Genomic DNA, 47,763 nt, shown 5'->3' with positions numbered 1-47,763 from the left:
GCCACCGCCCAAAATCTCCGCAAACTAGCCAAGATCTTTCCTGCACCGCAGCAAACGCGCAAAGCCTGACCAGAAAGGCGCTCGCGCCCTGTTCAGTACGCTTCTTTCTGCAGTTGCAACACGTTGTTTTTCCACAGAATCCGCCGACGACATCCCCGGCACCGCCAGCGGATTGCGCCACAGCGACGGCCGCCAGGCCCAGTCGGTGCCATGCGGTTTCGGAAACACCGCCGACCCGATCACCGGAAGCGCCAGCCGGTGATCGGCCACCGCGATCAGCTCGTTCAGCTCGTGCCGCAACTTCCGCGCCGCCGCCCGTTCCTTCCGCAAGTCCTTGAAAGAAAACGAAGGCGCCTGCCGCGCCGCACTCCGCCACCGGCGCAGCGACCGCCGCTGCGCGATCCAGTCCAGAACCGAATTTCTCAACACTGCCATTCCGGGTCCACTCTGTCTGGTCCGCCCTGTCCTGCCTCGGTTAACCCGGCCCCATCATTATCCGGAATCCGTTGATAATCCACTCGAATCCGAACCGTCCGTCGCGGGTTTCGGCGCCGTTTCCGTCGCCGCCGGCGCCACCGGTCGCGACGGGCTCGCCCGCCGGATCGACCGCGCCAGGTCGGTCAGAAGCGCCCGCCCGTCCTTGCCCGCCATCGGGCTGCCCTCGCGGGCATAAAGCGCCAGCGCGATCAGGTGACCGTTCAACAGCATCCCCCCGCGCCAGTGCCGCGCATCGCCCCCATCCAGCACCCCGTCGCCCCCGCTGGCGAAATGCACCAGCGTCACATCCGTGGTCTCGTGCGCGGCGATCACCTTCGCCGGGGCCATCAGCGCGGCGATCTCGCCCGGCGTCGGCCGGGTGGCGCCGGGCGCGTCGGGCATGACCGAGATGGTCATCAGAACCGGCTCCACCCCGTGCCCCCGCAACCCGCTCAGCGACTCGCAACTGGCCAGCAGGACGAACCCGCCATCGCGGTCCCGCCGCAGCGTCCGCCGGTCGATGCAATAGCCCGCCGGCCCCCGCACGACAACATCGCCGTCATACATCTGCACCTTGCGCAGCGCGTCCCGCGTGGCCGGCTCGCTCCCCGAGGCGAGGAACCCCAGTGCGCCGGGCTCACCGCCCATGCATCCCGCCAGCGGCACCACTGCCGCCAGCGCCACGGCCCGAAGCACCCGGGCCGTGCGCCTGTCAGATATCCATGTAAACATGCCGTTCGGCCTTGCCGCCGGGATGGGTCACCGCGCCCTTGTAGGTCTCACCCACCAGCTGGGCATATTTCCACAGCGCGCCCGAGGCATACATGGTCTCGCGCGGGCCGCCCCACGCCTCTTTCCGCTTGGCCAGCTCCTCCTCGGAGAGGTCCACCGACAGCGCGCCCTTGATGGCGTCGATGGTGATCATGTCACCGTTCTTCAACAGCGCGATCGGCCCGCCATGCGCGGCCTCCGGCCCCACGTGCCCCACGCAGAACCCCCGCGTCGCGCCCGAGAACCGGCCATCGGTGATCAGCGCCACCTTCTTGCCCATGCCCTGCCCGGAAAGGGCGGCGGTGGTGGCCAGCATCTCGCGCATGCCGGGGCCGCCGGCGGGGCCCTCGTTGCGGATGACGATCACCTCGCCCTCCTCGTAGCCGCGGTCCTGCACGGCGGCAAAGGCGTCTTCCTCGCATTCGAACACCCGCGCCGGGCCGGTGAAGACCTGGTGTTCGGCGGCGATGCCGGCCACCTTCACGATGGCGCCCGCCGGGGCGAGGTTGCCCTTCAGGCCGACCACGCCGCCGGTCTTGGTGATCGGTTTGTCGATCGGGTAGATCACCCGGCCATCGGCCACGCGATCGATCCGGTCGAGCTCCTCGCCGATGCTCCGCCCGCTCGCGGTCACGCAATCCTCGTGGATGAGGCCGGCCTTGCGCAGCTCCTTCATCACCACCGGAATGCCGCCCGCGTCGTACAGGTCCTTCGCCACGAACTGACCACCCGGTTTGAGGTCGACGAAATACGGCGTGTCGCGGAAGATCTCGCAGACATCGTCGAGGAAGAAGTCGATCCCCGCCTCATGCGCGATCGCCGGCAGGTGCAGCCCGGCATTGGTCGACCCGCCGGTACAGGCCACCACCCGCGCGGCGTTCTCGAGGCTCTTCTGCGTCACCACGTCCCGCGCGCGGATGTTCTTGTCCAGCAGGTGCATCACCGCGTGGCCCGACGCCTCGCCATACTGGTCGCGGCTTTCGTAAGGCGCGGGCATCCCCGAGCTGTTCATCAGTGCCAGACCGATCGCCTCGGAGACGCAGGCCATGGTATTGGCGGTGAACTGCCCGCCACAGGCGCCCGCGCTGGGGCAGGCGACGCGCTCGAGCATCGCCAGCGCCTTGTCGGACAGCTCCTTGTTCTGGTGCCGGCCGACGGCCTCGAACATGTCCTGCACGGTCAGGTCGCGGCTGCGGAAATCCTCCGGAATTTCATCCACCTGCGGCGCCTTGCCCGGCAGGATCGAGCCGCCGTAAACGAAGACGCTCGGCACGTTGAGCCGCACCATCGCCATCATCATCCCCGGCAAGGACTTGTCACAGCCCGCAAGACCCACGAGCGCATCGTAGCAATGCCCCCGCATGGTCAGCTCGACCGTGTCGGCAATCGCCTCCCGGCTCGCCAGGGACGAGCGCATGCCCTCGTGCCCCATGGCGATCCCGTCGGTGACGGTAATGGTGGTGAACTCGCGCGGCGTGCCGTGGGCTTCCTTCACGCCCCCCTTCACCGCCTGCGCCTGCCGGCTCAGCGCGATGTTGCAGGGCGCGGCCTCGTTCCAGCAGGTCGCGACGCCGACCAGGGGCTGGTGAATCTCGTCCTCGGTCATGCCCATGGCATAGTAATAGGACCGGTGCGGCGCGCGGGCAGGGCCCTCGGTCACGTAACGGCTGGGCAGCTTGGTCTTGTCGAACTTCGTCATCTGGGGGCCTCCTGGAGCGTCGTCACAACGGTCTAGGATAGAGCCGCCCGTGGGGCAAGCCGCTTGTCCTTTAGCCGGGGTCGCGGGCCGCACGGTTGGATTGAGTATTTGGACCAAGAAGAAGCCCGTGGCGCACACCCGGCTTCTTCTGGCCTACAATATCCTAGGGGAGTCGCGCCAAAGGCGCGGCGGGGGCAGCGCCCCTTACTCCGCCGCCTTCAGCGCCGCCTGCGCACAGAAGCACGACGCCGCCACCGCCTTGTCCGCCCGGGCCTGGGCAAGGTCGAGCCTTTGGCGCACCTGCGCGATTTCCACCGTCTCGCCCCGCGCCTTCAGGCAATCGTGCAAGCCCTTCAGCGCCCAGACGTTATCCGGATGCACCGTCGCCCGCGACAATTGCCCGCCCAGCCCGAGGTCTTCGCGGAACACCGCCTCCGCCTCGGCGATCCGCCCCTGCTCCAGCAGCAGCGCGCCCAGCGCGTGCCGCGTGGGCTGCATCCAGCCCCACGGCTCGTCATAGGGCAGCCCGTCATCCAGCGCGACCGACCGGCGCAGCGCCGCGAAGGCCTCGTCGAACCGTCCCTCGCGATAGAGGATCTCGCCCCGCAGCATCTCGGCCCCGATCGCCAGCAGATCGACCACCTTGTTGTTGTGGATCAGCCGGCTGTCCGGCACCCGCGCCATCGCCGCGTGGTAGAGCCTTTCCTCCGCCAGCGCCGCTTCGACCTCGCCCAGCGCCGCATGGCCGACGCCCCGCGCGTAATGCACATGCGCAGCCAGCGTGCAGTAGAGTTCCGCATCCTCGGGCAGCGTCAAGGCCGTCGCTTCCCGCCACCGCCCGAACCGCACCAGCACATGCGGCTCGAAGCTCAGGTAGGCCTCGAAGTAATCCGCCATCGGCGGGCTCTCCATCCGCAGCATCTCCTCCGGCACGGTCTCGAACGCCCCGCGCACCGCCCGCAGCGCCGGTTCGATCTGGCCAAGGAACATCGCCCCGTAGATGACGAAATGGTAATTGTGCAGCCGGTAGCCGGAATAGATGTTGTACGCCCCGCGCTCCCGCCAGAACCGCTCGTCGGCCTCGACCGCGGCTTCGTTCCAGTGCACCACGTTCTGGTAATGCCCGCAGAGCACGTCGATATGCGTGGGCATGTGAATGAGGTGACCCGCATCGGGCACCAGCGTCCGCAGCGCGTCGCCGGCCTTCAGCGCCTTTTCCGGAAAGGGCGACATCTCCATCAGGTGCACGTAGAGATGCAGGACACCGGGATGCCCCATCGCGCCGGGCAGCTTGGCCATGGCCCGCTCCAGCACCGCCTGAGCCTCCTCTGTCCGCGCGCCGGGGGCGGGCTGGCCGGTCGGCAGGTCCCACATCTTCCACGGCGTGATATTGAGCAGCGCCTCGGCGAAGACCGCGCAGATTTCGAGTATATCCGAGTGTTCGTCATAAACCCCGCGCATCGCGTCGGCGAAATCGGTGTTCCAGCCCTTCATCACCTTCAGATTGGCCGGCGCGCCCTGCGGATACCGCGCCGGCAACGCCCGGATCAGGGCCGCCTCCCACGCCGTCACCCCGCCCGCCAGCGCAAGCGACTGCTGCGCCGCGTCATGCCCCACCGACAGCGCCGCCGCGCGCCCCGCCTCGTCGAACAGGTCCCACGGCATGTTGTAATTCGGCCCCGCCGCATACCCCCGGCCCCAATGGGCCATGGCACAGCCCGGATCGGCGGCGATGGCCCTGTCGAAACAGGCCACCGCCTCCTCGTGGTTATAGCCGTAGGTCCACAACACGCCCCGGTCGAACCAGAGCTGCGCCTCGTCCGAGCCCGTGGTTACCGGAAAGCTGTGTGCCCCCAGGTCGAAATATCCGTCCATGCCGATCCTCCCTGTCCGCCGTCAGGATAGCGAAAGGCCCGCCCCGCGTTGACCCCCTTTTCGCCGGGCGCCATTGCCCCCGCCCGGCCGGGTGCCTAGCTTGGGCCTCATGCGCTACGACGCCCACGAGACCCTGGCCGCCCCGGCGCGGCCATCGGCCAACCCGCTGCGGCTTGCGGCGGGGGTGGTGCTGGTCGTCCTGTTCTTCCTGCCGCTGGCCTTCGCCTATGCCGGGGTCGTGCCCTCGGCGCTGAGATATGACGGGCCCGCCGCGCTGACCGAGGGGCGCACGCCGCTCGCGGTGCTGATCCTGCTGTTCCAGCTCACCTTCCTGATCCTCGCCCTCGGGATGGTGCTGCGGCTGGTCCACCAGCGCGGACTGGCCAGCCTGATCGGCCCGGCGGGCACCGCCACAAGTCAGTTCCTGCGCTGCACCCGCTACCTGCTGCCGCTCTACCTGTTGCTGACGGTGATGCCGATGCCGCCGGAATACCAGCTCAGCCCCAACCTAGCGCCCGGCAACTGGGTGCTCTGGCTGCCGCTCGCGCTGGCCTGCGTACTGATCCAGACCAGCGCGGAGGAACTGGTCTTCCGCGGCTACCTGCAAAGCCAGCTCGCCGCCCGCTTCCGCAGCCCGCTCGTCTGGATCGGCCTGCCCTCGGCGCTGTTCGGCCTGTTCCACTACAGCCCGCTGCTGGCCGGCCCCAATGCCTGGGCGCTGATTCTCTGGGCCGGGCTTTTCGGCGTCACCGCCGCCGACCTGACCGCGCGCACCGGCACGCTGGGCCCGGCGCTGGCGCTGCATTTCACCAACAACGTCTTCGCCATTCTGGTCACCGCCCCGGCGGGCAATCTCGACGGCATCGCGCTCTATACCTTCCCGCTGTCGCTCGATGACCACGACCTCGCCTGGTACGTCCTGCCGATCGAGATCCTCTTCACCCTCTGCGCCTGGCTCACCGCCCGGATCGCACTGCGCCGCTAGGCCCTGCCGCAAGTCCGATTGCATTCCGCGCGCCCGGCGCTTATTTCAGGCGCCATATGGCCAAGCCGCAAAAGGGCGACCGGATGAACTGGATCACCAACTACGTCAGACCGCGGATCAACTCGATCTTCTCGCGCCGGGAAATCCCCGAGAACCTGTGGTCGAAATGCGATGAATGCGGCACCATGCTGTTTCACCGCGAACTGAGCCAGAACCTCAACGTCTGCACCAATTGCGGCCACCACATGCCGATCACGCCGCGCGCCCGCTTCTCCGCGCTGTTCGACGGCGGCACGTTTTCCGAGGTCGACGTGCCCCTGCCCACCGCCGATCCGCTGCATTTCCGCGACCAGAAGAAATACCCCGACCGCATGCGCGCCGCCCAGAAGACCACAGGCGAGAAAGAGGCGATGCTGGTCGCACGGGGCGAGATCGGGCGCACGCCCATCGTCGCGGCGGCCCAGGACTTCACCTTCATGGGCGGCTCGATGGGGATGTATGTCGGCAACGCCATCATCGCCGCGGCCCAGGAGGCGGTGAAGCTCAAGCGCCCGCTGATCCTGTTCTCCGCCGCCGGCGGGGCCCGGATGCAGGAAGGCATCCTTAGCCTCATGCAGATGCCCCGCACCACCGTCGCCGTGCAGATGCTGCGCGAGGCCGGGTTGCCCTATATCGTCGTGCTGACCCACCCCACGACCGGCGGCGTCACCGCCTCTTACGCCATGCTGGGCGACGTGCATATTGCCGAGCCCAACGCGCTGATCTGCTTCGCCGGGCCGCGCGTCATCGAACAGACCATCCGCGAGAAGCTGCCCGAAGGTTTCCAGCGGGCCGAGTACCTGCTCGACCACGGCATGCTCGACCGTGTCACCCCGCGCACCGCCATGCGCGAGGAGCTGATCACCATAACCCGGATGCTGCTCGGCCTGCCGCCCGCGGTGAAGGGCGACCTGCCCGCGCCGGTGCCCGAACCGGACACCGCCGAGGCGACACCGCCCTCGCCGCCCCCGGTCGACCCGCCGGAAAACCCCAAGCCGGCACAAAAGGCCGACAAGCCGAAATCCGGCAAGGAATGAGCGGCGCCTCCTCGGACGTCATCCTCGACCGGATGATGTCGCTGCACCCCAAGATCATCGACCTCACGCTCGATCGTGTCTGGCGGCTGCTCGACCAGTTGGGCAATCCCCAGGACGCGCTGCCGCCCGTGATCCACATTGCCGGCACCAACGGCAAGGGCTCGACGCTGGCGATGATCCGCGCGGGGCTCGAAGGGGCGGGCAAGCGTGTCCATGCCTACACCTCGCCCCATCTCGCCCGGTTCCACGAACGCATCTACCTCGCCGGCGCGCTGATATCCGAGCCCGACCTGACGGCGGTGCTCGACGAATGCTATGCGGCCAATGGCGGCGAACCGATCACCTATTTCGAGATCACCACCTGCGCTGCCTTGCTGGCCATGTCGCGCACGCCCGCCGATTACACCCTGCTCGAGGTGGGCCTCGGCGGGCGGCTGGACGCCACCAACGTCATCGCCCAGCCAGCGCTGACCGTCATCACGCCTGTCTCGATCGACCACGAATCCTTCCTCGGCGACACGCTGCCCAAGATCGCCGCCGAAAAGGCCGGCATCCTCAAGCGCCGCGTGCCTTGTGTCGTCGGCCCCCAGGCCGAGCCGGCAATGGAGGTGATCGAGACCACCGCCCAACGCCTCGGCGCGCCGCTTCTGGCCCATGGCCAGCACTGGCATGTCACCACCGAACGCGGGCGGCTGGTCTTCCAGGACGAAACCGGCCTGCGCGACCTGCCTTTGCCCAACCTGCCCGGCGCCCACCAGATCGAGAATGCCGGCGCCGCGCTCATGGCGCTGCGCCACCTTCAGGCGGGCGATGTCGCGCTCGAGGCGGCGGTCACGCAAGCCCGCTGGCCGGCCCGCATGCAGCGCCTCACCCACGGCCCGCTGATCGACGCCGCCCCCGAGGCCGAGCTGTGGCTCGACGGCGGCCACAACCCCGCGGCGGGCGAGGCGCTGGGGCGCTACCTCGCCAGCCTGCCCGACCGGCCGATGCACCTTGTCTGCGGGATGATGAACACCAAGGACGTGAAGGGCTACATGCGCCCGCTCGCGGCCCACGCCGCCAGCCTCACGGCGCTGTCGATCCCGGACGAGCCCAACACGCTCTCGGCCGAGGATACCGCCGCCGCCGCCCGCACGGTGGGGATGGAGGCCGGCATCGCCGACAGCGCACTCGAGGCCATCCGCGCCATCGTGGCCGAAGATCCTCACGCCCGCATCCTGATCTGCGGCTCGCTCTACCTCGCCGGCTCGATCCTTCGCGAGAACGGCTAAGCACCGAAATCTTCAAAAGATTTCGGACCGCGTTTTTTTAAAGAACGCGCCTCACCCCGCCTCGGCCAGAAGCGCCTTCAGCCCCGTCCGGTAATCCGGATACTTGAGCTCAACCCCCAGCTCCTCCCGTATCCGCCGGTTATCCACCTTCTTCGACTCGGCATAGAACGAGCGCGCCATCGGGCTCATCTCCGCCTCCTCGAACGGCACCTCCGGCGGCACCGGCAGGCCCAGCAACTCGGCCGCATACGCGATCACGTCCTGCGGCGGCGCCGGGTCGTTGTCGCAGACATTATAGGCCGCGCCCGGATTGGGCCGGCGGATCGACGCCTCCAGCACCTGCGCGATATCCTCGACATGGGTGCGGCTGAACACCTGGCCCTGCTTGATGATCTGCCGCGCCGTGCCCTTGCGGACCTTCTCGAACGGCCCCCGGCCCGGCCCGTAAATCCCCGCCAGCCGGAAGATGTGCAGCGGCAGCCCGTCGATGTCGCGCCATTGCGTCTCGGCCATCACCCGCAGCTTGCCGCGCTTGGTGGCGGGCGTCAGCGGCGCGCTTTCATCGACCCACTCGCCCTCGTGATCGCCATAGACGCCGGTGGTCGACAGGTAGCCGGCCCAGTCCAGCCGCGGCGCAATCTCCCGGATCTTCGGCTCCAGCTTCGCCAGAACCGGGTCGCCCTCCTCGTCCGGACCAGCCGACACCAGCATATGCGTCGCCGCCTCGAACGCCTCCGACAAATCCCCATCCGGCCACATCACCGGGATCACGCCGTCTTCCCGCAGCGCCTCGGCCTTCTCGGGTTTCCGCGTCGTGCCGTAAATCACCCAGCCCTGCGGCAACAGCCGCGTCGCCAGCGCCTGCGCCGAATAGCCATGCCCGAAGGAAATCAGTCTCTTGCCCATGCGCCCGACCTAGCCACCCGCCGCCGGCTCTTCAACACGCAACACGCGCGAGGCCACCCAGGCATAGCCGTTCTCGCACAGGATGAAGGTCTCGCGCAGCCCGTGCGGCCGGTCCGACGGCGCCTGCAACACGTGGGCCCCGAAGCGCTCCGCCCTTTCCGCCGCCTCGTCCGGATCACTGTCATAGAGCCGGATCTCGATCCCCGCCCCGCGCGGCGGCGCCTCGGGCAACAGCCCCAGCAGCGGGTTCTGCGAATAGGTGTGATCGCCATGAAGCTGAAACACCTGGCCCCCGTAGGCCATGATCGCGAAATCCCGGCTCACCCGGTGGCTCTCCATCCCGAAGACCGTTTCGAGAAACCGCACCTCCGCCGCCACGTCCCGCACGAGGATGTTCAGCCCCAGCCCTTTCAGCGACGCGCCGAACTCCGCCGGGCTGACCGTTTCGAAATCCATCTCCCCCTCCGAGACTGCCGGAATGCCGGCGCAGGTTGATCCGCCCGCTCCCGCGTGTCAACGTGAGCGGCAAAAGTTGAATGTGACGGGAACAATCCGATGGCGCCGACAGACCTTTCCGGCGGGGTTCACACCCCCGACCTGCCCGCCGCCGAGGATTTCCGTGATGCGGGACAGGCCGTCGACCGGCTGATCGAGCTTTACGACACCGCCGCCGCTTTCCTGTGCGACGCCTTCTCCGACGCGGTCATCAACGGCGCGCCGGCCCACCGCATCCGCGCCTATTACCCGGAAATCCGCATCACCACGACCAGCTTCGCCAAGATCGACAGCCGCCTCAGCTTCGGCCACGTGGCCGAGCCCGGCACCAACGCCACCACGGTCACCCGGCCGCGGATGTTCCGCAACTACCTCGTGCAGCAGCTCAAGCTGGTGATGGACAACCACGATGTGCCGGTCACCATCGGCGTCTCCGACACGCCGATGCCGGTGCATTTCGCGGTGGCCAACGATGCCGGGCTGACCGTGCCGCAGGAAGGCGCGATGGATTTCACCCTGCGCGACTATTTCGACGTGCCGGACCTGACCACCACCAATGACGACATCGTCAACGGCACCTTCCAGCCCGGCCCCGACGGCGCCGGCGCGCTGGCGCCCTTCACGGCGCAGCGGGTCGACTATTCCCTCGCCCGGCTGTCGCATTACACCGCCACCGCGCCCGAGCATTTCCAGAACCACGTGCTGTTCACCAACTACCAGTTCTACGTCTCGGAGTTCGAGGCCTATGCCCGCCGCGTGCTGGCCGACCCGGACAGCGGCTACGAAAGCTTCGTGGGCCCCGGCAACGCCACCATCACCGAGCCCGACGCGCCGCTCGACCTGCCCCTGAAACTGCCGCAGATGCCGACCTATCACCTCACCCGCCCCGGCGCGGCGGGCATCACGCTGGTCAATATCGGCGTCGGCCCCTCCAACGCCAAGACGGCGACTGACCATATCGCCGTGCTGCGCCCGCATGCGTGGATCATGGTGGGCCATTGCGCGGGCCTCCGGAACACCCAGAGCCTTGGCGACTTCGTCCTCGCCCATGCTTACCTGCGCGAGGATGGCGTGCTCGACGCCGACCTGCCGGCCTGGGTGCCGATCCCGGCGCTGGCGGAAATCCAGATCGCGCTGGAAGAGGCGGTCGCGCTGGAAACCCGGCTCAAGGGATACGACCTCAAGCGGATCATGCGCACCGGCACCGTGGCCAGCTTCGACAACCGCAACTGGGAACTGCGCGACCAGTCCGGCCCGGTGCAGCGCCTGTCCCAATCCCGCGCCATCGCGCTCGACATGGAAAGCGCCACCATCGCCGCCAACGGCTTCCGATTCCGGGTGCCCTACGGCACGCTGCTCTGCGTGAGCGACAAGCCGCTGCACGGCGAATTGAAGCTTCCCGGCATGGCCAGCGACTTCTACAAGACTCAGGTCGCACGGCACCTGATGATAGGAATTCGCGCCATGGAAACCTTGAGGGAAATGCCCCTGGAACGCATCCACAGCCGAAAATTGCGCAGTTTCGACGAGACTGCCTTCCTCTGAGGCGGAAAAATCACCACAAAATCCGCGAAAAACCCTTCTTTTCTTACACTATTCGTTGTGTTCGCTCTCAAGATACAGTTAAATCACCCCACGAGGCCCATAGGAACGGGCAGTTGAAGGAGACCAGAAAAATGGCAAAACCGATGACGAAAACGCAGTTGGTTGCAGCCCTCGCAGACGAGATGGGCGGCGACAAGAAAACCGCAAGCGCGGCACTGGATGCGGTTGTCAACGTGATCACCCGCGAAGTGTCGGGCGGTGGCGCGGTCACCCTGCCCGGCGTCGGCAAGATCTACTGCCGCGAACGCCCGGCGCGGACCGTGCGCAACCCCGCCACCGGCGAACAGATCCAGAAGCCGGCGGACAAGGTCGTGAAAATGACCATCGCCAAGGCCCTCAAGGACAGCGTGAACGACTGACCTTGTAATCGGCACGAGTTTCGGAAAGGGTCGCCCCCGCAAGGGGCGGCCCTTTTCTGTTGCAGTGTCGGGAGACGGGAAAATCATGGATATCCGGGCAATCGTCATGGGGCTGGCCTTCGCCTTCATGTGGTCCAGCGCCTTCACCTCGGCCAAGTTCATCGTCGTCGCCGCCCCGCCCGTCTCGGCGCTGGCGCTGCGCTTCTTCATCTCGGGGCTGCTGGGCGTGCTGATCGCCCGGATGCTGGGCCAAAGCTGGAAGCTCACCCCGGCGCAATGGCGGGCCACGATCATCTTCGGGATCTGCCAGAACGCGCTCTATCTCGGGCTCAACTTCGTCGCCATGCAGACGGTCGAGGCCTCGCTCGCTGCCATCATCGCCTCGACCATGCCGCTTCTGGTGGGGCTGGCAAGCTGGGCGATCTTCGGCGAAAGGATTGGCCCCCTTGGGGTGTTCGGCCTCGTCGCCGGGGTGATCGGCGTGGCCATCATCATGGGCTCGCGGCTTCAGGGCGGCGCCGACATGTACGGCGTCATCCTCTGCGTGCTTGGCGTCATCGCGCTGACCTTCGCCACGCTTGCCGTGCGCGGGGCCACTTCGGGCGGCAATTTCCTGATGGTCGTGGGCCTGCAGATGCTGGTGGGCAGCGCGGCGCTCGGCCTCTTCGGCGCCGCCACCGAAACCATCGAGATCGATTGGTCCTGGCAACTCATCGCCGCCTTCGCCTATACCACGCTGGTCCCGGGGCTGGCAGCCACGCTGGTCTGGTTCCTGTTGGTCGACCGCATCGGCGCCATCAAGGCGGCGACCTTCCACTTCCTCAACCCGTTCTTCGGCGTCGTCATCGCGGCGGTGATCCTCAGCGAGCGGCTCGGGCTTTGGGACATCCTCGGCGTGCTGGTGGTCACCGGCGGCATCCTCGCCGTGCAGCTTTCGCGCCAAAGGCAGAAACCGACGGGGGCGGCGGGACAAACCTGACACCGCCCCGGCACGCCCCGGCCTCAGCCGAGGATATCCGTGGCCGCGTGCCCCTCGCCGACCCCGTCGATCAGGATCGCGACGCCGTTCGAATACCCCGTCCTTAAGGGCACGATCGCCTTGTAAGCGGGCGAGTCGTACCATCCCTCCGCCGCCGCCCGGTCGGGAAACTCGATCACGATCAGGTCTCCGGTCCACGTGCCCTCCAGCTCCGTCACTGGGCCGCCATGGATGATGAACCGCCCGCCGAACGGTGCAAGCGTCTCGTCGATCCCCTCCAGATAGGCCACGATCCCGGGCCCCATCTCGACATCATGCAACAGCGCAACGGCATAGGCCTTCGCGGTCTTGTCCTGCGTCGTCATGGCTTACACCTCCTGCCCGCGCGGGTTTGCGGCGCGAAGGGCAAGCTGCTCCAGCCGCGCCATTACCGCCACGAACGCCGCCTGTCCCAGCAGGAACGCTACGCCCAGCGCATTGGGCGCCACAACCCCGGCCAGCAGGGCCAGGCTCGCCACAACCCACAGCACGTTGCCGAGGATCACCAGCATCACCGCCGGCGCATTGCCCGGCAACCACAACGCCACCGCCGCCATATAGGCCGCGACCGGGAACAGGATCGCCCCCGCCCAGAAGAGCAGCGGCGCGGGCAGGGCCATCAGACCGGCGAGCGGACCGGCCAGCGCCACAAGTCCGACGCCCATGCCGAGGCAGGCAGCGGCGTCAATCAACAGAATCGAGGGAAGAGAGTATCGGGAATGCAGGTGTGCCATGGGAAAACTCCTTGTCTGGCATTTCGGTCATGGCCTGCAATCTGACCCTCCCGCGCCATCCCGTCGATTACGCCAAAGGTAATTGGCCTCAGCACCCGCCGCGGTATGATCCGCCCATGACAAGCACCCTCGCCCCCTCCCCCGATTTCGGCCCGATGCTCCGCCTCTGGCGCAACCGCCGTTCCCTCAGCCAGCTGGCGCTCTCCGCCGACAGCGAGATTTCCCAGCGCCACCTGAGCTTCATCGAATCCGGCCGCAGCCGTCCCAGCCGCGACATGGTGCTGCGGCTGGCCGAGACCCTGTCAATCCCCCTGCGCGATCGCAACGCGCTCCTGATCGCGGCGGGCTTCGCCCCCGCCTATCGCGAACGCCCCGCCGACGACCCCGAAAGCGCGGCGGCACAGAAAGCCGTGCAGCTCATCCTGAAACATCACGAGCCCTTCCCCGCGCTCGCCATCGACCGGCACTGGACCATGCTTCACGCCAATGCCGGCATCACCGCCCTGCTCGACGGAATCGACCCGGCCCTGCTCGAACCGCCCGTCAACGCCCTCCGCCTGACCCTGCATCCCGGCGGCCTCGCCCCCCGGATCGAGAATTTCCGCGAATGGCGCACGCATATCTTCCACCGCCTGAACGGCCTGATCGACCAGACCGCCGATCCCGGCCTCGTCACCCTGCTGGAAGAGCTGAAATCCTACCCCGTGCCGCCCGGCGCCGCGCCCTACCGGCCCGGTGACATGATCCACCCGGCCGGCATCGCCATCCCCTTCCGGCTCCGAACCGAACAGGGCACTCTGTCCTTCCTCAGCACCACCACCGTCTTCGGCACCGCGCTCGACATCGCCCTGTCGGAGCTTGCCATCGAAACCTTCCTGCCCGCCGACGAGCGCACCGCCGCCCTGCTCGTGCCCGGTGGCTGACCACGGCTAAAGCAGCCACAGCACCACCGACAGCGTCACGAAGGACGACGCCACCGCCGTCAGCAGCGCGATCGAGGCGATCCCGTCATGCCCGAAGGGCTGCGCGAGGATGATGTAAATGCTGAACATCGGGATCGCCGCCGACAGGATGACGGCCTGGCGGAACTCCTCCGGAAGCGCGAAGAGCCCGGTCATCGAAAAGACGGCCACCGCCCCCGCCGCCATCAGCGGATGCAGCACCAGCTTGCCCGCGGCAATCCCGCCCGCCAGCGCCCGGTCGCCCCGCATCGGCAATCCGTAAAGCGTCCCGCCGATCACCACCAGCGCCAGCGCGCTGGCCGACCCGGCGAGGATCGACAGGAACCGCTCCAGCGGACCGGGATACGGCAGGCCCGTCACCGACACCACCAGCCCCAGCAACAGCCCGATCACGAAGGGCCGGCTGAAGAAATCCTTCGCGATCCCGCCCAGCACGCCGGCAATCGTCCGCCCCGGCCGGGGCCGCGACAGGTCGAGCAGGACCAGCCCCAGCGGAATCAGGAGCACGTTCTCGACAAGGAAATTCAACACCAGCACCTGCCCGGCAATATCCGGCAGCGTCAGCAACAGCGCCGGGTAGCCCACGAAGGCCGAGTTCGGCACCACCATCCCCATCACCGCCACCGCCCGTCGCGCCGGCCCGGTGCCCGTCAGCGTCACCGCAACATATCCCACCAGCATCGTCGCCAGCCCGGCGACCAGGAACACCGCCATGTAGCCAAGGTGCAGCACCTCGCCCAGATCCCGCCCCGCCACCGCGTTGAACAGCAGCGCCGGCAGCGCGATGTTCAGCACGTAGCGCCCCAGCACCTTCATGTCGTCGCTGCTGAACAGCCCGAAGGCGACCGTGCCATAGCCCAGCCCGATCGCCGCAAACAGCGGGAATGTAATCGAAAGAACCTCGATCACGGGCCGATCTTGCCGCGCTCTCCGCCGGTCTGGGCCCTGTCGAGCAGCAGGTGGTCGAGGATCACGCAAGCCACCATCGCCTCGCCCACCGGCACGGCGCGGATGCCCACACAGGGGTCATGCCGCCCCTTGGTCACTACCTCCGTGGGCGACCCGTCCAGCCGGATCGACCGGCGCGGCGTCAGGATCGACGATGTCGGCTTCACGGCAAAGCGCACCACGACATCCTGCCCGGTGGAAATGCCGCCCAGAATGCCGCCGGCATGGTTCGACGAATATTCCGGGCCGTCCTCCCCCATGAAAATCTCGTCGGCATTGGCCGTGCCCGTCAGCCTCGCCGCCGCCATCCCCTCGCCGATCTCCACGCCCTTCACGGCGTTGATCGACATGCAGGCCGCCGCCAGGTCGGTGTCGAGCTTGCCATAGACCGGCGCGCCCAGACCGGCCGGCACGCCCCGCGCGCAGATCTCGATTTCGGCGCCGACCGAGTTCTGCCCCTTCCGGATCTCCTGAAGGTACGTCTCCCACTCCGGCAATGCCTGCGCGTCCGGCATCCAGAAATCGTTCTGCCCGATCGCAGACCAGTCGAAGCGGTCGCGGTCGATCTCCATTTCGCCCATCCGGGTCATGTAGCCGGTGATCTCCAGCCCCGGCACCAGTTCGCGCAACGCCGCCCGCGCCAGCCCGCCGGCCGCAACCCGCGCCGCCGTCTCCCGCGCCGAGGACCGCCCGCCGCCGCGGTAATCCCGCACCCCGTATTTCTGGTGATAGGTGATATCCGCATGCCCCGGCCGGAAGGTCCGGGCAATCTCGCCGTAATCCTTCGACCGCTGGTCGGTATTCTCGATCATCAACTGCACCGGCGTGCCCGTGGTCTTGCCCTCGAACACCCCCGACAGGATCTTCACCGCGTCCGGCTCTTTTCGCTGCGTCGTGTGCTTGCTCTGCCCCGGGCGCCGCTTGTCCAGCCACTGCTGCAGGAACGCCTCGTCCACCGGCACACCCGGCGGGCAGCCATCCACCGTCGCACCCAGAGCGGGCCCGTGGCTCTCGCCCCATGTGGTCACCCGAAAGACATGTCCGAACGTGTTGAGGCTCATGGCGCCCTCCTTGCTCCGCCTGAATTAGCCGCGTGCCGCCCCGGCCTCAAGCCCAATCCCCCCGAAGCCCCCCCGGCACGGGGCGACATGCCCGGATTTCACCGCGTCGCCGGGCCCGTCGCCAGCCGATTGAACAGCCCTGTCCAATTACGTGGTCACAACCGACACCGATGTCGCAAACAGACATGATCCTGTCGAAAAAATTACAGGCCCGCGCTGATGTCGCCCGCATTCTCACCGAACCCGGGCCATTTCGCCCGGCGGAACACGCGCCGGGGAATCGCTGGAACTTCATCATGTCCGGGGTACGGTTGACCCCGGATACGCAACTAGAAACACCTCGAAGATTATCACCAACAGGGAGAACAAGAATGACAGAGGACACACGGACGGAAGCGGTTCGCCCCGTCGTGCGCCAGCTCGCGGAAGACGTGAAGGCCGGCAAGCTCGACCGCCGCGAATTCATGGCCATGGCCACCACCTTCGGCGCCACCTCGGCCGCGGCCTACGGCCTGATCGGCATGGCCGCGCCCACCCCGGCCCACGCCCAGGAAGAGCCCAAGAAGGGCGGCATCCTGCGCGTCGCCAGCCGCGTTCTGGAAATCCAGGACCCGCGCAAGTTCGCCTGGACCGAGCCGGGCAACCTCGTCCGCCAGTTCTGCGAGCCGCTGGTCCGCTGGGACGTCGATTTCAGCTTCAAGCCGATGCTGCTTGAAAGCTGGGAAGTGTCGGATGACGCCACCACCTACACCCTCAACGTCCGCCAGGGCGTCGAGTGGAACAACGGCGACACCTTCAACGCCGACGACGTGATCCACAACATCACCCGCTGGTGCGACAAGACGGTCGAGGGCAACTCGATGGCCTCGCGGATGTCGCCGCTGATCGACCCCGAGACCAACAAGGCCGCCGAGGGCGCGATCGAGCGCGTCGACGACTACACCGTCAAGCTGAACCTGCCGCGCCCCGACATCTCGCTCATCGCGGGCATGTCCGACTACCCGGCGCTGATCGTGCACCGCAGCCACGGCGATGACAGCGACCTGTCGAAATCGCCCATCGGCACCGGCCCGTTCGAATTCGTGTCGATGGAAATCGGCACCGGCGCCGAGGTGAAGCGCCGCGAGAATGGCAAGTGGTGGGGCGGCGAGGCCTATCTCGACGGCATCAAGTTCATCGACTTCGGCACCGACGGCGCGGCCATCGTGGCGGCCTTCGACGGCGGCGAGATCGACATCAACGACGAGACCACCGCCGATTTCGTCGACACGCTCGACAGCCTCGGCCTGGTCAAGCAGTCGAAGGCGACCGCCAACACCATCGTCGCCCGGATGCGGGCGGACACCGAGCCCTACACCAGCAAGGAGCTTCGCAACGCCATTCAGATGGCGGTCGACAACAACATCGCCCTGCAGCTCGGCATCAACGGCGACGGCATCCCGGCCGAGAACCACCACGTCGCGCCGTTCCACCCGGAATATGCCGAGATCCCCAAGAAGGCGCCCGACCCCGCCGCGGCCATCGAGATGGCCAAGGCCGCCGGTCATGGCGAGACCGAGCTCGAGCTCATTTCGATCGACGGCGACTGGCGCACTGTGACAACCGACGCCATCGGCGCAATGCTGCGCGAGGCCGGCTTCAACATCAAGCGCACGGTGATCCCCGGCTCGTCCTTCTGGAACGACTGGACGAAATACCCGTTCTCGACCACCAACTGGGGCCCGCGTCCGCTGGGGGTCCAGGTTCTGGCCCTGGCCTACAAGTCGGGCGAGGCGTGGAACGAGTCGGCCCATAGCAACCCCGAGTTCGACTCGACGCTGGAAGAGGCGCTGGGTGTCTTCGACGCCGACGAGCGTCGCGAACTGTCCGCCAAGCTGCAGACCATGCTGCAGGATGACGGCGCGATCGTGCAGCCGTACTGGCGCAACCAGACCAAGCACCACACCGACGCGGTGAAGAACAACTTCGTCCACCAGTTCCGCGAAATGTTCTTCGAGGAAACCTGGCTCGACGCCTGATCCGGCGTCCGGTACCGTACCAATCTGTCCCGGCGGCGCCCCGCGCGTCGCCGGGTTTTCCGTTCCGACCGCCCACATCGCGGATGACGAGACATTTATTGCGTTTGATTCGCCCAAAACGAATCACTTGCTGTTGACCGATTCGCGGCGATTCGCCTATACCTTGGTAGACAGCATAGGCGCACCGGGTCCGCCCGGACAGCGCCGCGAAACAGGGAGCAGGCCGTGCATATGACGGCAAGGGGACAATCCGCACGCAGAACGGCGCACCGCCGTCCGGATACAGTCCCCGGCATGGCTTCGCCCACCCGAAATTTCCTCCGCGCGGCCCAGGCCGCCCGGGCATCCTTCGTGTCGAGGGCCTGACCAACAGGCACCGACACACCCCTACACCGTGGCAGGAATGATTGAGGGGCCGGTTCAACGGCCTCCTTTCATTTGGCGGGCTGGTGTTTCGGGTTCTGCCGGTTGTCCGCCTTGTTGCCATACATCCGGCTGTCGGCAATGCGTTTCAGCGCGGTATAGCCGGTCGCGTCATCCGGGCAGCAGGCCGCGCCGGCCGCGGCGGTCATGCAGATCTCCGTCAGCCGCCCGTGCCGCCCGATCAGCGCATAAGGCACCGACACCCGCGCCTGCAGGCTCGCCAGCAGTTCCGGCACCGCCTCGGCCGCCGTGCCCGGCATCCACAGCGCGAACTCGTCACCGCCCATGCGCCCCGTCGCCACCCAGCTATGCGGCGGGAATGTCAGCGCCTGCGCCACGTGCTTGAGCACCTTGTCCCCCGCCTCGTGCCCGTGCACGTCGTTCACATGCTTGAACTCGTTGAGGTCCAGGAAGATCAGCGCCCCGTGCCGCCCCGGCCGATCGACCAGCGCATGGCGCACCTTCTCCTCGAACGCCCGCACGTTCAGCAGGCCGGTCAGCGGGTCGGTCTCGCTCAGCCGCTTGAGCTGTGCCGCCTCCTGACGCAGGGCGCGCTGCCGCCGCTGGCTGTGATCCATCTGCTGGCGGAACTTGCGCGACGCCGTTTTCAGGTTGAGGAACTTCCCGATCAACGCACTGGCATTGTCCGCCACCAGCAGGATCAGCCCGTTGCCTCGACCATCCGGCCCCCGCAGCATCGACCCCTGGAAGATCGTCGGCTGGCCGCCGGAGAACTCCAGCCGCAAGTAGGCCGGCGCACTCGTCCGCGTCAGCCGCGAGAGCCGGCGGCAAAGCTCCGACTCGGAGGACAGCAGGACCTCCTGAAGCGCCCCCCCGCCCGGCCCGCCGATCAGGGCCTGCGCCCCGGCATTGGCACAGTGAACTTGCCCCGTCGGGTCGATCACCATCGCCGGCTGTTTCAGGGCAGAGACGATGGTGCTGATCCCGGCAAGGGTCGGATCGCACTCATCTGAAGAACTCAAACCCGTCTCCCGCATCATCGTCTTGCAGGCTGACCCGAACGCGGCACCCCGGGTGACCGGTCGCGATCGCCTTCTCGATATTCACCCGCGCATAGCCCCGCGCGTCCGACACGATGCGCCCGAACACGTTCGTCGTCATCATGCAGAGCGACGGCCGCCCCTTCACCCGGTCCGCGAAGGGACAGGCGCTGTTGACCAGCACGATCTCCGTCTCGCTCACCGACTCGACCGAGAAATTGCCACCGATCCGGCTCTTGAGGTCCGACAGGATGTCCGCCAGCGCCCCCGGCTCCTCCGGAAGGCCGCGCATCGCTTCCGCGTATCGCCGGCTGATCGACGCGCCCAGCTCGTCACCGACCTGCCCGACGAAAGACGACGCCTCGACCAGGCCGATCGTGTCTTCCAGCTCTCCGGCAGGGTCGTGGCGATGTCCGCGAAAAAGTCCGGCCGGGCAAGCTCGATATCAAGGGATCCGACATCCCCCGTGGATTGATCCAAACCCATTGCAAGCACCTTTAACAATTGGAACGTATGACGGCACGGGCCTTCCGAACCGCCGGTCGTTCCCGCAGCATTGGCGCAAATACCTAATTTTGGGTGAACCGATCCCGGCCGATCCGCGCGGCCGATCAAAAAAACAACGGGCCGCGCATGGCGGCCCGTCTGCAAATCGTCCGGAAGGCGCCGCTCAGTGCAGCTTGGCCTCCACGTCGGCGATCGACTCGTCGATCAGCTTGTTGGCCTGCGTCGCGGTGATTTCCTTCGCCACCACTTCCTTGGCCACGGCCACCGCCACGGTCACGGCCCGGTCGCGCACCTCCTTGACCGCGCTCGCCTCGGCCGAGGCGATCTGGTCTTCGGCGGCCCGGATCCGGCGCTCGATCGACACTTTCAGGTCGGCCTTGGCCTTCTCGGCGGCCTCCGCGGCCTCCTGCTTGGCATGGGCGACGATGCGATCCGCCTGGCCCTGCACCTCTTTCTGCTTGCGCTCGTAGCTGGCCAGCAGCGTCTGCGCCTCCTCGCGGATGGCGCGCGCCTCGTCCAGCTCCGACTTGATGCCTTCCGCCCGCTTGTCGAGCTGCTTGCCCACAAGGGCAGGCACCTTGAGATAGAGAAGGACGGCGATGAACAGCAGGAACGAGATCAGCACCACGAAATTGGTGTTCGACAGCGAGAAGAACGGGCCCGTCGCGGCCAGTGCGGGGCTGCCGGCAGTCAGCGCGGCGAATGTTGCGATCAGCTTCTTCATGTCGCTTACCCCTTGACCCGCGTTTGCACCGCGTCCGAAATGGTCTTGTCGCTGGCCTTGATGCCCATCGCGGCCACCAGTTCCTGCGCCGTCGCCTCGGCGACGTCCTTGACGCTCTCCATCGCGGATGCGCGGATCTCGCTGATTTTCTTTTCGCCCTCGGCCGCCTTGGCGGCAATCTCGGCATCGGCCTTCGTCGTGGCCTCGTCCAGCTCGGCCTTGATGTCGGCCTTGGTCGCGGCGATGATGTTCTGGGCTTCCGACCGGGCATCGGCCAGCGCCTTGTTATACGCTTCCTCGGCCTCGGAGGCTTTCGCCTTGAGGTCCTCGGCCGCGGCCAGATCGTTGGTGATGGTCCCCTGACGCTCGGCCAGAACCGCGGCGATGCGCGGCAGTGCGAGGCGCGACAGGATGAAGAAGATCACGATCAGCGTGACGACCAGCCAGAAGATCTGGTTGCCCATCCAGTCGGGGCACAACTGCGGCATGCCGACCGCGCCGCCACTACTGTCGACGCAGGCACTTACAGTTTCATGCGTTTCGCTTGCCATGACGTCCTCCTTGGGAACTTTCCGAATACACCGGGCGGCTGCGCGTGTCGCGCCGCCACCCGGCCGTAAGGATCAGGTTCCGCAGGGTTTAGACGGCAAACATCAGCAGAAGCGCGACGAGGAACGAGAAGATCCCCAGGGCTTCCGAGAACGCGATACCGATGAACATGGTTGCGGTCTGGCCACCGGCCGCCGACGGGTTGCGCAGGGCGCCCGACAGGAAGTTACCCACAACGTGGCCCACACCGACAGCTGCACCGCCCATGCCCGTACAGGCAAGACCAGCACCGATGTAAGCACCCATTTGTACGACGTCGCCTTCCATTTCATGTCTCCTTACGTTGGAATTGGCAAAAAAGGTTGTTCGATCCCTAGTGGTGCGGATGCAGCGCATCCTTCAGGTACACGCAGGTCAGGATCGTGAACACGTAGGCCTGGATGAAGGCCACGAGCATTTCGAGCGCGTAGATCGCGGTTATCGCCACGATCGACAGCGGGGTCACCACAAGACCGATCCCCGCGGAAATCAGGATCATCGGCGCGAAGGCCGCGAACACCTTGATCACGGCGTGGCCGGCCATCATGTTGCCGGCAAGACGGATCGAGTGGCTGACCGGGCGCACGAAGTAGGAAATCACCTCGATCAGCGCCAGGATCGGCCGCAGCGGCAGCGGCGCGGCACTGATCCAGAACAGGCTGAGAAAGCCGGCGCCATGCTTGACGAAGCCCAGGATGGTGACCGTCAGGAACACTGCCATCGCCAGCACCGCCGTCACGCCGATATGGCTGGTGGTGGTGAACGACCCGGGCAGCAGGCCAAGGAAGTTCGAGAAGACGATGAACATGAACAGGGTCATGATGTAGGGGAAGTACGGCAGCGCGTCCTTGCCCGCCACGTCCTCGACCATCTTGCGGATGAAGCCATAGGCCAGCTCGGCGATCGACTGGATGCGCCCCGGCACCAGCGCCCGGCTCGAGCTTCCCAGCACCAGCAGCGCGAAGATGCACAGGATCGTCAGCGCCATCCACAGCGTCACGTTGGTGATGGTGAACATGCCCACGGGGCCATCGCCGAACAGCGGCTTGATGATGAACTGATCCATCGGGTGGAAAACCAGCCCGCCCTCGTCTGCGTGTTCGGCACCGTTCGCTACTTCAGTCGCCATCTTTCACCCTCTTGTCTTCCGCCCCGTCGGGCGCGTCGTCCGCCTGCTGGATTTCCTTCGCGCTCCGCATCATCGTCTTGATGCCGGCCACGAAGCCCAGCAATGTAAAAATCACGAGGAAGACCGGAAGCGTGCCGAAAAGGCTGTCCAGCCCGAACCCCATGCCGAAACCGATCGCCAGACCGGCCACGAGTTCGATCACCATGCGCCAGGCAAGATGCGCCTGGCTGTAGTGCTCTTCCTGGTGAGGCTTCGGGGTGTCATTGCCTTTCAGCTTGTTGATCCTCGCCTCGAGCTGCGCCATGCGCTCGTTGTCATCTGGATCGGTCACCCTTGCCCCTCCGGAACGGTTGCGCCTTTGCTATGCGCGGGCGGGCCCCGAGTCAAGCACGCGCGGCGTCGCAGAAATCGGCCTGTAACCCATTGATCAAGATACATTTCTCCGGCCGCCAACTCTTCCTCCATGGCCGCGACCGGCGACTACGGCGCCCCGAAGCCGGGTTTCCCCATATTCAACCATTCGGTTGAGGTTGCCGCGTGCGGCCCCCTCACCCGCATCATCCCCGTTGACGCCGGCGGCGCGAGCGGGCTTAACAAGTGCCATGTCTCACCCGCTCGATGCCGCCTTCTCGGCCCTTGCCGACCCCACGCGCCGCGCCATCCTCACCATGCTGCTCGAGGATGACATGGCCGTCACCGACGTGGCCGAGCCCTTCGACATGTCGCTCGCGGCCATCTCCAAGCATCTCGGCATCCTCAGCCGCGCGGGCCTCATCACCCAGGAACAGCGCGGCCGGGTCAAATGGTGCAAACTGGAACCCGACGCCCTGCGCGACGCCTCGATCTGGATGCAAAGCTTCGGCCAATTCGAGGCGGTCAATCTCGACGCCTTCGAACGCTTCCTCGCCTCCGAGCTTTCCGATGACGGATAATCACGTCCCCCTCTCGCCCGACCGCCTGCCGCCCGCGATCGTCGAGCGGCTGCAACTCCCCCTCGTCATGCCGATGGCGCCCGGCCCCGACGCCGCCTGCGGCGTCTTCCGCGCCGATGGCAGCTTCCGCCAGATGTCGCGCACGCTCCTCTCCGGCGCCCGCCTCTCCGGCATCCCGCAGCTCGAACAGACCCCCTTCGCCGAGATCGTCCCCGGCCGCTGGCTCTTCGTCGGCATCGGGCGGCACCATTTCGGCCATTTCGTCGTCGAGACGCTGATCCGCCTCTGGGCCCTCGGCCCCTACCGGGACGAGCTCGACGGCATCGTCATCATCCCCAAGGACGGCATGGATTTCTCCGTCGCCCTTGACCGCCGCTACGGCAGTTTCCTGTCGATGCTGACCGAGGGCCTGCCGGTCCACCTCGCCAAGTATCCCAGCCGCTACGAAACCCTGCTCCTGCCCTCGCCCGGCTTCGGGCCGCTGGGCTGGGTCGCGGGCACCGAAATCTACCGCCGCGAAATCCGCGCCCGCATCGCCCGCCACATCAAGCCGGAAGGGCCGGAAAAGCTCTACATCTCCCGCTCCGCGCTCAAGCAGGAGGAAAAACAGGTCCATGACGAGCAGAAGATCGAGGACCTGATGCGCCGCGCGGGCTACCACATCTTCCACCCGCAGGACCACACGATCGAGGAACAGCTCGCCTTCTACATGGCCGCCCGCACCCTCGTCGGCGGCGACGGCTCGGCCTTCCACCTCGCGCCCTTCTCGATGCAGCCGGGCGCCCGCGTCGGCCTCATCCAGCGACGCCACCGGCCCAAGGTCTTCGACGCCTTCACCGCCCAGATCGAGGCCTTCGCGCAGTCCGAGGTCAGCCTGATCCGCCCGGTCCTGCCGAAAACCGAGGACACCCCCCACCCCAGCGAGGCCGCCACTCCGATCGACTTCGCCGTGGTCGAGGAGGAACTCGACAGCGCCGGCTTCCTCTAGCCACGGGCCACGTCACGGGAGATCACCGACCCCGGCTTCTTCTGGCTGGAAATATCCGGCCTTATGTATCAAACGCACCAAGCTACTGATAGCGGTGCTGCTCTTAAACTTCCCTGTACCACATGCTCTTTTTGCGATGGAGGACGCCTTTACGGAACCGGTTGCCGTTAGCGTCGTTTTGGATCGGTGCTGCCCTATCAGCCACCATCTCAAACGTGATGTTTCTCCGAACATCAAAAACATCGGTCCAGCCGATAGTTACCTGTGCGGTAAGAAAGAGGGCGGATCTGGAAAGGAGAACTTCGGCGGCATTTTCACTTATTTCGGGCAAGGGTTTTTCAGGTGTCCTGCTGGTATAGATGACGCCAGGGTCTCCTTTAACATTGCAGTAAGAACCAGCGATTTCGGTACCATTGGGAGAGATCGCTTCCGAAATTCCACACAGGATATCAAGCCGTTTATTTCCTTGATTGGGCTGGTCGACGTATTCAATGATGCAGTTCGCCCTGACGCGGAGCGCGGGCGATTGCCCTACATTCTCAATAGGGATGTTGCATTGAACTCCATGGGGGGTGATCCGAAAGTCGCCGTCCCGACACGTAACGTAGGCGCGGACCTGAGCCTCACCAATATCTCTGGTATCCTCAGCCATTTTCTGAGTGGCTTTGAGCGTTTGCCACACAAAAATGACACCGAGCGCAGTAATCGCCGCCATTACTACAGTGGCTACAAGCATCCAAAACGCCCAGAGCGCCATTTTAGTTTGAGCTTCAAGGTCATCTTGAGCGCGCTCATGTTCATTTGTGGTTGTTATTACTTCAGTTACGCATTCCGCAATATCTCCACCCTCACCAGTCAGGCAGGTACGGCGTATCTGATTGGCGGCATGGCGGGCATAGCTGCTGGAGTAATGGGTGTTCTTGGCTTTGGTTTCTCCCAGTTTTAGGCCTGTGGAATAGATACCCCAGCCCAGAAGGGCGACAAGGATCAATCCAAGTGCAAAGACCCCACCCCAATCACGCTTAGACATGCCAGCATAAACGCCGCGCTAAACTTTCCCCTGGATAGCTTATTCGCGACGTTCACCTCTTTTTCTTCGATTCCAATAGCTGACAGCCTTTCAACAAGCCCAGCGTATGTCACGCCTTTTCTTTTCAACTCAGCCTTGAGCAATCCCGCCGCCTTGGCTTCCCATTCCGTTTGCTGCGGCATACCGCCTCCGATAATAACCTATCTTCTTTAGTATATAGGCTATTGAATACAGTATATCATCTTACTATATTCGTTATGAACCTAACGGAAACAGTATGATGACCCAACATTTCCTTCTCTCAGCAGCATCCCGCACCCTCAGCCTTCGCCAGATCTACAAGGCAGGCGAGGAAGCGGCTTATCGCACCTTCTGCGAAATGCGCTGGCCCGAGACGGATGGCGAGGCTGTCTGTCCCTGCTGCGGCCACGAGGAAACCTACAAGATCACCACCCGCCGCAAGTTCAAGTGCAAGAACTGCCACCACCAGTTTTCGGTGACCTCCGGCACCATCTTTGCCAGCCGCAAGATGGACTTCGTGGACCTGCTTGCCGCCATCTGCATCATCGTGAATGGTGCCAAGGGCGTCTCCATGATCCAGCTTTCCCGCGATCTGGACTGCCAGTACAAGACCGCCTTCGTGCTGGCCCACAAGCTGCGCGAAGCGATGGCAGAAGAAATCCAGACCGGCGAAGTTCTGGAAGGCCACATCGAAATCGACGGTGCGTATTTTGGCGGTCACGTTCGCCCCGAGAACCGCAAGGAAGATCGGAAAGACCGCCGCCGGAAAGAGAACCAGACCGGCAAACGGCGCGTGGTTATCGCCATGCGTGTGCGTGAGGGCCGTACCCTGCCGTTCGTCGCCAAAGACGAGGGCGAAGGCGTTGCGCTGGCAAACGAGAATGTCTGCCGCATGGCCACCATGTCAGCCGACGAGGCGAGCCATTGGGACTTGCTGCACACGGGCTGGAATGTGGATCGCGTGAACCACAGCGAGTGCTACAGCGACCACGGCAAGCACACCAATATGGCGGAAAGCTACTTTTCCCGCCTGCGCCGCATGGTGGCCGGTCAACACCACCACGTTTCGCCGCAGTACCTTTACCAGTACGCGAACCACGCCGCGTGGCTGGAAGATAACCGCCGCAGCGACAACGGCGAACTGGCGCACCGTCTGGTGGCCAACGCGATGGGCGCGCCGGTCAGCCGGACGTGGAAGGGGTACTGGCAGCGCGCATCGTAAGAGGCCACTATATCTTGCGGATTTCGCTATCGCCCTCGCAAGCACTTGCCCCTCCGTCAACGAATCGGGTAAAATAGAAAATGCAGGCCAGATTCAGCCTCTGACCTGCATTTAACTAGAACCGCCGGTGGCGATTGGAATTTGTGATCACGGAGGAATCATAGCATCTTGGTGAAGCAGATTGCAAGCGCCATCGGCCCTGAAAACAGAGCCGATGGAGGTTAAAATGAAAAGATAACGGAGATGAGCGCCTAAAGCCCAATGCGAGCAAGAATGCTCGAAACCGGGCCTTTTGGGGCAGCGATTTTCAGGACGGCCTCACCGTCAAATGACGCGTGAGCGATCTTGGAAAGCCGCATCATTGCTTCAGCTTGAGAATGGGCTGGTATCTCGAAGTTCCAGTTCTGGCCCTGAAATTCGTAGCTGAAAAGATAGGATTTCATCTTTGGAGACCTCAATATGACCTATGTAGTCTATGTTGATGTAAACCGCCAATGGCGGTGGCGTCTGGTCGCTGGCAATAGCCGGATCATCGCCAACTCCGGTGAAGGATACCATAACAAAGGAGATTGCCTTTCGGCAATTCGCCTTGTTAAGGGCTCTTCAACGGCACCGATCGTTCAGCCGTAACGGTCTTCAGCTGGCCCTACGGGGCCAGCTTCCACACCTGCCCCTCACGCCTCACCCGCCCCTTAACCTCAAGCCTGCACAGCGCGTTATACACGCGATGCAGCAGCAGCTTGCGCACAAGGTCTGGCCTATCTAGCGCCAGCATGTCCGCGATTTGTGGGCAGGTCTTTGGGCCGTCCTTTAGCGCGTCAAGCACAAACCTTGCAGTCTGGCCGCGCTTGGCCGGTTCGTTTTGGTAGTACCTGGGCGGATCTACACCGCGCAATTCCAACAGCACGTCAGCCAACTTGCCTTGCGATCCACCCTGCCTACGTAGCGCCAGCAGCGCGTTATTGATGGTTCTGTCCTGCATGGGGATTCAATACAGGAATCCGGCGTGCTATACTTGGTGCGCTTGATACATAAGGCCGGAAATATCTCCGCCGGAGGCACCGGAAAATTCCATCTTCCGGACAATTTTCCGCCCCGGAAAATTTCCCCACCTCAGCCCGGGTGCTCGTCCTTCAACAAAAGCACCAGCGCCACCACCGTCATCCCCACGCCCAACAGCACCATCCCCGGCGGCAGCCCCTTGCCCAGCGCCGCCTGCCAGCAGGCCACCCATGTGGGCGTGAGGTACGTATAGGCCATCACCTTCGCACTCGGCAGGCGCAGGCTGGCGAACTGCAACAGCACGAAGGTCACCGCCGTCGCCATCACCGCGGTGTAGGTGATCGTCACCCAGACGATCGGCGGCAGCGTCGCCCACTCGGTCGCCATCAGCTTCTGCCACCCGGCCGCCGTCACCAGCACCGTCGCGCCGACCATGGCCCCGAAGGAGAACACCACCGGCTTCTCCCCGCGGTTCAGCAGCCTGACCATCGGCGTATAGACCGCATGCGCCACGCAGCCCCAGAAATAGACGATCTCGCCGCGCCCAACCTCGAACGCCGCCACGTCCTGCCAGCTCGCGTCGAAGATCACCCACAGCGCGCCCACCGCCCCCACGGCCAGCGCCAGCGCCATCCGTGCCGTCGTCACCTGCCGCAGCAACAGGTAGCCGAACATCCCCGACAGGATCGGCGTCAGCGTGAACACCGCCGCGGCCGAGACCGGCTCGGCGGTCTTCAGCCCCTCGAACATCAGCACGAAATACAGCCCCATCGATCCGCCCAGCAGCAGGTACCGCCACGGCGCGGCGAAGGCCTTGCGCGGAATGCCGGCCACCACGTGCGCCGCCACGCCCAGGATGACCGAGGCCGCCATGAACCGCACGGCGTTGAGCACCACCGGCTCCACGTGGTTCGCCGCCATCGAGCCCAGCGCGAACGACCCGGCGACCAGCGCCGAGAAGCAGAGCATCGCCAGATGCCCCTTCATCGCTTCGGTCATAGGTCCTCCCAGGCCTTCGCACGATCCTTCAGGAAGGCCAGGAAGGCCTGCACCTTCGTCGTCCGGTGCAGGTCCATATGGGTGACCAGCCACAGTGGCGCCGCCCATTCCTCGCGCGGTTCGGTCACCTCGACCAAACCGCCCATCTCCTCGGCCTGCAGCCGCGACATGAAACCGATCCCGGCCCCCTCGCGGATCGCCCGCCGCTGGGCATGCACGTCGCCGCTGCGGAAGGTGATGCATTCCACCGGCACGGTATCGCGCAGCCACTTGGCGAAGGGCGCGCGCGACTTGGGGTCGTCGGCGCTGACGAACCGGTGCTTGTGATAGTCGCTCACATCCTCGGGCAGCCCGTGCGCCGCGGCATAGCCTTCGCTGGCGAACAGCGTGATCCGCTGCTTGTGAAAGGGCTGCACCACGTTGTCGGGCTGGTCCGGCGGGTTGCCGGCGCGCACCGCCACATGCGCCTCGCCATATTCCAGCCGGAACAGCCGCTCGCCGGTCAGGAAACGCACCACGATCTCGGGATGCTCCTTCTGGAAATCCGCCAGCACCGGCACCAGCAGGTGGCTCAGGCCGCCCAGCGTGGTCACCACCAGCTCGCCCGACACGTCGTTGCCGCGCCCCTTGATCCGGCCGGCCAGCTGGCTGAACTGGTCATCGGTGGCCTGCGCCACGCGCAGCAGGTCCTCGCCGGCTTCGGTGGGCGTGTACCCCCGCGCATGGCGCTGGAACAGCTTCACGCCCAGCCGCTCCTCCAGCGCGTCGATATGCCGGATCACGGTGGCATGGTGCACACCCAGCACCTCTGCCGCGCCGCTCACCGTCCCGATCCGGGCAACGTTATACGCGGTCCGGATTTCATCCCAGTTGTCCATCGGCATCACTCTTACCCTCCGGGTCTTTCGGCCCATAGGGGCCCGGTCCCGGCCATCCGATATCCGCTCCCTCTGCGGCGTGCGAAACCGTCCGCTAACTCATGTGCGAATATCAACATAGCCTGCGCCATTTCTATCGTTGCGTTCGCACCAGCACAAGCCAATCTTCATGCCAATCGCAACCCACCTGTCCGAGGACACCCCATGACCCACACCATCCTGCATATCGATGCCTCCGCCCGTCACACCGACTCCGTCAGCCGTGACCTCTCGGCGCGCGTCGTCGCCAACCACCCCGGCGCCCGCGTCATCACCCGCGATGTCGCCGACACGCCCCTGCCCCATGTCACCGAAGACTGGGTCGGCGCCAACTTCACACCCGCCGACAGCCGCACCCCGGCCCAGCAGGCCGTGCTCGCCCAGTCCGACGCGCTCGTCGCCGAGTTGAAACAGGCCGACACCATCGTCATCGGCCTGCCGGTCTACAACTTCTCGATCCCCGCCGCCCTCAAGGCCTGGGTCGACCTCGTGGCCCGCGTCGGCCTGACCTTCAACTATACCGAACAGGGCCCCGTCGGCCTGCTCACCGGCAAGCGTGCTATCATCGCGCTCGCCTCCGGCGGCACCGGCGCCGGGTCCGAGATCGACCACGCCACGCCCTACCTGAAGTTCATCCTCGGCTTCATGGGCATCACCGACGTCACCGTGATCGCCGCCGACCGCCTCGGTGCCGACGCCGAGGCCGGCAAGGCAAAGGCCCTCGAGCAGATCGCAGAGCTGCGCGCCGCCGCCTGACCGGCCGGTCACATGAGCAAACCGCCGCCCGCCCCGCCGCGGACGGCGGTTTTTCCGCCCCGAAGGCCGCAAATTTGCTATCTTCCGTACAAAAATGGCTTTAAGGGCGCCGATGAAGATACACCGCAACACGCCGGACATGCTGGTCGCCGAACAGGTGCCGCTGCTGCTCGCCATCGCGCTCTTCGGCTTCGTCATGGCCTTCGTCACCCCGGGCGTCTTGCTGGTCTTCGCCGGCGAATGGCTGGGGCTGGCCTTCGGAACACTCGGCGGCGGGCTCGGTTTCGCGGCCATGTGCGTCTTCGTCGAACGGCTGCAGGTGGTCCTCGATGCGGCGGCCCAGACCGCCACGATCCGCCGCCGCACCATGCTCGGCCACCGCGAGACCACGCTGCCGCTGGTCGAACTGGTCCGCGCCACCACCGAAAGCACCCGCAGTACGGGCAAGTCCCGCCAGCGCCTCTTCCGCCCGGCCCTCGTGCTCGACGACGGCACCGGCCTCGGCGAAACCCTCCACCCCATCACCGAGGTCTTCTCTTCCGGCACCGGCGCCGCCCGCCTCGTCGCCGCCATCAACGATTGGCTCGCCGCCAGCCGCAGCCAGAGCCAGCCCGCCTGAGCCCCTCTCTGCCGCCCCCACCGGCAGCCTGCGCTTGACTCCCCGCCGCTTTCGGCTTAACGCAGCCTCAAATTTCCGGAAGTTCCTGACGCTTCCGGTCCCATGGGCCCTGCCCGGGATCGCCCCCCACCAGCGAGTTTCGCCCGTGGGGGCGTTTATGATTTGAACCGCCTCTCCTATGTTCGGGGGGCATGACAGAAACCGGCGAAGGAGGCCGCAGGCATGTTTGAAAATCTATCAGAACGCCTTTCCGGCGTCCTCGACCGGCTGACGAAACAGGGCGCGCTCTCCGAGGATGACGTCAAGACCGCCCTGCGCGAGGTCCGCGTCGCGCTCTTGGAGGCCGACGTCTCCCTCCCCGTCGCGCGCGAATTCATCAAGAAGGTACAGGATCAGGCCACCGGCCAGGCCGTGACGAAATCCGTCACCCCGGGCCAGCAGGTCGTCAAGATAGTCCACGACGCGCTGGTCGACACGCTGACGGGCGAAGGCGACCCCGGCGCGCTCAAGATCGACAACGCGCCCGCCCCGATCCTCATGGTCGGCCTGCAGGGCTCGGGCAAGACCACCACCACCGCCAAGCTCGCCAAGCGCCTCAAGGAACGCGACGGCAAGCGCGTGCTGATGGCCTCGCTCGACGTCAACCGCCCGGCGGCCATGGAACAGCTCCAGATCCTCGGCCAACAGGTCGGCGTCGACACCCTCCCCATCGTCAAGGGCGAAGACCCGGTCACCATCGCCAAGCGCGCCAAGACGCAGGCCAGCCTCGGCGGCTACGACGTCTACATGCTCGACACCGCTGGCCGCCTCCACATCGACGCCGAGCTGATTCAGCAGGCGGCGGATGTGCGCGATGTCGCCAACCCGCGCGAAACCCTGCTCGTGGTCGACGGCCTGACCGGTCAGGATGCCGTCAACGTCGCCACCGAATTCGACGACAAGATCGGCGTCACCGGCGTCGTCCTCACCCGTATGGACGGCGACGGCCGCGGCGGTGCCGCCCTCTCGATGCGCGCCATCACCGGCAAGCCCATCCGCTTCGTCGGCACCGGCGAGAAGATGGACGCCATCGAAACCTTCGAGCCCGAACGCATCGCCGGCCGCATCCTCGGCATGGGCGACATCGTCAGCCTCGTCGAGAAAGCCCAGCAGACCATCGAGGCCGAACAGGCCGAGCGCATGATGAAGCGCTTCCAGAAGGGTCAGTTCAACATGAACGACCTGAAGATGCAGCTCGAGCAGATGCAGAAGATGGGCGGCATGGAAGGCATGATGGGCATGATGCCCGGCATGGGGAAAATGGCAAAACAGATGGAAGGCGCCGGCATAGACGACCGGATGCTCGTCCAGCAGATCGCCCTGATCCAGTCCATGACAAAGAAGGAACGCGCCAACCCCAAGATCCTCCAGGCCTCCCGCAAGAAGCGCATCGCCGCGGGCGCCGGCATGGAAGTTTCCGAGCTCAACAAACTGCTCAAGATGCAGCGGCAGATGGGCGACATGATGAAGAAGATGGGCAAGATGGGCAAAGGCGGCATGCTGAAACAGGCCATGAAAGGCATGTTCGGCAAGGGCGGCCCCTCGCCCGAGGAGATGGCCCAGGGGATGGACCCCAAGGCCATCGAACAGGCAGCCAAGCAGATGGGCTCCGGCCGCGGCATGCCCGGCGGTTTCCCCGGCATGGGCGGCGGCCAGTCCCTGCCGCCGGGCCTCAGCGGGTTCGGCAAGAAGAAATGAACGACGCGGCCCGGATATCCGGCCCGGCGGTCGACGGCGTGGGGGCCATCCCCCGGCTCGAGACCGTGCGCCTGATCCTCCGCGCCCCGCGCGCCGAGGAGTTCGAGGCCTATTGCGCCCTCGTCGCCAGCGACCGCGCGGCGCACATGTTCCAGCTCGACCGCCCCGCCGCGTGGAAGGAATTCGCCGCCGAGCTGGGCCACTGGCCGCTCTTCGGCTACGGCCCCTGGCACGTGGAACGCCGCTCCGACGGCGCCCTTGTCGGCGCGGTCGGCATCCTCAACCACGACACCTACCCGGAAACCGAGATCGGCTGGCACCTCTACGACGGGTTCGAGGGCCACGGCTACGCCTTCGAGGCCGCCACCGCCGCCCGCGACTGGGCCTTCACCGAACGCGGCCTGCCGACGCTGGTCAGCTATATCGACCCGGCCAACACCCGCTCCATCGCGCTGGCCGAACGCCTCGGCGCCACCCTCGACCGCGACGCGCGCGGCGAAGACGAAACCGACCTCGTCTACCGCCACGCCCGCCCCGCCGAAAGGGCCGCGCAATGACCCTCGCGCTGCACATCCCCCGGCTGGAAACCCCCCGCCTGATCCTGCGCGCGCCGGAGCCTGCCGATTTCGAGCCGCTCTGCGCCTTCCTCACCGACCCGGTCCGCGCCTGGGGCTTCGGCGTGGAAAAGGACCGCCCCACCGCCTGGCGCTGGTTCGCGGCCAATATCGGCCACTGGGCCCTGCGCGGCTACGGCTACTTCACCATCGAGATGAAGGAGACCGGCGAGGCCTGCGGCATCTCCGGCATATGGGAGCCCGAGGGCTGGCCCGAGCCGGAAGTGGGCTGGGTCGTCTTCGACGGCTACGAGGGCAAGGGCATCGCCTACGAGGCCGCAACCCGCGCCCGCGACTGGGCCTATACCGATCTCGGCCTGACCACGCTCACCTCGAACATCGTGCCCGGCAACACCCGCTCGGTCGCGCTGGCCGAACGCATGGGCGCCACCTACGAGCGCACCTACCACAACCCCAACATGGGCGAGGACATGCTCTATCGTCACCCGGGCCCCGCGGCGCTCGGGCTCGAGACCGACAATGACGGCAGCCCGGAGGCCTACGCCTGATGTCGCTGCCCCCCTCCGTCCCCGTGATCGAAACCGAAGACCTGATCCTGCGCGGCTACCGCGAACAGGATTTCGAGGCCTTCGCCCGCTTCGCCGCCTCCGATCGCGCACGCTTCGTCGGCGGTCCGCAGGCGCGCTACGACAGCTGGCGCTCCTTCATGGCCGGCATCGGCCACTGGTCCCTCCGGGGCTACGGCATGTGGATGCTCGAACACCGCGAAACCGGCGAGGCCGCGGGCCGCGTTGGCGTGATCTACAACGACGGCTGGCACGAGCCCGAGCTGGGCTGGCACATCTACGACGGGTTCGAGGGCCGGGGCTATGCCTACCAGGCCTGCCGCGCCGCCCGCCGCCACGCCGCCGAAGAACTCGGCATGAACTCCATCATGTCCTACATCGCCCCCGACAACGCCCGCTCCATCCGACTGGCCCAACGCCTCGGCTGCTGGCACGAGCGCGATGTCGAGGTGCTGGGCAGCCCCTGCCAGCTCTGGCGCCACCCGACCGAACAGGTGGGCGCATGACCCACCCGATCCCCTTCCACGAAACCCCGCCCACCGGCGCCACGGCCGATCTCGCCGCCCGGATGCAGGCCCTGATCCCGGTGCTGGAAACCGAGCGCCTGGTCCTGCGCGCCCCCCGGATCGAGGATTTCGACGCCTTCGCCGCCATGGTCGACGGCCCGCGCGGGTCGTTCTTCGGCCACCCGCAAACCCGCGCCGACGCGTGGGAGATCTTCATGCAGCTCACCGGCACCTGGCCCCTGCGTGGCCACGGCGCCTGGACGGTCACCGACCGCGCCTCCGGCGCCGTGCTCGGCATGGTCCAGATCGGCGCCGAACCCGGCGACATGGAGCCCGAGCTCGGCTGGGCCGTCACCCCCGACGCCGAAGGCCGCGGCATCGCCTTCGAGGCGGCCCGGGCCGTTCGCGACCACGCCTTCGGCCCGCTCGGCCTCACCCGTCTGGTCAGCTACGTGGATGCCGACAACCTCCGCTCCGTCGCGCTGGCCGAACGCCTCGGCGCCACCCGCGATACGGCCGCCGAAGCCGCCCTGCCGGAAGCCGACCGCTGCGTCGTCTACCGCCATGCCGCACCGGGGGGCCGCTGACATGTCCACCGCGCAGATCCCCGTCCTCGAAACCCGCCGCCTCTCCCTGCGCGGGCCGGAACCGCAGGACTATCCGGATTTCAAGGCCACCTTCGCCTCCTACCGGTCGCGCTTCATGGGCGGGCCGCTTAATCCGTACGAGACCTGGATGCTCTACGCCGCCGAGATCGGCCACTGGAACATCCGCGGTTACGGCATGTGGATGATCCACGACAAGGACACCGACCGCACCCTCGGCATGGCCGGCGGCTGGTTCCCCGCGGCGTGGCCCGAACGCGAACTCGCCTGGATCATCTGGCCCGAGGAGGCCGGCAACGGCTACGCGCTCGAGGCGACCCACCGGGTCCGCAAGCACCTCTATTCCGATCTCGGCTGGGACGACGCGGTCAGCTATATCGACCCCAAGAACCTCGATTCCATCCGCCTCGCCGAACGGCTGGGGGCGGTCCGCGACCCCGACGCCGCCACCATCGACGGCAATGACACGGTCTACCGCCACCCCGCGCCCGAACGCCTTCAATCCGGCCAACTCCGCGACGGGATCGAACTCGAAATCGAGCATTACTGCGACCCGCTCTTCAAACCGAAGGGGATGCCCATTGACTGACGCAACCACCCGCGCCGCCTCGCTCCTCAAGGAGCACCGCGAGAGCATCGACAGGCTCGACGCGATCCTCGTCTACACACTCGGCGAGCGCTTCAAACACACCCAGGCCGTGGGCAAGCTCAAGGCCGAACATGACCTTCCCCCGTCCGATCCGGCCCGCGAAGAGGCCCAGATCGCACGGCTCGAAGACCTGGCGACCCAGGCCGATCTCGACCCGGATTTCGCCAAGAAGTTCCTGAACTTCATCATCGCCGAGGTGATCCGGCATCACCAGCAACACCAATCGTAAGGTGGGACTATCCCGCCAGACCAACGCCATTCAAAAGGAGAAATCGCAATGGCCATGAAAATCCGCCTGTCCCGTGGTGGCAGCAAGAAACGCCCCTTCTACAGCATCGTGGCTGCCGACAGCCGCATGCCGCGTGACGGCCGCTTCATCGAGAAGCTGGGCACCTACAACCCGCTTCTGCCGAAAGACAGCGAGGACCGCGTCAAGATGAAAGTCGAGCGCATCCAGTACTGGATGGATCACGGCGCCCAGCCGTCCGACCGCATCGCCCGCTTCCTCGAAAACGCCGGCGTGCTCGAGAAGAAAGAGCGCGCGAACCCGAAGAAGGGCACCCCGGGCCAGAAAGCCCAGGACCGCGCCGAGGAGAAGGCCGAGAAAGCCAAGGCTGCCGCCGAAGCCGCCAACGCCCCGGCCGAGGAAGCCCCGGCAGAAGAGGCCGCTTCCGAAGAGGCGACCGAAGAGTAAATCGGGCAGGACACTGGAATGTCGCGGTTCACATCAGACTTCCAGTCCGGCCTGATCGACCTGATGCGGTGGCGGCGCGACGTGCGCCGCTTCCGCACCGATCCGGTGGACGAGGCGCTGCTCGCGCAGTGCCTCGACACCTTTCTGTTCGCCCCGTCCGTGGGGCTCTCCGAGCCGTGGCGCCTCGTCCGCATCGACAGCGATGCCGCCCGCGCCACAGCGCTCGACAATTTCCGCGAAACCAATGCACTGGCGCTCGACGGCTATTCCGGCGACAAGGCGAAGCTCTACAGCACCCTCAAGCTCACCGGCATGCAGGAGGCCCCCGTGCAACTCGCCGTCTTCTGCGACACCGCCACCGCCAAGGGCGCGGGGCTCGGTGCGCTGACCATGCCCGAGATGCGGCACTATTCCGTCGTCGCCGCCATCACCCAGTTCTGGCTCTTCGCCCGGGCGAAGGGGCTCGGCGTCGGCTGGGTTTCGATCCTCGACCCCGCCCGCCTCCGCCGCGACCTCGACCTGCCCGACGACTGGTCGCTCGTCGCCTATCTCTGTGTCGGCTGGCCCGAGGCCTCCTCCGACACCCCCGAACTCGAACAGGCCGGTTGGGAAGACCGCCGCGGCTCGCTCCCGCTGGAGGTGCGCTGATGGAAGACCGTGTCTGCCTCGGGGCCGTCGCCGGCGCCTTCGGCGTCAGGGGCGAGGTCCGGCTGAAAAGCTTCACCGCCGAGCCCGAGGATGTCGCCGCCTACGGCGCGCTTGAAACCGAAGACGGCAAGGCCCGCTACGAGATCACCCTGACGGGCCAGACGAAGAACGGCCTCACCGCCCGCCTCTCCGGCATCGCCACCAAGGAACAGGCCGACGCCCTGCGCGGCGCCCGCCTCTATGTCGACCGTGCCCGCCTCCCCGAACCCGAGGAGGACGAGTTCTACCATGCCGACCTCATCGAGGTGGAGGTCTTCGACACCGGGGGCACCCGCCTCGGCACCGTCAAGGCGGTCCACAACCACGGCGCCACCGACCTGCTCGAAATCCGCCTCCCCGGCTCCTCCGCCACCGTCCTGCTTCCCTTCACGCGCGAGGCCGTGCCCACCGTCGATCTCGCCGCCGGCCGGATCGTCGCCGATCCGCCCGACGGTCTCTTCCCCGACGACGCAAAAAGCTGATTGCGTACGAAACCGCTGGAACCAGATGCGGCACCTGACGTTATCCCTCAGACGCCGCCCTATTCCGCGCGGTTAACTGAAAGGACTGCTCCTATGCTCGAATGGATCCTCATCCTCCTCGCCATCGCCGCCATCGCCGCCATGCTGGGCTTCGGCCGCCTGTCCGGCGTTGCCCTCTCGGGTGCCAAGATTCTCGTCGTGGTCGCGCTCGTGCTCTTCCTGCTCATGGCCCTCGGCGTGATCGCCCTAGGCTGACCCTGCCGGGCCGGGGCCGGTCCTGACGAATGCGCTTGACCGCCCCGGCCCGACACCCCCAAAAGACAGGCCATGTCTGACCAGCCCCGTTCCCATGGCCGCAAATCCATCTCCGCCTCGCTTCAACCGCGCGGGCTGATGGATCACAACCCCCGCCTCGCCGGGGTCTGGACCGCCCATATCATCACATTGTTCCCCGAGGCCTTCCCCGGCGTGCTCGGCGAAAGCCTGACGGGCCGCGCGCTGAAAGACCGGCTCTGGGCGCTGGAAACCACCCATTTGCGCGAGTTCGGCGAAGGCCGCCACCGCAATGTCGACGACACGCCCGCCGGCGGCGGCGCCGGCATGGTCATGCGCGCCGACGTCATGTCCCGCGCCATCGACGCCGCCACCGCCGGCGCGCCGCCTGCGCGCCCCCTCCTCTACCTCAGCCCCCGCGGCCGCCGCTTCGACCAGGCCATGGCCCAGCACCTCTCCGAAGGTCCGGGCCTCACCATGATCTGCGGCCGCTTCGAAGGGCTCGACGAACGCGTCATAGACCATTACGGCATCACCGAGGTCTCGCTCGGCGATTTCGTCCTCACCGGGGGCGAGATCGCGGCACAGGCGATGATCGACGCCACCGTCCGCCTCCTCCCCGGCGTCCTCGGCAACGCCGCCTCGACCGAAGAGGAAAGCTTCACCTCCGGCCTGCTGGAACACCCGCAATACACCCGCCCCGCCGAGTGGAACGGGCGGCAGATCCCCGAAGTCCTCCTCTCCGGCAACCACGCCAAGATCGCCGAATGGCGGCAGCAACAGGCCGAGGCCCTCACCCGCGCCCGCCGCCCCGACCTCTGGCAGGCCTACACCGCCCGCCGCGACAAAAGCGACTGACCCCTCGCCACCGGCCCTCCCGCGTCCTATCTTCACGCCCAAGCTCAGGGAGGGGATCACCATGCACCGACGTACCGTTCTCAAGGGTGCCCTGGCGACCGGCCTTGTCACGACCTTCCCCCGCCTCGCCGCCGCCACCCCCCTCACCCTCACCGCCGCCCCGGGCGAGGCGCCCCTCGTCGTCCCCGACGGCCCGGCCACGAAAGCCTGGCTCTACAACGGCACCGCCCCCGGCCCCGTCCTCCGCGCCCGCCAGGGCGACACCCTCAACGTCACCGTGCAGAACGACCTGCCCGAGCCCACCACCGTCCACTGGCACGGCCTCCGCGTGCCCGTTTCACAAGACGGCATGCCCTTCCTCAGCCAGCCCCCCATCGCCCCCGGCGACAGCTTCGACTACACCCTCCCCCTCCATGACGCCGGCACCTTCTGGTACCACCCCCACGTCAACAGCTCAGAACAGGTCGGCCGCGGCCTCCACGGCCTGCTGATCGTCGAGGAACCCCCCGAAATCGCCGCCCGCCTCCAGGCCGACCGCGAAATCGCCTGGGCCCTCGACGACTGGCGCCTCGACAACGACGCCCAGATCGCCCCCTTCGGCAACCGCCACGATCAAAGCCACGGCGGCCGCACCGGCAACGTGCTCACCGTCAACGGCACCTACCTCACCCGCACGCCCGTCCGCTCCGGCGAACGCCTCCGCCTGCGCATCTGCAACGTCGCCAACGCCCAGAACTTCCACCTCACCTTCGCCCCCTTCGACCCGTGGCTCATCGCCCTCGACGGCCACCCGGTCGCGCCGCAGAAACTCGGCGACAGCGGCGTCTGGCTCGGCGCCGGGCAACGCGCCGACCTCATCCTCGATATCGACGCGGCCCCCGGCACCCCCGCCCGCGTGATCGACGACGCCTACGGCCCCGACCGCGCCTTCGAGGTCATGACATGGGAGGTCTCCGACGAGGCGCCCCTCCGCGACACCCCGCTCGGCCCGCCCGAGGCGCTGCGCCCCAACCCGGTCGCCCAACCCGACCTCGCCAATGCCGAAACCCACAAACTCACCTTCGACGGCGGCGCCATGGGCGGCATGGCCGAGGCCATGATGGAGGGCAAGATGCTCCCGATGCAGGAACTGGCCCAAGCCGGTCGCTTCTGGTCGATCAACGGCACCGTCCCCGCCCGCCTCCACGAAACCGAACCGCTCCTGCGCCTCGCCCTCGGCAAGACCCACCGCATCACCCTCCAAAACCGCACCCGCTGGCCGCACCCGATCCACCTCCACGGCCACAGCTTCCAGCTCACCGACCCCCGCGCCGGCAACATCGCCACCCTCCGCGACACGGCCCTCCTGATGCCCGACGAGACCACCGAGATCGCGCTCGTCGCCGACAACCCCGGCACGTGGATGCTCCACTGCCACATCCTCGAACATCAGGCCTCCGGCATGATGGGCGTGGTCGAGGTCGCCTGACACCCGTCAGGGCCCTTTTTCCTTGAATTTGCACCCCGAACCTGATTTACCGCGCCCATTCCGAACCAGCGTCGGCGCGCGTGATTCCCGTTTTTCTTCTGATGGGTCCGTCTCCGCGCCATTTTCGCTTTTCCGGAAAGGCCCTTAGGGGCACCGAACAAGACAAGACGACCTGACCTCTGGCGGGCGCCCCCGGTAAGACCGGCACGGCGGACCCGGACGAAGACCAAGAGCTCTGAGGACGCGAGACACCTTTGCGGGCCAAACCGCAAGCACATTTAGGAGAATGCAGCGATGGACATTATCGCTCAGATCGAGGCGGAACAGATCGCCGAACTCGGGAAGGACATTCCCGACTTCAAGGCCGGCGACACCGTCCGCGTCGGCTTCAAGGTTACCGAGGGCACCCGCACAAGGGTGCAGAACTTCGAAGGCGTCTGCATCAGCCGCAAGAACGGCGACGGCATCGCCGGAAGCTTCACCATCCGCAAGATTTCCTTCGGTGAAGGCGTGGAACGGATCTTCCCGCTCTACTCGACCAACATCGACAACATCACCGTGATCCGCCGCGGCCGCGTGCGCCGCGCCAAGCTGTACTACCTGCGCGCGCGCCGGGGCAAATCGGCCCGGATCGCCGAGGATTCGAACTACAAGCCCAAGGACGACGGCAAGAAACCCGTGCAAGGATCGGCGACATGAAAAAAGACATCCACCCCGATTACCACTACATCGAAGTCAAGATGACCGACGGCACCGTCCTGACCATGCGCTCGACCTACGGCGCAGAGGGCGACAGCCTCTCGCTCGACATCGACCCCACGGTCCACCCGGCCTGGACGGGCGGCGGTCACCGCCTGACCGACGCGGGCGGCCGCGTGTCGAAGTTCAAGAACAAGTACGCAGGCCTCGGCTTCTGATCGGGCGCCACGCAATCGACACCACGAAACGCCGCTCCCACCGGGGCGGCGTTTTCTTTTTCCCTCCCACCTGATGCAACGGCGCCAGCCCCGCGCCGCAACTGCGCGAAGCTCTCTTTCAAATCGTCAACGGCACCGGTAAGTTGCGCAAAAAATCGCGCAGACACATGGCGCAGAACGAGGGGCAACGGAACATGGCGCATATCATCGTCGTGGGGAACGAAAAGGGCGGTGCGGGCAAATCGACCGTGTCGATGCACGTGGCCACGGCGCTGGCCCGGCTGGGCCACAAGGTCAGCACGCTCGACCTCGACCTCCGCCAGAAGACGCTCGGCACCTACATCCGCAACCGCGACCGCTTCCTTCAGAAGTCGGGGCTCGACCTCCCCTCGCCCGCCTATCGCGACCTCCCCGAGGTAGACCAATCCGCCCTCCAGCCGGGCGAGAACATCTATGACCGCCGCCTCTCCGCCGCCGTGGCCGAGATGGAACCCGACAGCGATTTCATCCTGATCGACTGCCCCGGCTCCCACACAAGGCTCAGCCAGGTCGCCCACTCGCTCGCCGACACGCTGATCACGCCCCTGAACGACAGCTTCATCGATTTCGACCTCCTCGCCCATATCGACAGCGACGGCATGAAGATCCTCGGCCCCTCGGTCTATTCCGAGATGGTCTGGAACGCCCGCCAGCTTCGGGCCCAGGCCGGGCTCAAACCGATCGACTGGGTCGTCGTCCGCAACCGCCTCGGCGCGCAACAGATGGTGAACAAGGAAAAGATGGGCGCCGCGCTGGACAACCTCGCCAAGCGCATCGGCTTCCGCACCGCCCCGGGCTTCAACGAGCGCGTCATCTTCCGCGAGCTCTTCCCCCGCGGCCTCACCCTGCTCGATCTCAAGGATATCGGGGTGAAACAGCTCAACATCTCCAACGTCGCCGCCCGGCAGGAGCTTCGCGACCTCATCAAGGCGCTCAACCTCCCCGGCGTCGAGGTCGATTTCTGAGCCACCCCCGAAATCTTCAAAGGATTTCGCTCCGTTTTCTTCTAAAGAAAACGGCCACTTAACCGCACCCGCGCAGGCCCGGACCACGCGCAAAGACCATCACGCCCGAATGCCCGCCCCCGCCTTTCTCGAACAGCGCGATCTCCCCTCGCCCTCCCGGAAAGGTTGCCGCCCCACGCGGTTGCGCTAGAAAGAGACGAAGGGCGCGCCGCAGCTTCTTGCGGCCAAAACCGAGCAGCGGAGGAGGCGTCGTGTCGTTGGAGTTACTTCCGGGCAGCTATTGCGGCGAGGCTCCGGGCCCGGATCTTGTCTGGGCCTCGTGGAATTTCGATCCCGTCGTGCTGGCCGCTCTCCTGACCCTGACGATCTTCCTGCGCCACAAGCCCCCGGGCCTTGCCGCCGTGGCGGTGCTTGCCGTCGCCTTCGTCTCGCCGCTCTGCGCCCTTTCGGTCGGCCTGTTTTCGGCCCGGGTTGTGCATCACGTGCTGCTGGTCGCAGTCGCGGCACCGCTGCTCGCGGCGGCCTTGCCGCGGCGGCGGCTGTTCGGATCGATGCCGCTGCACTTCCTGGTTTCGACTGCGATCCTGTGGGCCTGGCATCTCCCCGCTGCATATGACCTCGCTCTGCGGGATATCGGGGTCTACTGGATGATGCAGGTCACCCTGCTCGGGTCGGCGACCCTGTTCTGGCGCGCGGTCCTCGCCAATGGCGACGCCGTCGGCGGGGTCCTATGGTCGATGGCCGGGCTGATCCAGATGGGTTTGCTCGGCGCGATCCTGACGCTGGCCCCCGTGGTGCTTTACGACGCTCATCAGCAGATGCCGCTCCAGTGGGGGCTGATGCCACTCGAGGATCAACAGCTGGGCGGCCTGATCATGTGGGTCCCGGCGATGCTCCCGTACATTGCCGTCCTCGCCCTGCTTGCCCGCCGCGCCTGGAATTCGGGCCGGGGACCGGCCTCCGCATGAGCGCGATGATGGCGCTGGTGCCTTACGTCAAGGCGCTGCATGTCGCGATGCTGCTGCTCTGGTGCGGCGGGCTGTTCGCCCTGCCACTCATGCTGGCCCGGCACGACCCGGCGATCGGACAAGGGGATTACACCCGCATCCGCCATGCCACGCATTATACCTATACGTTCTGCATCACCCCGGCCGCCGTTCTCGCCATCGGGTCGGGCACGGCGCTGATATTCCTGCGCGAGGTGTTCGTGACCTGGATGTTCGCCAAGCTCTTCTTCGTCGCGATGATGGTGACCTTTCACGTCTGGATCGGATACGTCCTTGTCGCGGTGGCGGAACGGGAGGGCGCACATCGCGCCCCGAAACCCGCTCTTCCGCTGGTCCTCCTGCTGGCGCCGGTCCTGTGCGTCCTGACGCTGGTCCTGGCCAAGCCGGAACTGCAGGAAATTCCCGTTCCCGACTGGCTGACCGAGCCGCGCGGCCATCAGTTCCCCTTTGACGTGCCCAGACGATGATCGAACACGAGCTTGCCCCCATGCCATCCCGTCACCATCACGACGAGCACGTTGAAGCCCGAAAGCAGGATGCCATAGGGCAGCACCGCCTCTTCGTAGCCCTGCAGCCGGTAGCCCCAGTTCGTGCCCAGCAGCGACAAGAGCAGCACGGCGATGATGAAATGCGTCCAGGCCGCGGCGCGAATGCGGATGCCGGGCACCAGCAGCAGTTCCGCCGTGCCCGTCACGCCGGCGATCAGGCCGAACAGAAAGCCGGTGCCCGCCGCCCAGATCGCGGCGCGGGCCCAGAAGGCGTCGCCGCTCCACCAGTAGAACAGGTCGGCGCCGAACGCGCAGAAGGTAAGCGCGACGGGGAATGCGACGCTCATCGCGTGCAGCGGATGACCCCAGAGCCCGACGAGGGATTCCGTCTCGTCGTAGCCGGGATGTTCCACGATCGGATCCAGAAGTTCCTCGGACTCGTTGACCATCTTGTCCGGCATCCCTGGGTTCTCCTGCGCTGCGGTGTCGGGGGTATAACTATCTTTTTTCTGGCAGGTTGCGAAGAGTCTCTCTCGGCCGTGCACCCGGCCGGGCCTGCGGCCAAGGTCATCGCCACGCTGTGGTGGGTGCTGCTGGGCGGCGCCACGGCGATCTTTCTCTTCGTGGCCGGCCTGATTGCCTGGGCCTGGTACGGCCCGTCGGGAGAACGCGACGAATGGGGGTACGTCATCGGGCTCGGGCTGGTCTTCCCGCTGATCGTGCTGGCGGCGCTGCTGGCCTACGGGCTGGTCGTCGGCGAACGCCTGCTGCCTCGCCCCGGCCCCGACGTGGTGCGGGTGCAGGCCGAGGCGCGGCAATGGGCCTGGCGTTTCGGCTATGACGACGCACCGGATCGCGAGACCGAGAACGTGCTGCACATCCCCGCCGGGCGGCCGGTGGACGTGGCGATCACCACGGCCGACGTGATCCATGCCTTCTGGGTGCCGCGGCTGGCGGGCAAGCTGGACGCGGTGCCGGGCCGCGTGAACGTGCTGCGGATCGAGGCCGACAGGCCGGGCCGCTACGAGGGCCTCGGATCCGAATTCAACGGCCCCGGCTACCGCGACCACCGCTTTTCCGTGATCGCGCACGATGCCGCATCCTGGGATCGGTTCCTGCAGGGAGACGCGCCATGACCGCGCTGCGCCGCCATCGCGCGCTGACCCGCATCTGGGCCTCGGACCCCGGCTGGAAGGGCTGGTTCACGACCGTGAACCACACCGATCTGGGCCGGATGTTCCTTGCGGTCGCCATCTTCTTCTTCATCGTGGGCGGCATCCTCGCCATGCTGATCCGCGCGCAGCTCGCCAGCCCGCGCTCGGCCTTCATCGGCCCGGAACACTACAACCAGATCTTCACCATGCACGGGACCATCATGATGTTCCTGTTCGCGATCCCGCTGTTCGAGGGGCTCGCGGTCTATCTCCTGCCCAAGATGCTGGGCACCCGGGATCTCGCCTTTCCCAGACTGACGGCCTACGGCTTCTGGTGCTACGTCTTCGGCGGATCGATGATGATCTTCGCCCTGCTGGCCGGTATCGCGCCCGACAGCGGGTGGTTCATGTACCCGCCGCTGTCATCGACCATCGGCGCCCCGGGCATCAACTCGGATTTCTGGCTGATCGGCATCACCTTCGTCGAGATCTCGGCGATCTCGGCGGCGGTAGAGATCACGGTGACGATCCTGCGCTACCGGGCCGCGGGAATGCGCCTGTCGAAGATGCCGATCTTCGCCTGGTACGCGCTGGTCACGGCGGTGATGATCCTGACGGGCTTTCCGCCGCTGATCCTCGGCTCGATCCTGCTGGAACTGGAACGGGCCTTCGGAATGCCCTTCTTCCAGGTGGCAGATGGCGGTGACGCGCTTCTGTGGCAGCACCTGTTCTGGCTCTTCGGCCACCCCGAGGTCTACATCATCTTCCTGCCCGCGGCCGGCGCGATCTCGACCATCCTGCCGGTGATGGCCGGCACCCGGCTCATGGGCTACGGCTGGATCGTGGCCGCCGCCGTGTCGCTCGGCGTGCTCAGCTTCGGTCTATGGGTGCACCACATGTTCACGACCGGCATCCCGCACATGGGGCTGGCCTTCTTCTCCGCCGCCTCGACGCTTGTGGCGGTGCCGACGGCGGTGCAGATCTTCGCCTGGATCGGAACGCTGCGCCAGGGCCGGCCGAGGAGGCACCTGCCCATGCTCTGGCTGCTGGCCTTCTTCGCCACCTTCGTGATCGGCGGGCTCACCGGGGTCATGGTGGCCATCGTGCCGTTCGACTGGCAGGTGCACGACACCTACTTCATCGTCGCGCATCTTCACTACGTGCTGATCGGCGGCTTCGTCTTTCCCATGCTGGCGGCGCTCTACTACTGGATGCCGCATTTTGCCGGGCGCACGACCTATTTCAAGCTCGGCCCCACGGCCTTCTGGCTGATCGTGCCGGGCTTTCACGGCACCTTCCTGCTGCTTCACTGGGCGGGGCTGCTCGGGATGCGGCGGCGGATAGACACCTACGAGGCCGGACAGGGATGGGAGCTCATAAACCTCATCGCTTCGGTCAGCAGCTTCGTCATGGCGATCGGCCTTGCGCTCGTGCTGATCGACGTGGTGGTGAACGTGACCGTGGCGGTGCGGGGCGCGCGCGATCCCTGGAAAGCCGGAACGCTGGAATGGGCGATGCCGACGCCGCCCCCGGCCTACAACTTTGCCAGCATCCCCGAGGTCACATCGCGCGAGCCGCTTTTCGACGCGCCCGGCCTGCCGGTGCAGATCGCCCGGGGCGAGGGCTATCTGGGCGATTGCGAAAGGGCGCGGCGCGAAACACTGTCCGTCGATGTCGCCACCGGAGAGCCGCGCTACATCACCGTCTTCCCCGGCAATACGGCCCTGCCGGTGCTGATGGCGGCGGTGACGGGCCTGTTCTTTCTCGGAATGCTGACAAAGGCGTACTGGCTGATCCCCCTCTCCGCCCTGGGCGTGATCGCCTGCGCGCTGACCTGGGTCTGGAGCCTCGGCACCAAGGAAAGCGAGGGGTTGCTTCCGGCCGGTCGCGGGCTGTCGCTGCGCACCGCGGCCGAAGTGCGCGACCCGCCCGGCTGGTGGGGGTCGATCTTCCTCCTGCTGGCCAATGGCACGTTCTTCGGCTCGCTGCTCTTCGGCTATGCCTTCCTCTGGACGATCGCCCCGAACTGGCCGCCGCCCGCCTATGTCGAAGCGGGACCATGGATCCTCCTGCCGCTATTCGGCGGGGCCACGCTGACACTCGCCGGAACGCGCCTGAAAGCGCCCCCCGGCCTGGCCCTCGCCATGGCGGGCCTCGCGGCTCTCGGCGGCGCCTGCGCATTCCTCCTCTCGCGCGCGCCCGATCCAACCGCCCACGCCTATGACGCGACCCTCTGGGTGTTGATGGGATACGCCCTGCTGCACCACCTGATCGCCCTGTTCATGATGGCGCTGCTCGCCGCCCGCCTACTCGCCGGCCACCCCGCCGCGACAACCTCCGGCGCCATACGCATCGGCCGGCTCTGGTGCGACTACGCGGTCGCCGTCACGCTGGTCACCGCCACGGCGGCCATGCTGCCGGGTATGTTGACGTGAACTCGGTTCTGCGCCTCTCGCTTCCGCTGACGCTCTGGCTGGCGTCCTTCAGCGCGGTCTACGGGTTGCACGGCCTGCTTTGCTCCGACCGCTGGAACGCGCCTGTCGACGAGGGCACGCTGCGCGGTCTGTTGATCCTCGCCACGGTCGCGGCAATCCTGGTCCAGATCCTGCTCATGCTCGCGCTCCGGTCACCGCGCTGGCCGGAGACCGACCCCACCCTCCGGCGCATCAGCCTCGTCCTCGCCGCCGTCGCGCTGGCCAGCACGGTCTGGACGCTCCTGCCCCCCGTGGCGGCCGCGTCATCCTGTGGCGAAGCCGTGCGGATGCAGCCTGTCCCCTTTGAACCGCCTCGACATTGGACATGAAACGGGCAAGGTCGGAAAAATCGCGCCAGAAACTTTAGACCTCCGCCCTCGGGCGGTTGATCGTCACGCTGCGGCCCGAGACCGCGTAGTCGCCATAGCGGCTCTGCCAGCTGCTCCGCCCCGGCGCACTGTCGGGTCGCCCGGCCGGCCAGGGCTGTTGCGACCGATGCCA

General features: G+C 66.3%; 59 protein-coding genes and 1 pseudogene (1 of these 60 running past the window's edge). 35 read left to right on the top strand and 25 right to left on the bottom strand.

Going from position 1 to position 47,763, the window contains the following annotated elements; all coding sequences use genetic code 11:
* Positions 1 to 141: 141 nt before the first annotated feature.
* The 4 genes and pseudogenes from RLN94_RS08995 to RLN94_RS08980 form a co-directional block, all read right to left on the bottom strand.
* A pseudogene (locus RLN94_RS08995) lies at positions 142 to 435 on the bottom strand (DUF6478 family protein); the annotation flags it as partial.
* Positions 436 to 492: 57 nt separating this feature from the next.
* Positions 493 to 1,209 (bottom strand): hypothetical protein, encoded by a 717-nt coding sequence (locus RLN94_RS08990; RefSeq protein ID WP_350158599.1) that lies wholly within the window; start codon positions 1,207 to 1,209, stop codon positions 493 to 495.
* Complete coding sequence (gene ilvD, locus RLN94_RS08985; RefSeq protein ID WP_350130410.1) at positions 1,190 to 2,947, bottom strand: dihydroxy-acid dehydratase; 1,758 nt, start codon at positions 2,945 to 2,947, stop codon at positions 1,190 to 1,192. The genes RLN94_RS08990 and ilvD overlap by 20 nt, the downstream gene beginning before the upstream one ends.
* Before the next feature lie 204 nt (positions 2,948 to 3,151).
* Positions 3,152 to 4,822 (bottom strand): tetratricopeptide repeat protein, encoded by a 1,671-nt coding sequence (locus tag RLN94_RS08980; RefSeq protein ID WP_350130412.1) that lies wholly within the window; start codon positions 4,820 to 4,822, stop codon positions 3,152 to 3,154.
* 109 nt (positions 4,823 to 4,931) lie between these two features.
* On the opposite strand from RLN94_RS08980, the gene RLN94_RS08975 reads away from it, so the two are divergent.
* The 3 genes from RLN94_RS08975 to RLN94_RS08965 all read left to right on the top strand — a co-directional run bounded on the left by RLN94_RS08975 (position 4,932) and on the right by RLN94_RS08965 (position 8,154).
* On the top strand, positions 4,932 to 5,807 hold the full coding sequence (locus RLN94_RS08975) for a CPBP family intramembrane glutamic endopeptidase (protein WP_350130414.1): 876 nt from the start codon (positions 4,932 to 4,934) through the stop codon (positions 5,805 to 5,807).
* A gap of 83 nt (positions 5,808 to 5,890) precedes the next feature.
* Complete coding sequence (gene accD / locus RLN94_RS08970; RefSeq protein WP_350158608.1) at positions 5,891 to 6,883, top strand: acetyl-CoA carboxylase, carboxyltransferase subunit beta; 993 nt, start codon at positions 5,891 to 5,893, stop codon at positions 6,881 to 6,883.
* Positions 6,880 to 8,154 (top strand): bifunctional folylpolyglutamate synthase/dihydrofolate synthase, encoded by a 1,275-nt coding sequence (locus RLN94_RS08965; RefSeq protein WP_350133156.1) that lies wholly within the window; start codon positions 6,880 to 6,882, stop codon positions 8,152 to 8,154. The genes accD and RLN94_RS08965 overlap by 4 nt, the downstream gene beginning before the upstream one ends.
* Positions 8,155 to 8,205: 51 nt before the next feature.
* Here the strand turns inward: RLN94_RS08965 and RLN94_RS08960 are convergent, their stop codons facing one another.
* Positions 8,206 to 9,060, bottom strand: a complete 855-nt coding sequence (locus tag RLN94_RS08960) for an SDR family oxidoreductase (RefSeq protein WP_350133154.1) — start codon at positions 9,058 to 9,060, stop codon at positions 8,206 to 8,208.
* 9 nt (positions 9,061 to 9,069) lie between these two features.
* Positions 9,070 to 9,516 carry a VOC family protein gene (locus tag RLN94_RS08955; RefSeq protein ID WP_350133152.1) on the bottom strand — a complete coding sequence of 149 codons (447 nt, stop codon included), beginning with the start codon at positions 9,514 to 9,516 and terminating at the stop codon, positions 9,070 to 9,072.
* 99 nt (positions 9,517 to 9,615) lie between these two features.
* On the opposite strand from RLN94_RS08955, the gene RLN94_RS08950 reads away from it, so the two are divergent.
* From RLN94_RS08950 to RLN94_RS08940, 3 genes are all read left to right on the top strand, one after another.
* Entirely contained in the window at positions 9,616 to 11,100 is a 1,485-nt protein-coding gene (locus RLN94_RS08950) for an AMP nucleosidase (protein ID WP_350133150.1), read from the top strand.
* 131 nt (positions 11,101 to 11,231) lie between these two features.
* Positions 11,232 to 11,519 (top strand): HU family DNA-binding protein, encoded by a 288-nt coding sequence (locus RLN94_RS08945; protein ID WP_300896081.1) that lies wholly within the window; start codon positions 11,232 to 11,234, stop codon positions 11,517 to 11,519.
* Positions 11,520 to 11,604: 85 nt separating this feature from the next.
* Positions 11,605 to 12,498: a DMT family transporter gene (locus RLN94_RS08940; protein WP_350133148.1), complete on the top strand. Its 894-nt coding sequence runs from the start codon at positions 11,605 to 11,607 to the stop codon at positions 12,496 to 12,498.
* A gap of 23 nt (positions 12,499 to 12,521) precedes the next feature.
* Here RLN94_RS08940 and RLN94_RS08935 read toward each other — a convergent pair whose 3' ends face one another.
* Together RLN94_RS08935 and RLN94_RS08930 are read right to left on the bottom strand one after the other, a co-directional pair.
* Positions 12,522 to 12,863 (bottom strand): DUF1330 domain-containing protein, encoded by a 342-nt coding sequence (locus tag RLN94_RS08935; RefSeq protein WP_350133146.1) that lies wholly within the window; start codon positions 12,861 to 12,863, stop codon positions 12,522 to 12,524.
* Positions 12,864 to 12,866: 3 nt separating this feature from the next.
* Entirely contained in the window at positions 12,867 to 13,271 is a 405-nt protein-coding gene (locus RLN94_RS08930; RefSeq protein ID WP_350158600.1) for a hypothetical protein, read from the bottom strand.
* Positions 13,272 to 13,387: 116 nt separating this feature from the next.
* On the opposite strand from RLN94_RS08930, the gene RLN94_RS08925 reads away from it, so the two are divergent.
* Entirely contained in the window at positions 13,388 to 14,194 is an 807-nt protein-coding gene (locus RLN94_RS08925) for a helix-turn-helix domain-containing protein (RefSeq protein ID WP_350133142.1), read from the top strand.
* Positions 14,195 to 14,200: 6 nt separating this feature from the next.
* Here the strand turns inward: RLN94_RS08925 and RLN94_RS08920 are convergent, their stop codons facing one another.
* Positions 14,201 to 15,142, bottom strand: a complete 942-nt coding sequence (locus tag RLN94_RS08920) for an AEC family transporter (protein WP_350133140.1) — start codon at positions 15,140 to 15,142, stop codon at positions 14,201 to 14,203.
* Positions 15,139 to 16,242: a chorismate synthase gene (aroC, locus tag RLN94_RS08915; protein WP_350133138.1), complete on the bottom strand. Its 1,104-nt coding sequence runs from the start codon at positions 16,240 to 16,242 to the stop codon at positions 15,139 to 15,141. Before aroC ends, RLN94_RS08920 begins: the two co-directional genes overlap by 4 nt.
* A gap of 371 nt (positions 16,243 to 16,613) precedes the next feature.
* Here aroC and RLN94_RS08910 point away from each other — a divergent pair, with 371 nt between their 5' ends.
* On the top strand, positions 16,614 to 18,260 hold the full coding sequence (locus RLN94_RS08910; protein WP_350133136.1) for an ABC transporter substrate-binding protein: 1,647 nt from the start codon (positions 16,614 to 16,616) through the stop codon (positions 18,258 to 18,260).
* 434 nt (positions 18,261 to 18,694) lie between these two features.
* Here RLN94_RS08910 and RLN94_RS08905 read toward each other — a convergent pair whose 3' ends face one another.
* From RLN94_RS08905 to RLN94_RS08875, 7 genes are all read right to left on the bottom strand, one after another.
* Complete coding sequence (locus RLN94_RS08905) at positions 18,695 to 19,666, bottom strand: sensor domain-containing diguanylate cyclase (protein ID WP_350133134.1); 972 nt, start codon at positions 19,664 to 19,666, stop codon at positions 18,695 to 18,697.
* Positions 19,650 to 20,060: a methanogen output domain 1-containing protein gene (locus RLN94_RS08900; protein ID WP_350133160.1), complete on the bottom strand. Its 411-nt coding sequence runs from the start codon at positions 20,058 to 20,060 to the stop codon at positions 19,650 to 19,652. The genes RLN94_RS08905 and RLN94_RS08900 overlap by 17 nt, the downstream gene beginning before the upstream one ends.
* A 294-nt stretch (positions 20,061 to 20,354) precedes the next feature.
* Positions 20,355 to 20,915 (bottom strand): F0F1 ATP synthase subunit B, encoded by a 561-nt coding sequence (locus RLN94_RS08895; RefSeq protein WP_350133132.1) that lies wholly within the window; start codon positions 20,913 to 20,915, stop codon positions 20,355 to 20,357.
* Positions 20,916 to 20,920: 5 nt separating this feature from the next.
* Positions 20,921 to 21,466, bottom strand: a complete 546-nt coding sequence (locus RLN94_RS08890) for a F0F1 ATP synthase subunit B' (RefSeq protein WP_350158601.1) — start codon at positions 21,464 to 21,466, stop codon at positions 20,921 to 20,923.
* Positions 21,467 to 21,554: 88 nt separating this feature from the next.
* A complete protein-coding gene (locus tag RLN94_RS08885) occupies positions 21,555 to 21,791 on the bottom strand; it encodes a F0F1 ATP synthase subunit C (RefSeq protein ID WP_085799500.1) in 237 nt (78 codons plus the stop codon).
* A 46-nt stretch (positions 21,792 to 21,837) separates the two neighbouring features.
* A complete protein-coding gene (locus RLN94_RS08880) occupies positions 21,838 to 22,632 on the bottom strand; it encodes a F0F1 ATP synthase subunit A (RefSeq protein ID WP_350127543.1) in 795 nt (264 codons plus the stop codon).
* Positions 22,622 to 22,963, bottom strand: coding sequence for an AtpZ/AtpI family protein (locus RLN94_RS08875; protein ID WP_350127546.1), 342 nt, complete (start codon positions 22,961 to 22,963; stop codon positions 22,622 to 22,624). The genes RLN94_RS08880 and RLN94_RS08875 overlap by 11 nt, the downstream gene beginning before the upstream one ends.
* Positions 22,964 to 23,234: 271 nt before the next feature.
* Here RLN94_RS08875 and RLN94_RS08870 point away from each other — a divergent pair, with 271 nt between their 5' ends.
* Complete coding sequence (locus RLN94_RS08870) at positions 23,235 to 23,564, top strand: ArsR/SmtB family transcription factor (protein ID WP_350127549.1); 330 nt, start codon at positions 23,235 to 23,237, stop codon at positions 23,562 to 23,564.
* A complete protein-coding gene (locus tag RLN94_RS08865; RefSeq protein WP_350127552.1) occupies positions 23,554 to 24,552 on the top strand; it encodes a glycosyltransferase 61 family protein in 999 nt (332 codons plus the stop codon). The genes RLN94_RS08870 and RLN94_RS08865 overlap by 11 nt, the downstream gene beginning before the upstream one ends.
* 103 nt (positions 24,553 to 24,655) lie before the next feature.
* Here RLN94_RS08865 and RLN94_RS08860 read toward each other — a convergent pair whose 3' ends face one another.
* Together RLN94_RS08860 and RLN94_RS08855 are read right to left on the bottom strand one after the other, a co-directional pair.
* Entirely contained in the window at positions 24,656 to 25,582 is a 927-nt protein-coding gene (locus RLN94_RS08860; RefSeq protein ID WP_350127555.1) for a DUF8453 domain-containing protein, read from the bottom strand.
* A complete protein-coding gene (locus RLN94_RS08855; protein WP_350127558.1) occupies positions 25,540 to 25,764 on the bottom strand; it encodes a DUF6471 domain-containing protein in 225 nt (74 codons plus the stop codon). The genes RLN94_RS08860 and RLN94_RS08855 overlap by 43 nt, the downstream gene beginning before the upstream one ends.
* Before the next feature lie 98 nt (positions 25,765 to 25,862).
* On the opposite strand from RLN94_RS08855, the gene RLN94_RS08850 reads away from it, so the two are divergent.
* On the top strand, positions 25,863 to 26,825 hold the full coding sequence (locus tag RLN94_RS08850) for an IS1595 family transposase (protein WP_350127561.1): 963 nt from the start codon (positions 25,863 to 25,865) through the stop codon (positions 26,823 to 26,825).
* 251 nt (positions 26,826 to 27,076) lie between these two features.
* On the opposite strand, the gene RLN94_RS08845 is transcribed toward RLN94_RS08850, so the two are convergent.
* Entirely contained in the window at positions 27,077 to 27,268 is a 192-nt protein-coding gene (locus tag RLN94_RS08845; RefSeq protein ID WP_350127564.1) for a hypothetical protein, read from the bottom strand.
* Between the two features lie 16 nt (positions 27,269 to 27,284).
* On the opposite strand from RLN94_RS08845, the gene RLN94_RS08840 reads away from it, so the two are divergent.
* Entirely contained in the window at positions 27,285 to 27,455 is a 171-nt protein-coding gene (locus RLN94_RS08840; RefSeq protein ID WP_350127567.1) for a YegP family protein, read from the top strand.
* Positions 27,456 to 27,471: 16 nt separating this feature from the next.
* On the opposite strand, the gene RLN94_RS08835 is transcribed toward RLN94_RS08840, so the two are convergent.
* The 3 genes from RLN94_RS08835 to RLN94_RS08825 form a co-directional block, all read right to left on the bottom strand.
* Positions 27,472 to 27,807 carry a hypothetical protein gene (locus RLN94_RS08835; RefSeq protein ID WP_350127570.1) on the bottom strand — a complete coding sequence of 112 codons (336 nt, stop codon included), beginning with the start codon at positions 27,805 to 27,807 and terminating at the stop codon, positions 27,472 to 27,474.
* Positions 27,808 to 27,938: 131 nt separating this feature from the next.
* Complete coding sequence (locus RLN94_RS08830) at positions 27,939 to 28,826, bottom strand: DMT family transporter (protein WP_350127573.1); 888 nt, start codon at positions 28,824 to 28,826, stop codon at positions 27,939 to 27,941.
* The gene (locus RLN94_RS08825; protein ID WP_350127582.1) at positions 28,823 to 29,704 is read right to left on the bottom strand and encodes a LysR family transcriptional regulator; all 882 of its coding nucleotides are present in this window, start codon (positions 29,702 to 29,704) and stop codon (positions 28,823 to 28,825) included. Before RLN94_RS08825 ends, RLN94_RS08830 begins: the two co-directional genes overlap by 4 nt.
* Positions 29,705 to 29,908: 204 nt before the next feature.
* On the opposite strand from RLN94_RS08825, the gene RLN94_RS08820 reads away from it, so the two are divergent.
* From RLN94_RS08820 to RLN94_RS08725, 20 genes are all read left to right on the top strand, one after another.
* A complete protein-coding gene (locus tag RLN94_RS08820) occupies positions 29,909 to 30,499 on the top strand; it encodes an FMN-dependent NADH-azoreductase (RefSeq protein WP_350127576.1) in 591 nt (196 codons plus the stop codon).
* A 112-nt stretch (positions 30,500 to 30,611) separates the two neighbouring features.
* On the top strand, positions 30,612 to 31,118 hold the full coding sequence (locus RLN94_RS08815; RefSeq protein ID WP_350127579.1) for a hypothetical protein: 507 nt from the start codon (positions 30,612 to 30,614) through the stop codon (positions 31,116 to 31,118).
* Between the two features lie 222 nt (positions 31,119 to 31,340).
* Positions 31,341 to 32,855, top strand: coding sequence for a signal recognition particle protein (ffh, locus tag RLN94_RS08810; protein WP_350131131.1), 1,515 nt, complete (start codon positions 31,341 to 31,343; stop codon positions 32,853 to 32,855).
* Entirely contained in the window at positions 32,852 to 33,412 is a 561-nt protein-coding gene (locus RLN94_RS08805) for a GNAT family N-acetyltransferase (RefSeq protein ID WP_350131129.1), read from the top strand. The genes ffh and RLN94_RS08805 overlap by 4 nt, the downstream gene beginning before the upstream one ends.
* A complete protein-coding gene (locus RLN94_RS08800) occupies positions 33,409 to 33,978 on the top strand; it encodes a GNAT family N-acetyltransferase (RefSeq protein ID WP_350131127.1) in 570 nt (189 codons plus the stop codon). Before RLN94_RS08805 ends, RLN94_RS08800 begins: the two co-directional genes overlap by 4 nt.
* Positions 33,978 to 34,502 (top strand): GNAT family N-acetyltransferase, encoded by a 525-nt coding sequence (locus RLN94_RS08795; protein WP_350131125.1) that lies wholly within the window; start codon positions 33,978 to 33,980, stop codon positions 34,500 to 34,502. The genes RLN94_RS08800 and RLN94_RS08795 overlap by 1 nt, the downstream gene beginning before the upstream one ends.
* Positions 34,499 to 35,089, top strand: a complete 591-nt coding sequence (locus RLN94_RS08790; RefSeq protein WP_350131122.1) for a GNAT family N-acetyltransferase — start codon at positions 34,499 to 34,501, stop codon at positions 35,087 to 35,089. The genes RLN94_RS08795 and RLN94_RS08790 overlap by 4 nt, the downstream gene beginning before the upstream one ends.
* Before the next feature lies 1 nt (position 35,090).
* The gene (locus RLN94_RS08785) at positions 35,091 to 35,696 is read left to right on the top strand and encodes a GNAT family N-acetyltransferase (protein ID WP_350131120.1); all 606 of its coding nucleotides are present in this window, start codon (positions 35,091 to 35,093) and stop codon (positions 35,694 to 35,696) included.
* Positions 35,689 to 35,985 carry a chorismate mutase gene (locus tag RLN94_RS08780; protein WP_350158603.1) on the top strand — a complete coding sequence of 99 codons (297 nt, stop codon included), beginning with the start codon at positions 35,689 to 35,691 and terminating at the stop codon, positions 35,983 to 35,985. Before RLN94_RS08785 ends, RLN94_RS08780 begins: the two co-directional genes overlap by 8 nt.
* Positions 35,986 to 36,033: 48 nt before the next feature.
* The gene (gene rpsP / locus RLN94_RS08775) at positions 36,034 to 36,450 is read left to right on the top strand and encodes a 30S ribosomal protein S16 (protein ID WP_350131116.1); all 417 of its coding nucleotides are present in this window, start codon (positions 36,034 to 36,036) and stop codon (positions 36,448 to 36,450) included.
* A gap of 18 nt (positions 36,451 to 36,468) precedes the next feature.
* Entirely contained in the window at positions 36,469 to 37,098 is a 630-nt protein-coding gene (gene bluB, locus RLN94_RS08770) for a 5,6-dimethylbenzimidazole synthase (RefSeq protein ID WP_350131114.1), read from the top strand.
* Positions 37,098 to 37,619, top strand: a complete 522-nt coding sequence (gene rimM, locus RLN94_RS08765; RefSeq protein WP_350131112.1) for a ribosome maturation factor RimM — start codon at positions 37,098 to 37,100, stop codon at positions 37,617 to 37,619. Before bluB ends, rimM begins: the two co-directional genes overlap by 1 nt.
* A 93-nt stretch (positions 37,620 to 37,712) precedes the next feature.
* Positions 37,713 to 37,874 carry a DUF1328 family protein gene (locus RLN94_RS08760; RefSeq protein WP_350131111.1) on the top strand — a complete coding sequence of 54 codons (162 nt, stop codon included), beginning with the start codon at positions 37,713 to 37,715 and terminating at the stop codon, positions 37,872 to 37,874.
* Between the two features lie 72 nt (positions 37,875 to 37,946).
* Complete coding sequence (gene trmD / locus RLN94_RS08755; protein WP_350158604.1) at positions 37,947 to 38,750, top strand: tRNA (guanosine(37)-N1)-methyltransferase TrmD; 804 nt, start codon at positions 37,947 to 37,949, stop codon at positions 38,748 to 38,750.
* A gap of 61 nt (positions 38,751 to 38,811) precedes the next feature.
* Positions 38,812 to 40,218: a multicopper oxidase family protein gene (locus RLN94_RS08750; protein WP_350131109.1), complete on the top strand. Its 1,407-nt coding sequence runs from the start codon at positions 38,812 to 38,814 to the stop codon at positions 40,216 to 40,218.
* Positions 40,219 to 40,512: 294 nt separating this feature from the next.
* Complete coding sequence (rplS, locus tag RLN94_RS08745) at positions 40,513 to 40,917, top strand: 50S ribosomal protein L19 (protein WP_300896044.1); 405 nt, start codon at positions 40,513 to 40,515, stop codon at positions 40,915 to 40,917.
* Positions 40,914 to 41,135: a 50S ribosomal protein L31 gene (gene rpmE / locus RLN94_RS08740; protein WP_350131108.1), complete on the top strand. Its 222-nt coding sequence runs from the start codon at positions 40,914 to 40,916 to the stop codon at positions 41,133 to 41,135. Before rplS ends, rpmE begins: the two co-directional genes overlap by 4 nt.
* A 194-nt stretch (positions 41,136 to 41,329) precedes the next feature.
* On the top strand, positions 41,330 to 42,139 hold the full coding sequence (locus RLN94_RS08735; RefSeq protein WP_350131107.1) for a division plane positioning ATPase MipZ: 810 nt from the start codon (positions 41,330 to 41,332) through the stop codon (positions 42,137 to 42,139).
* Between the two features lie 251 nt (positions 42,140 to 42,390).
* Positions 42,391 to 43,107, top strand: coding sequence for a cytochrome c oxidase assembly protein (locus RLN94_RS08730; protein ID WP_350131106.1), 717 nt, complete (start codon positions 42,391 to 42,393; stop codon positions 43,105 to 43,107).
* Positions 43,104 to 43,613 carry a CopD family protein gene (locus tag RLN94_RS08725; RefSeq protein ID WP_350131105.1) on the top strand — a complete coding sequence of 170 codons (510 nt, stop codon included), beginning with the start codon at positions 43,104 to 43,106 and terminating at the stop codon, positions 43,611 to 43,613. The genes RLN94_RS08730 and RLN94_RS08725 overlap by 4 nt, the downstream gene beginning before the upstream one ends.
* On the opposite strand, the gene RLN94_RS08720 is transcribed toward RLN94_RS08725, so the two are convergent.
* A complete protein-coding gene (locus tag RLN94_RS08720; RefSeq protein ID WP_350131104.1) occupies positions 43,583 to 44,095 on the bottom strand; it encodes a DUF2231 domain-containing protein in 513 nt (170 codons plus the stop codon). The two genes, RLN94_RS08725 and RLN94_RS08720, sit on opposite strands and share 31 nt — an antisense overlap.
* A gap of 78 nt (positions 44,096 to 44,173) precedes the next feature.
* Here RLN94_RS08720 and RLN94_RS08715 point away from each other — a divergent pair, with 78 nt between their 5' ends.
* The 3 genes from RLN94_RS08715 to RLN94_RS08705 are packed head-to-tail and all read left to right on the top strand — an operon-like array spanning position 44,174 to position 47,591.
* Entirely contained in the window at positions 44,174 to 44,770 is a 597-nt protein-coding gene (locus RLN94_RS08715; RefSeq protein ID WP_350131103.1) for a cytochrome c oxidase subunit II, read from the top strand.
* Positions 44,767 to 47,223, top strand: coding sequence for a cytochrome c oxidase subunit I (gene ctaD / locus RLN94_RS08710; RefSeq protein WP_350131102.1), 2,457 nt, complete (start codon positions 44,767 to 44,769; stop codon positions 47,221 to 47,223). Before RLN94_RS08715 ends, ctaD begins: the two co-directional genes overlap by 4 nt.
* The gene (locus RLN94_RS08705) at positions 47,220 to 47,591 is read left to right on the top strand and encodes a hypothetical protein (protein ID WP_350131101.1); all 372 of its coding nucleotides are present in this window, start codon (positions 47,220 to 47,222) and stop codon (positions 47,589 to 47,591) included. Before ctaD ends, RLN94_RS08705 begins: the two co-directional genes overlap by 4 nt.
* Positions 47,592 to 47,625: 34 nt before the next feature.
* Here the strand turns inward: RLN94_RS08705 and RLN94_RS08700 are convergent, their stop codons facing one another.
* Positions 47,626 to 47,763 carry the 3' portion of a hypothetical protein gene (locus RLN94_RS08700; RefSeq protein ID WP_350131100.1) on the bottom strand. 99 nt of this gene lie beyond the right edge of the window, so only the last 138 of its 237 coding nucleotides appear in the window; its start codon lies beyond the right edge, outside the window; the stop codon is at positions 47,626 to 47,628.

Source organism: Roseovarius sp., assembly GCF_040223625.1.
GTDB lineage: Bacteria > Pseudomonadota > Alphaproteobacteria > Rhodobacterales > Rhodobacteraceae > Roseovarius.
This window is presented reverse-complemented; position numbering and strand designations above follow the sequence as displayed.

Coding starts and splice junctions, on each gene's coding strand:
- RLN94_RS08990 (WP_350158599.1), bottom strand. CDS start 1,209: ATGTTTACATGGATATCTGACAGGCGCACGGCCCGGGTGCTTCGGGCC.
- ilvD (WP_350130410.1), bottom strand. CDS start 2,947: ATGACGAAGTTCGACAAGACCAAGCTGCCCAGCCGTTACGTGACCGAG.
- RLN94_RS08980 (WP_350130412.1), bottom strand. CDS start 4,822: ATGGACGGATATTTCGACCTGGGGGCACACAGCTTTCCGGTAACCACG.
- RLN94_RS08975 (WP_350130414.1), top strand. CDS start 4,932: ATGCGCTACGACGCCCACGAGACCCTGGCCGCCCCGGCGCGGCCATCG.
- accD (WP_350158608.1), top strand. CDS start 5,891: ATGAACTGGATCACCAACTACGTCAGACCGCGGATCAACTCGATCTTC.
- RLN94_RS08965 (WP_350133156.1), top strand. CDS start 6,880: ATGAGCGGCGCCTCCTCGGACGTCATCCTCGACCGGATGATGTCGCTG.
- RLN94_RS08960 (WP_350133154.1), bottom strand. CDS start 9,060: ATGGGCAAGAGACTGATTTCCTTCGGGCATGGCTATTCGGCGCAGGCG.
- RLN94_RS08955 (WP_350133152.1), bottom strand. CDS start 9,516: ATGGATTTCGAAACGGTCAGCCCGGCGGAGTTCGGCGCGTCGCTGAAA.
- RLN94_RS08950 (WP_350133150.1), top strand. CDS start 9,616: ATGGCGCCGACAGACCTTTCCGGCGGGGTTCACACCCCCGACCTGCCC.
- RLN94_RS08945 (WP_300896081.1), top strand. CDS start 11,232: ATGGCAAAACCGATGACGAAAACGCAGTTGGTTGCAGCCCTCGCAGAC.
- RLN94_RS08940 (WP_350133148.1), top strand. CDS start 11,605: ATGGATATCCGGGCAATCGTCATGGGGCTGGCCTTCGCCTTCATGTGG.
- RLN94_RS08935 (WP_350133146.1), bottom strand. CDS start 12,863: ATGACGACGCAGGACAAGACCGCGAAGGCCTATGCCGTTGCGCTGTTG.
- RLN94_RS08930 (WP_350158600.1), bottom strand. CDS start 13,271: ATGGCACACCTGCATTCCCGATACTCTCTTCCCTCGATTCTGTTGATT.
- RLN94_RS08925 (WP_350133142.1), top strand. CDS start 13,388: ATGACAAGCACCCTCGCCCCCTCCCCCGATTTCGGCCCGATGCTCCGC.
- aroC (WP_350133138.1), bottom strand. CDS start 16,242: ATGAGCCTCAACACGTTCGGACATGTCTTTCGGGTGACCACATGGGGC.
- RLN94_RS08910 (WP_350133136.1), top strand. CDS start 16,614: ATGACAGAGGACACACGGACGGAAGCGGTTCGCCCCGTCGTGCGCCAG.
- RLN94_RS08895 (WP_350133132.1), bottom strand. CDS start 20,915: ATGAAGAAGCTGATCGCAACATTCGCCGCGCTGACTGCCGGCAGCCCC.
- RLN94_RS08890 (WP_350158601.1), bottom strand. CDS start 21,466: ATGGCAAGCGAAACGCATGAAACTGTAAGTGCCTGCGTCGACAGTAGT.
- RLN94_RS08885 (WP_085799500.1), bottom strand. CDS start 21,791: ATGGAAGGCGACGTCGTACAAATGGGTGCTTACATCGGTGCTGGTCTT.
- RLN94_RS08880 (WP_350127543.1), bottom strand. CDS start 22,632: ATGGCGACTGAAGTAGCGAACGGTGCCGAACACGCAGACGAGGGCGGG.
- RLN94_RS08870 (WP_350127549.1), top strand. CDS start 23,235: ATGTCTCACCCGCTCGATGCCGCCTTCTCGGCCCTTGCCGACCCCACG.
- RLN94_RS08865 (WP_350127552.1), top strand. CDS start 23,554: ATGACGGATAATCACGTCCCCCTCTCGCCCGACCGCCTGCCGCCCGCG.
- RLN94_RS08860 (WP_350127555.1), bottom strand. CDS start 25,582: ATGTCTAAGCGTGATTGGGGTGGGGTCTTTGCACTTGGATTGATCCTT.
- RLN94_RS08855 (WP_350127558.1), bottom strand. CDS start 25,764: ATGCCGCAGCAAACGGAATGGGAAGCCAAGGCGGCGGGATTGCTCAAG.
- RLN94_RS08850 (WP_350127561.1), top strand. CDS start 25,863: ATGACCCAACATTTCCTTCTCTCAGCAGCATCCCGCACCCTCAGCCTT.
- RLN94_RS08845 (WP_350127564.1), bottom strand. CDS start 27,268: ATGAAATCCTATCTTTTCAGCTACGAATTTCAGGGCCAGAACTGGAAC.
- RLN94_RS08840 (WP_350127567.1), top strand. CDS start 27,285: ATGACCTATGTAGTCTATGTTGATGTAAACCGCCAATGGCGGTGGCGT.
- RLN94_RS08835 (WP_350127570.1), bottom strand. CDS start 27,807: ATGCAGGACAGAACCATCAATAACGCGCTGCTGGCGCTACGTAGGCAG.
- RLN94_RS08830 (WP_350127573.1), bottom strand. CDS start 28,826: ATGACCGAAGCGATGAAGGGGCATCTGGCGATGCTCTGCTTCTCGGCG.
- RLN94_RS08825 (WP_350127582.1), bottom strand. CDS start 29,704: ATGGACAACTGGGATGAAATCCGGACCGCGTATAACGTTGCCCGGATC.
- RLN94_RS08820 (WP_350127576.1), top strand. CDS start 29,909: ATGACCCACACCATCCTGCATATCGATGCCTCCGCCCGTCACACCGAC.
- RLN94_RS08815 (WP_350127579.1), top strand. CDS start 30,612: ATGAAGATACACCGCAACACGCCGGACATGCTGGTCGCCGAACAGGTG.
- ffh (WP_350131131.1), top strand. CDS start 31,341: ATGTTTGAAAATCTATCAGAACGCCTTTCCGGCGTCCTCGACCGGCTG.
- RLN94_RS08805 (WP_350131129.1), top strand. CDS start 32,852: ATGAACGACGCGGCCCGGATATCCGGCCCGGCGGTCGACGGCGTGGGG.
- RLN94_RS08800 (WP_350131127.1), top strand. CDS start 33,409: ATGACCCTCGCGCTGCACATCCCCCGGCTGGAAACCCCCCGCCTGATC.
- RLN94_RS08795 (WP_350131125.1), top strand. CDS start 33,978: ATGTCGCTGCCCCCCTCCGTCCCCGTGATCGAAACCGAAGACCTGATC.
- RLN94_RS08790 (WP_350131122.1), top strand. CDS start 34,499: ATGACCCACCCGATCCCCTTCCACGAAACCCCGCCCACCGGCGCCACG.
- RLN94_RS08785 (WP_350131120.1), top strand. CDS start 35,091: ATGTCCACCGCGCAGATCCCCGTCCTCGAAACCCGCCGCCTCTCCCTG.
- rpsP (WP_350131116.1), top strand. CDS start 36,034: ATGGCCATGAAAATCCGCCTGTCCCGTGGTGGCAGCAAGAAACGCCCC.
- bluB (WP_350131114.1), top strand. CDS start 36,469: ATGTCGCGGTTCACATCAGACTTCCAGTCCGGCCTGATCGACCTGATG.
- rimM (WP_350131112.1), top strand. CDS start 37,098: ATGGAAGACCGTGTCTGCCTCGGGGCCGTCGCCGGCGCCTTCGGCGTC.
- RLN94_RS08760 (WP_350131111.1), top strand. CDS start 37,713: ATGCTCGAATGGATCCTCATCCTCCTCGCCATCGCCGCCATCGCCGCC.
- trmD (WP_350158604.1), top strand. CDS start 37,947: ATGTCTGACCAGCCCCGTTCCCATGGCCGCAAATCCATCTCCGCCTCG.
- RLN94_RS08750 (WP_350131109.1), top strand. CDS start 38,812: ATGCACCGACGTACCGTTCTCAAGGGTGCCCTGGCGACCGGCCTTGTC.
- rplS (WP_300896044.1), top strand. CDS start 40,513: ATGGACATTATCGCTCAGATCGAGGCGGAACAGATCGCCGAACTCGGG.
- rpmE (WP_350131108.1), top strand. CDS start 40,914: ATGAAAAAAGACATCCACCCCGATTACCACTACATCGAAGTCAAGATG.
- RLN94_RS08735 (WP_350131107.1), top strand. CDS start 41,330: ATGGCGCATATCATCGTCGTGGGGAACGAAAAGGGCGGTGCGGGCAAA.
- RLN94_RS08725 (WP_350131105.1), top strand. CDS start 43,104: ATGAGCGCGATGATGGCGCTGGTGCCTTACGTCAAGGCGCTGCATGTC.
- RLN94_RS08720 (WP_350131104.1), bottom strand. CDS start 44,095: ATGCCGGACAAGATGGTCAACGAGTCCGAGGAACTTCTGGATCCGATC.
- ctaD (WP_350131102.1), top strand. CDS start 44,767: ATGACCGCGCTGCGCCGCCATCGCGCGCTGACCCGCATCTGGGCCTCG.